The organism is Methanoregula boonei 6A8 (genome assembly GCF_000017625.1).
In the GTDB taxonomy this organism is placed as follows: Archaea; Halobacteriota; Methanomicrobia; order Methanomicrobiales; family Methanospirillaceae; genus Methanoregula; species Methanoregula boonei.
Genome location: NC_009712.1, coordinates 1 through 55,386, shown reverse-complemented (window position 1 = coordinate 55,386; position 55,386 = coordinate 1). Strand labels below are relative to the sequence as shown.

Annotated in this window: 61 protein-coding genes (1 of these 61 only partly in view); 17 read left to right on the top strand and 44 right to left on the bottom strand. The window is 56.6% G+C overall.

From position 1 onward, the window contains the following. The 4 genes in view from MBOO_RS00305 to MBOO_RS00290 are tightly spaced (at most 54 nt apart) and all read left to right on the top strand, a layout consistent with a single transcriptional unit that may run on beyond the window. Positions 1-907, top strand: the 3' portion of a protein-coding gene (locus tag MBOO_RS00305; protein ID WP_011991073.1) for a COG1361 family protein. The gene continues 254 nt to the left of window position 1, outside the view; 907 of the gene's 1,161 nt are visible here — the last part of the coding sequence; the start codon falls outside the window, past its left edge; it ends in the stop codon at positions 905-907. A 4-nt stretch (positions 908-911) separates the two neighbouring features. Continuing rightward, entirely contained in the window at positions 912-1,610 is a 699-nt protein-coding gene (locus MBOO_RS00300) for an ABC transporter ATP-binding protein (RefSeq protein WP_011991072.1), read from the top strand. Continuing rightward, on the top strand, positions 1,607-2,800 hold the full coding sequence (locus MBOO_RS00295) for an ABC transporter permease (RefSeq protein ID WP_011991071.1): 1,194 nt from the start codon (positions 1,607-1,609) through the stop codon (positions 2,798-2,800). The genes MBOO_RS00300 and MBOO_RS00295 overlap by 4 nt, the downstream gene beginning before the upstream one ends. A gap of 54 nt (positions 2,801-2,854) precedes the next feature. Beyond that, complete coding sequence (locus MBOO_RS00290) at positions 2,855-3,718, top strand: class I SAM-dependent methyltransferase (protein ID WP_011991070.1); 864 nt, start codon at positions 2,855-2,857, stop codon at positions 3,716-3,718. A gap of 21 nt (positions 3,719-3,739) precedes the next feature. On the opposite strand, the gene MBOO_RS00285 is transcribed toward MBOO_RS00290, so the two are convergent. From MBOO_RS00285 to MBOO_RS00265, 5 genes are all read right to left on the bottom strand, one after another. Further along, positions 3,740-5,176: an MFS transporter gene (locus MBOO_RS00285; RefSeq protein ID WP_011991069.1), complete on the bottom strand. Its 1,437-nt coding sequence runs from the start codon at positions 5,174-5,176 to the stop codon at positions 3,740-3,742. A 196-nt stretch (positions 5,177-5,372) separates the two neighbouring features. Next, a complete protein-coding gene (locus MBOO_RS00280) occupies positions 5,373-6,512 on the bottom strand; it encodes a pyridoxal phosphate-dependent aminotransferase (RefSeq protein WP_011991068.1) in 1,140 nt (379 codons plus the stop codon). After that, entirely contained in the window at positions 6,509-6,928 is a 420-nt protein-coding gene (ribH, locus tag MBOO_RS00275) for a 6,7-dimethyl-8-ribityllumazine synthase (RefSeq protein ID WP_011991067.1), read from the bottom strand. Before ribH ends, MBOO_RS00280 begins: the two co-directional genes overlap by 4 nt. Positions 6,929-6,972: 44 nt before the next feature. After that, positions 6,973-7,434, bottom strand: coding sequence for a riboflavin synthase (ribC, locus tag MBOO_RS00270; protein ID WP_011991066.1), 462 nt, complete (start codon positions 7,432-7,434; stop codon positions 6,973-6,975). Further along, positions 7,431-8,561, bottom strand: a complete 1,131-nt coding sequence (locus tag MBOO_RS00265; protein ID WP_011991065.1) for a pyridoxal-phosphate-dependent aminotransferase family protein — start codon at positions 8,559-8,561, stop codon at positions 7,431-7,433. The genes ribC and MBOO_RS00265 overlap by 4 nt, the downstream gene beginning before the upstream one ends. A 56-nt stretch (positions 8,562-8,617) precedes the next feature. On the opposite strand from MBOO_RS00265, the gene purE reads away from it, so the two are divergent. After that, on the top strand, positions 8,618-9,010 hold the full coding sequence (gene purE, locus MBOO_RS00260) for a 5-(carboxyamino)imidazole ribonucleotide mutase (protein ID WP_011991064.1): 393 nt from the start codon (positions 8,618-8,620) through the stop codon (positions 9,008-9,010). Positions 9,011-9,136: 126 nt separating this feature from the next. On the opposite strand, the gene MBOO_RS00255 is transcribed toward purE, so the two are convergent. Next, positions 9,137-10,663, bottom strand: coding sequence for an autotransporter outer membrane beta-barrel domain-containing protein (locus tag MBOO_RS00255; protein ID WP_011991063.1), 1,527 nt, complete (start codon positions 10,661-10,663; stop codon positions 9,137-9,139). A 182-nt stretch (positions 10,664-10,845) separates the two neighbouring features. Here MBOO_RS00255 and MBOO_RS00250 point away from each other — a divergent pair, with 182 nt between their 5' ends. Together MBOO_RS00250 and MBOO_RS00245 are read left to right on the top strand one after the other, a co-directional pair. After that, entirely contained in the window at positions 10,846-11,283 is a 438-nt protein-coding gene (locus tag MBOO_RS00250) for an LEA type 2 family protein (RefSeq protein ID WP_011991062.1), read from the top strand. Between the two features lie 56 nt (positions 11,284-11,339). Then, complete coding sequence (locus MBOO_RS00245; protein WP_011991061.1) at positions 11,340-11,864, top strand: DUF1697 domain-containing protein; 525 nt, start codon at positions 11,340-11,342, stop codon at positions 11,862-11,864. A 13-nt stretch (positions 11,865-11,877) separates the two neighbouring features. Here MBOO_RS00245 and MBOO_RS00240 read toward each other — a convergent pair whose 3' ends face one another. The 3 genes from MBOO_RS00240 to MBOO_RS00230 all read right to left on the bottom strand — a co-directional run bounded on the left by MBOO_RS00240 (position 11,878) and on the right by MBOO_RS00230 (position 13,863). Then, positions 11,878-12,912 (bottom strand): GNAT family N-acetyltransferase, encoded by a 1,035-nt coding sequence (locus tag MBOO_RS00240; protein WP_048068164.1) that lies wholly within the window; start codon positions 12,910-12,912, stop codon positions 11,878-11,880. Continuing rightward, on the bottom strand, positions 12,909-13,277 hold the full coding sequence (locus MBOO_RS00235; protein ID WP_048068163.1) for an STAS domain-containing protein: 369 nt from the start codon (positions 13,275-13,277) through the stop codon (positions 12,909-12,911). Before MBOO_RS00235 ends, MBOO_RS00240 begins: the two co-directional genes overlap by 4 nt. Before the next feature lie 199 nt (positions 13,278-13,476). Continuing rightward, positions 13,477-13,863, bottom strand: a complete 387-nt coding sequence (locus MBOO_RS00230; RefSeq protein WP_048068162.1) for an STAS domain-containing protein — start codon at positions 13,861-13,863, stop codon at positions 13,477-13,479. A 137-nt stretch (positions 13,864-14,000) separates the two neighbouring features. On the opposite strand from MBOO_RS00230, the gene MBOO_RS00225 reads away from it, so the two are divergent. Further along, positions 14,001-15,635: a hypothetical protein gene (locus MBOO_RS00225; RefSeq protein WP_011991057.1), complete on the top strand. Its 1,635-nt coding sequence runs from the start codon at positions 14,001-14,003 to the stop codon at positions 15,633-15,635. A gap of 49 nt (positions 15,636-15,684) precedes the next feature. On the opposite strand, the gene thiC is transcribed toward MBOO_RS00225, so the two are convergent. Then, positions 15,685-16,977, bottom strand: a complete 1,293-nt coding sequence (gene thiC, locus MBOO_RS00220) for a phosphomethylpyrimidine synthase ThiC (RefSeq protein WP_083756153.1) — start codon at positions 16,975-16,977, stop codon at positions 15,685-15,687. Positions 16,978-17,002: 25 nt separating this feature from the next. Here thiC and MBOO_RS00215 point away from each other — a divergent pair, with 25 nt between their 5' ends. Together MBOO_RS00215 and MBOO_RS00210 are read left to right on the top strand one after the other, a co-directional pair. Continuing rightward, positions 17,003-17,605 (top strand): MBL fold metallo-hydrolase, encoded by a 603-nt coding sequence (locus MBOO_RS00215; RefSeq protein WP_011991055.1) that lies wholly within the window; start codon positions 17,003-17,005, stop codon positions 17,603-17,605. After that, positions 17,598-18,038 carry a GIY-YIG nuclease family protein gene (locus tag MBOO_RS00210; protein WP_011991054.1) on the top strand — a complete coding sequence of 147 codons (441 nt, stop codon included), beginning with the start codon at positions 17,598-17,600 and terminating at the stop codon, positions 18,036-18,038. Before MBOO_RS00215 ends, MBOO_RS00210 begins: the two co-directional genes overlap by 8 nt. Before the next feature lie 26 nt (positions 18,039-18,064). Here MBOO_RS00210 and MBOO_RS00205 read toward each other — a convergent pair whose 3' ends face one another. Further along, positions 18,065-18,523 (bottom strand): pyridoxamine 5'-phosphate oxidase family protein, encoded by a 459-nt coding sequence (locus MBOO_RS00205; protein ID WP_011991053.1) that lies wholly within the window; start codon positions 18,521-18,523, stop codon positions 18,065-18,067. A gap of 65 nt (positions 18,524-18,588) precedes the next feature. Beyond that, positions 18,589-19,677: a 5-amino-6-(D-ribitylamino)uracil--L-tyrosine 4-hydroxyphenyl transferase CofH gene (gene cofH, locus MBOO_RS00200; RefSeq protein WP_011991052.1), complete on the bottom strand. Its 1,089-nt coding sequence runs from the start codon at positions 19,675-19,677 to the stop codon at positions 18,589-18,591. 115 nt (positions 19,678-19,792) lie between these two features. On the opposite strand from cofH (MBOO_RS00200), the gene MBOO_RS00195 reads away from it, so the two are divergent. After that, on the top strand, positions 19,793-20,092 hold the full coding sequence (locus MBOO_RS00195; RefSeq protein ID WP_011991051.1) for a YunC family protein: 300 nt from the start codon (positions 19,793-19,795) through the stop codon (positions 20,090-20,092). Between the two features lie 67 nt (positions 20,093-20,159). Here the strand turns inward: MBOO_RS00195 and cofH (MBOO_RS00190) are convergent, their stop codons facing one another. The 3 genes from cofH (MBOO_RS00190) to MBOO_RS00180 are packed head-to-tail and all read right to left on the bottom strand — an operon-like array spanning position 20,160 to position 22,928. Next, positions 20,160-21,248 carry a 5-amino-6-(D-ribitylamino)uracil--L-tyrosine 4-hydroxyphenyl transferase CofH gene (gene cofH / locus MBOO_RS00190; protein WP_011991050.1) on the bottom strand — a complete coding sequence of 363 codons (1,089 nt, stop codon included), beginning with the start codon at positions 21,246-21,248 and terminating at the stop codon, positions 20,160-20,162. A gap of 27 nt (positions 21,249-21,275) precedes the next feature. Next, a complete protein-coding gene (locus MBOO_RS14105; RefSeq protein WP_011991049.1) occupies positions 21,276-22,241 on the bottom strand; it encodes a S26 family signal peptidase in 966 nt (321 codons plus the stop codon). Positions 22,242-22,298: 57 nt separating this feature from the next. Next, positions 22,299-22,928, bottom strand: a complete 630-nt coding sequence (locus MBOO_RS00180; RefSeq protein ID WP_011991048.1) for a LysE family transporter — start codon at positions 22,926-22,928, stop codon at positions 22,299-22,301. A 110-nt stretch (positions 22,929-23,038) separates the two neighbouring features. Here MBOO_RS00180 and MBOO_RS00175 point away from each other — a divergent pair, with 110 nt between their 5' ends. Beyond that, a complete protein-coding gene (locus MBOO_RS00175; protein WP_011991047.1) occupies positions 23,039-24,436 on the top strand; it encodes a DNA-directed DNA polymerase II small subunit in 1,398 nt (465 codons plus the stop codon). A gap of 44 nt (positions 24,437-24,480) precedes the next feature. On the opposite strand, the gene ppsA is transcribed toward MBOO_RS00175, so the two are convergent. Further along, complete coding sequence (ppsA, locus tag MBOO_RS00170) at positions 24,481-26,901, bottom strand: phosphoenolpyruvate synthase (RefSeq protein ID WP_011991046.1); 2,421 nt, start codon at positions 26,899-26,901, stop codon at positions 24,481-24,483. Positions 26,902-27,061: 160 nt separating this feature from the next. Then, entirely contained in the window at positions 27,062-27,229 is a 168-nt protein-coding gene (locus tag MBOO_RS13290) for a CxxC-x17-CxxC domain-containing protein (protein ID WP_011991045.1), read from the bottom strand. Positions 27,230-27,609: 380 nt separating this feature from the next. Here MBOO_RS13290 and MBOO_RS00160 point away from each other — a divergent pair, with 380 nt between their 5' ends. Beyond that, positions 27,610-27,999, top strand: a complete 390-nt coding sequence (locus tag MBOO_RS00160; protein ID WP_157677544.1) for a hypothetical protein — start codon at positions 27,610-27,612, stop codon at positions 27,997-27,999. A gap of 25 nt (positions 28,000-28,024) precedes the next feature. On the opposite strand, the gene MBOO_RS00155 is transcribed toward MBOO_RS00160, so the two are convergent. Next, positions 28,025-28,402 carry a large conductance mechanosensitive channel protein MscL gene (locus MBOO_RS00155; RefSeq protein ID WP_011991043.1) on the bottom strand — a complete coding sequence of 126 codons (378 nt, stop codon included), beginning with the start codon at positions 28,400-28,402 and terminating at the stop codon, positions 28,025-28,027. Positions 28,403-29,138: 736 nt separating this feature from the next. On the opposite strand from MBOO_RS00155, the gene MBOO_RS13675 reads away from it, so the two are divergent. Then, positions 29,139-29,690, top strand: a complete 552-nt coding sequence (locus MBOO_RS13675) for a hypothetical protein (protein ID WP_011991042.1) — start codon at positions 29,139-29,141, stop codon at positions 29,688-29,690. A 24-nt stretch (positions 29,691-29,714) separates the two neighbouring features. Here the strand turns inward: MBOO_RS13675 and MBOO_RS00145 are convergent, their stop codons facing one another. Genes MBOO_RS00145 through MBOO_RS00120 form a run of 6 tightly spaced genes read right to left on the bottom strand, consistent with a single transcriptional unit; the run spans position 29,715 to position 34,825 of the window. Next, positions 29,715-30,113 (bottom strand): 4Fe-4S binding protein, encoded by a 399-nt coding sequence (locus MBOO_RS00145; protein WP_011991041.1) that lies wholly within the window; start codon positions 30,111-30,113, stop codon positions 29,715-29,717. Between the two features lie 6 nt (positions 30,114-30,119). Then, positions 30,120-31,199, bottom strand: coding sequence for a hydrogenase large subunit (locus tag MBOO_RS00140; protein WP_011991040.1), 1,080 nt, complete (start codon positions 31,197-31,199; stop codon positions 30,120-30,122). After that, entirely contained in the window at positions 31,199-31,567 is a 369-nt protein-coding gene (locus MBOO_RS00135) for an NADH-quinone oxidoreductase subunit C (protein WP_011991039.1), read from the bottom strand. Before MBOO_RS00135 ends, MBOO_RS00140 begins: the two co-directional genes overlap by 1 nt. Then, on the bottom strand, positions 31,568-32,059 hold the full coding sequence (locus MBOO_RS00130) for an NADH-quinone oxidoreductase subunit B family protein (protein WP_011991038.1): 492 nt from the start codon (positions 32,057-32,059) through the stop codon (positions 31,568-31,570). 4 nt (positions 32,060-32,063) lie between these two features. Then, a complete protein-coding gene (locus tag MBOO_RS00125) occupies positions 32,064-32,921 on the bottom strand; it encodes a respiratory chain complex I subunit 1 family protein (protein WP_011991037.1) in 858 nt (285 codons plus the stop codon). Continuing rightward, positions 32,918-34,825 carry an NADH-quinone oxidoreductase subunit 5 family protein gene (locus MBOO_RS00120; protein ID WP_011991036.1) on the bottom strand — a complete coding sequence of 636 codons (1,908 nt, stop codon included), beginning with the start codon at positions 34,823-34,825 and terminating at the stop codon, positions 32,918-32,920. The genes MBOO_RS00125 and MBOO_RS00120 overlap by 4 nt, the downstream gene beginning before the upstream one ends. 504 nt (positions 34,826-35,329) lie before the next feature. Here MBOO_RS00120 and MBOO_RS00115 point away from each other — a divergent pair. Beyond that, a complete protein-coding gene (locus tag MBOO_RS00115) occupies positions 35,330-37,390 on the top strand; it encodes a sodium-translocating pyrophosphatase (RefSeq protein WP_011991035.1) in 2,061 nt (686 codons plus the stop codon). A gap of 211 nt (positions 37,391-37,601) precedes the next feature. Here the strand turns inward: MBOO_RS00115 and MBOO_RS00110 are convergent, their stop codons facing one another. The 9 genes from MBOO_RS00110 to MBOO_RS00070 all read right to left on the bottom strand — a co-directional run bounded on the left by MBOO_RS00110 (position 37,602) and on the right by MBOO_RS00070 (position 44,878). After that, positions 37,602-39,827: an adenosylcobalamin-dependent ribonucleoside-diphosphate reductase gene (locus MBOO_RS00110; protein WP_011991034.1), complete on the bottom strand. Its 2,226-nt coding sequence runs from the start codon at positions 39,825-39,827 to the stop codon at positions 37,602-37,604. Positions 39,828-39,943: 116 nt separating this feature from the next. Next, entirely contained in the window at positions 39,944-40,369 is a 426-nt protein-coding gene (locus MBOO_RS00105; RefSeq protein WP_011991033.1) for a fasciclin domain-containing protein, read from the bottom strand. Further along, the gene (locus MBOO_RS00100) at positions 40,369-40,548 is read right to left on the bottom strand and encodes a YHS domain-containing protein (protein ID WP_048068159.1); all 180 of its coding nucleotides are present in this window, start codon (positions 40,546-40,548) and stop codon (positions 40,369-40,371) included. Before MBOO_RS00100 ends, MBOO_RS00105 begins: the two co-directional genes overlap by 1 nt. Before the next feature lie 67 nt (positions 40,549-40,615). Further along, on the bottom strand, positions 40,616-41,206 hold the full coding sequence (locus MBOO_RS00095; RefSeq protein ID WP_011991031.1) for a nitroreductase family protein: 591 nt from the start codon (positions 41,204-41,206) through the stop codon (positions 40,616-40,618). 6 nt (positions 41,207-41,212) lie between these two features. Further along, on the bottom strand, positions 41,213-41,899 hold the full coding sequence (locus MBOO_RS00090) for a flavodoxin family protein (RefSeq protein ID WP_011991030.1): 687 nt from the start codon (positions 41,897-41,899) through the stop codon (positions 41,213-41,215). A gap of 78 nt (positions 41,900-41,977) precedes the next feature. Beyond that, positions 41,978-42,562 carry a flavodoxin family protein gene (locus tag MBOO_RS00085; protein ID WP_011991029.1) on the bottom strand — a complete coding sequence of 195 codons (585 nt, stop codon included), beginning with the start codon at positions 42,560-42,562 and terminating at the stop codon, positions 41,978-41,980. Between the two features lie 31 nt (positions 42,563-42,593). Next, the gene (locus MBOO_RS00080) at positions 42,594-43,388 is read right to left on the bottom strand and encodes a carboxymuconolactone decarboxylase family protein (protein ID WP_394295867.1); all 795 of its coding nucleotides are present in this window, start codon (positions 43,386-43,388) and stop codon (positions 42,594-42,596) included. Positions 43,389-43,466: 78 nt separating this feature from the next. Further along, entirely contained in the window at positions 43,467-44,285 is an 819-nt protein-coding gene (locus tag MBOO_RS00075) for a nitroreductase family protein (RefSeq protein ID WP_011991027.1), read from the bottom strand. A gap of 23 nt (positions 44,286-44,308) precedes the next feature. Continuing rightward, positions 44,309-44,878 carry a flavin reductase family protein gene (locus tag MBOO_RS00070; RefSeq protein WP_011991026.1) on the bottom strand — a complete coding sequence of 190 codons (570 nt, stop codon included), beginning with the start codon at positions 44,876-44,878 and terminating at the stop codon, positions 44,309-44,311. Positions 44,879-45,044: 166 nt separating this feature from the next. Between MBOO_RS00070 and MBOO_RS00065 the strand changes: the two genes are divergently transcribed. Both MBOO_RS00065 and MBOO_RS00060 read left to right on the top strand, forming a co-directional pair. After that, complete coding sequence (locus MBOO_RS00065; RefSeq protein ID WP_011991025.1) at positions 45,045-45,425, top strand: winged helix-turn-helix transcriptional regulator; 381 nt, start codon at positions 45,045-45,047, stop codon at positions 45,423-45,425. A 90-nt stretch (positions 45,426-45,515) separates the two neighbouring features. Further along, positions 45,516-46,241 (top strand): DNA alkylation repair protein, encoded by a 726-nt coding sequence (locus MBOO_RS00060; RefSeq protein ID WP_011991024.1) that lies wholly within the window; start codon positions 45,516-45,518, stop codon positions 46,239-46,241. 9 nt (positions 46,242-46,250) lie between these two features. On the opposite strand, the gene aqpZ is transcribed toward MBOO_RS00060, so the two are convergent. The 11 genes from aqpZ to MBOO_RS00005 form a co-directional block, all read right to left on the bottom strand. Next, positions 46,251-46,949 (bottom strand): aquaporin Z, encoded by a 699-nt coding sequence (aqpZ, locus tag MBOO_RS00055; RefSeq protein ID WP_011991023.1) that lies wholly within the window; start codon positions 46,947-46,949, stop codon positions 46,251-46,253. A gap of 97 nt (positions 46,950-47,046) precedes the next feature. After that, positions 47,047-47,727 carry an epoxyqueuosine reductase gene (locus tag MBOO_RS00050; protein ID WP_011991022.1) on the bottom strand — a complete coding sequence of 227 codons (681 nt, stop codon included), beginning with the start codon at positions 47,725-47,727 and terminating at the stop codon, positions 47,047-47,049. Between the two features lie 40 nt (positions 47,728-47,767). After that, the gene (gene pdxT, locus MBOO_RS00045) at positions 47,768-48,385 is read right to left on the bottom strand and encodes a pyridoxal 5'-phosphate synthase glutaminase subunit PdxT (protein WP_048068158.1); all 618 of its coding nucleotides are present in this window, start codon (positions 48,383-48,385) and stop codon (positions 47,768-47,770) included. Next, the gene (gene pdxS, locus MBOO_RS00040) at positions 48,357-49,253 is read right to left on the bottom strand and encodes a pyridoxal 5'-phosphate synthase lyase subunit PdxS (RefSeq protein ID WP_011991020.1); all 897 of its coding nucleotides are present in this window, start codon (positions 49,251-49,253) and stop codon (positions 48,357-48,359) included. Before pdxS ends, pdxT begins: the two co-directional genes overlap by 29 nt. 9 nt (positions 49,254-49,262) lie before the next feature. Next, positions 49,263-50,207, bottom strand: a complete 945-nt coding sequence (gene cbiB / locus MBOO_RS00035) for an adenosylcobinamide-phosphate synthase CbiB (protein WP_011991019.1) — start codon at positions 50,205-50,207, stop codon at positions 49,263-49,265. Then, the gene (locus tag MBOO_RS00030) at positions 50,189-50,764 is read right to left on the bottom strand and encodes a DUF7524 family protein (RefSeq protein ID WP_011991018.1); all 576 of its coding nucleotides are present in this window, start codon (positions 50,762-50,764) and stop codon (positions 50,189-50,191) included. Before MBOO_RS00030 ends, cbiB begins: the two co-directional genes overlap by 19 nt. A gap of 11 nt (positions 50,765-50,775) precedes the next feature. Beyond that, the gene (locus tag MBOO_RS00025) at positions 50,776-50,955 is read right to left on the bottom strand and encodes a methytransferase partner Trm112 (protein ID WP_011991017.1); all 180 of its coding nucleotides are present in this window, start codon (positions 50,953-50,955) and stop codon (positions 50,776-50,778) included. Continuing rightward, a complete protein-coding gene (locus tag MBOO_RS00020; RefSeq protein ID WP_011991016.1) occupies positions 50,952-51,965 on the bottom strand; it encodes an adenylosuccinate synthetase in 1,014 nt (337 codons plus the stop codon). The genes MBOO_RS00025 and MBOO_RS00020 overlap by 4 nt, the downstream gene beginning before the upstream one ends. Before the next feature lie 118 nt (positions 51,966-52,083). Further along, positions 52,084-53,241, bottom strand: coding sequence for an aminotransferase class I/II-fold pyridoxal phosphate-dependent enzyme (locus MBOO_RS00015; protein WP_011991015.1), 1,158 nt, complete (start codon positions 53,239-53,241; stop codon positions 52,084-52,086). Positions 53,242-53,250: 9 nt separating this feature from the next. Beyond that, a complete protein-coding gene (locus MBOO_RS00010; protein ID WP_011991014.1) occupies positions 53,251-53,742 on the bottom strand; it encodes an Lrp/AsnC family transcriptional regulator in 492 nt (163 codons plus the stop codon). 6 nt (positions 53,743-53,748) lie between these two features. Next, positions 53,749-55,041 (bottom strand): ORC1-type DNA replication protein, encoded by a 1,293-nt coding sequence (locus MBOO_RS00005; RefSeq protein ID WP_011991013.1) that lies wholly within the window; start codon positions 55,039-55,041, stop codon positions 53,749-53,751. Positions 55,042-55,386 lie beyond the last annotated feature (345 nt).

The window sequence follows — 55,386 nt, the reverse complement described above, 5'->3', positions numbered from 1 at the left end:
CAGCGGGTCCTACGACACCTCATCGACCGTCGGCCCGCTCCAGACACGGACATACACGTTCTCGGTAATTACCCAGTCCGCCGATGGCAGCTACTACCCGACGTTTTCTCTTAATATCGGTGATGCCACCAGTATTTACTACCGGGGACTTGTAAAGGTGGATAATACTCCCATTGTTGCAACCCTGATCGATAAGCCGGATGCATTCACCCCGGCCACCAAGAACACGCTCTCGCTCCAGCTTGCCAATCCCCGCGAGGATGATGTGAAAAACGTCATCGTTGATGTAGATGGGGGAAGCGGGGCAGACATCCTCCCCGCCACGCAATATATCGGGGTGCTTTCCTCCGGCGCGAGTACCGTAGTGAATTTCACGGTAACACCGAACGTCGAGACCACCCTTAATGTAACCGTGAAGTACGACAACGGGGACAATCATCATTCGGTAGATCTGAAGATCCCGGTGGCATTTACCACGGATAAAATGCAGGCCGACCCGGTGATGAGCAATATTGTTATTGCACTCACCAATGGAACCTGTGACGTTACCGGAGATATAACCAATGCCGGCCTCTCGAACGCAAATGGTGTTACCGTTACATCACTTTCGCCTGCCATACCACAGGAACCTGACAGAAATTATGTCATCGGTACACTCAAGCCGGATGACTTTGGCAGTTTCGAGATCACCTTTACTGTACCGGACGGCACGACAAGCGTGCCCCTCCAGTTATCATACAAAGACAGTGACGGTAATATCCTCTCCTCAGTCCAGAATATCGATCTCACCCAGACCACTGCACAACCTAACTCACAGCCAAGCATGCTCCCGGTACTGGTGGTCGTCATTATCGCTGTGATCTTTGTGGGCGGATGGTATGTGTACCTGAGAAGGCACAAAGAGTGACACAGTGACACCGGAGGCGTTACCCGGAGAGGACCAGCCGGTCCTTGTATTCCACGATGTGGTCAAGGTCTACCCCCTGAAAGCGGGGGATGTTACCGCCCTTAACCATATCTCGTTTGCGGTAAACCGGGGCGAATTCATTTCCATCATGGGGCCATCAGGCTCCGGAAAATCCACCCTCCTCAACCTGATGGGCTGTCTCGATACTCCGACGTCGGGAGATATCTTTATCGGGGGGATCCGAATCGGAGATATGTCCGATGTCGAACTCACCAACCTCAGGCGGGATCACATCGGCTTCATCTTCCAGTACTTCAACCTCTTTCCGCTCTTAAATGTCATCGAAAACGTGAATTTTCCCCAGATGCTCAAATCCCGGGCAAAGGTTGATGAGAAGAAAGCGGTTGCCGTGCTACGGGCCGTCAAGCTCGACGAGCACCTCTATGTCCATACTCCCCTTGAACTCTCCGGGGGACAGCAGCAGCGGGTAGCTGTCGCCCGGGCACTCATTAATGACCCGGATATTCTCTTATGCGATGAACCTACCGGTAACCTTGATTCAAAGACCGGGGCAAGCATTATGGAGCTTATGGCAGAGCTCAACCGTAACGGCACTACCATTATCGTTGTGACGCATGACCCCCGGGTGGCCAGCTATACGAACCGGACGATACAGATCGTAGATGGGAGGATTGAATCGTGAGCACCATCTTCTGGGAGATCTCGAAAAGGAATATCCGGATCCACATGCTCCGGTCGAGCCTTGCCATGCTCGGGATCATCATCGGGGTCGTCGCGATTGCGTCCATGGGAATCCTCGGGAACAGTATAGTACAAGCGGTATCTTCGAGCCTCTCTTCAGTTGGGGACAGCGTGATCGTGATGCCCTATGCAGGAGGAAGTGGTTTTGGCGGAGGTGCAAGTTCGGCAAACCTGATGCTGACCGAACAGGAATACCAGCAGATCAAACGGGCAGTTGCCCCGAATATAGCAATTCCCGTCCATTCAACTTCCGAATATATGACGATGGGTGTCGGAAGCGATGATATCGTTGCTACCATCTACGGGCTCCCGCCCGACCAGACAAAAGATCTTCTTCCTGATCTCACCGCTGGCGATTACAGCAACGGGAACTCGGGATGCCTTGTGGGGGCAACCTTTGCAACGGATCATAATGTCAAGGTCGGTTCCCGAATTTCCGTCGGGAATGATGGCCAGTACGGCACGCTCCGGGTCACCGGCATAATCAAGGAGCGGGGCATGAGCTTTGATATCAGTACCGATAACTCCATTGTGGTAACGCAGGACTGGTTCGAGAGCACGTACAACGATCAGTACCAATACAACGAAGTGGTCGTGAAGGTCGCCAACGGAGATACTGCGGATGTCAAGACCACGATCGAAAACCAGCTTAACCGGAATACAAGGGAGAAGTCAGTGACCGTGATCGACAGTAAGGCAACGCTTGCCACCATCATGGATACCTTTGGCATGGTGACCACCTTTGTCACGGCCATCGGCGGCATCTCCATGCTTGTGGCCGGGGTCTCCATCTTCAATATCATGATGATGTCGGTAAACGAGCGGATCAAGGAGATCGGGATTATGCGTAGTATCGGCACCCAGAAACGGGAGGTGATGAGCATGTTCATCTACGAGGCGGCAATCATTGGTGTGACCGGCAGCCTGATCGGCGGGGCGCTCAGCCTTCTTGGGGGATATGCCATCAGTGCGCTGATGCTCAAGACCACCCAGTATCTCTTCACGCTCCCCACGGTGTTCTCCGTGGTGGAGGGAGTTGGCTTTGGGATCATCATCTGCATTCTCTGCGGCCTGTACCCGGCATGGCAGGCGGCAAACCTCAACCCGATCGATGCACTGAGGCATGAATAGCCCTCTTTTTGCGGTGCGTACTTCTAATACCGGCAGGGTGTACCCTTTGTATTTATGGCAGAACCTGCCCTCAGTTGCGAGTATGGCGATATTGACTGGAACGAGGTATGGAAGGCCCGGCAGGATCAGCACGAAACTGCAAGGATCGCTCTGGATACCTCGCACGACTGGGACAAAAAAGAGAATGCAACCCGGTACGCGGCCCAGTCCGTTGGGGAATTTGAAACGCGTATCCGAATGACCCTGGACGATCTTGTAGTCAATTCCTCAACCCGGGTACTGGATATCGGCGCCGGGCCGGGCACACTCGCAATCCCGCTCGCTCCTAAGGTAAAGGAGATCACCGCGGTGGAACCCGGGGCGGGAATGATTATCGCGCTTGAGGAGCGAGCCGGAAAAGAGGGGATCAACAACATTACCTGTGTCCGGAAGACCTGGGAAGAGGTTGATCCCACCCGGGATATCGAAGGCCCGTACGATCTCGTAATCGCTTCCCTTTCGCTTACCATGCATGATATACGGGAAGCGATCCGGAAGATGGATGCGGTCTCACGCGGCGAGATCTGTCTCTACTGGTTCGTGGACCTCCCCTTCTGGGAGCGGATGTATGCCGACCTCATGATCCCACTCCACGGGAGGCCCTATTATTCCGGGCCAAAAGCAGACTGCCTCTGGAACGTGCTGTACCAAGAGGGAATCTATGCGGACGTCAATATGCTCCCGCTGGACAAGGAGTACCGGTTTTCTTTCCGGGAGGAGATGTCAGCGTTTTTCAAAAAACGGTTTGGGGTGACTACACCGGCACAGGAACGGGTGCTGGAAAATTATCTCTCGGGACTTGCCCGCACTGAGGGAAATGACGTTGTTATCTCCGGCACGTCAACATTTGCAAAAATCCGGTGGAAAAAGAAGAGCTAAAATCGAAAAAATCTCTGTTCTTCAGGTATCCTGCTTCTCCTCCGGCCTAGGCGCCGATCCCCGGGTCTCGCGGCCCCGCATCCAGGATAATGCCCCGGCAATACCAATGAGCATGATCGAGACCCATAAAGCGGCATCAATCCCCTTGATGAATGCCTCGGAAACCCCGCCAACAAGGTTTGTGGTACCGATAAAGACCTCGAATGCCACGTCCCGGGGGATGGATGCAGCTGAGACCGTGATGGCGATCACAAAACTTCCCAGGATTCCGATATTCTGCATGGTCCGCAGGATGCCCGAGATCCCGCCATAGGATCCTTGGGGGGCATTTGCCATGACCGCACTGTTGTTGGACGGGAAAAACATCGCAGTGCCAAGACCGGATACGCCGGATGCCACCAGTACTTCCCAGAGCGGGGTATCAATCCCGCATACCAGGTAGATGAGCGTGGCGACAATCAGCACAGCGGTACCGGCGGTCGCAAGTACCCGGGCCCCGTACTTGTCGGAGAGCCTGCCCATGCGAGGGGAGAGCAGGCTTCCCACCACATACCCCGGCGTGAGAAGGAGCGCTGCATCCAGCGGGGATAAGGCACGGATGCCCTGCAGATACATGGTGATCAAAAAGACTACGGAGAGGTACCCGAGGCTTAAAAAGAACGTTGCCATGATGGAATACCGGAGAATCCGGTTGCGCAGTGCGGAAAAATCGATGATGGGATGTGAAGTCCGCCGTTCGAAGACGATAAAGAGAAGGAGGATGACAAAGCCGATACACAACGAGGCTATGTTGGCAAACGCGGTGCCCTCAGTTGCAAAATCCACCCCGGCATAGGAGATGAAGGTGAGCGCTGCACCAAGGAGCAGCATGCCCACAAGATCCAGTTCTGCATGGACACGGGAGTTGTCGGTCAGGTAGCGGAATCCGAGGATTGTTGCAATGATGCCGATAGGGATGTTGACAAAAAAGATGTACTCCCACCCGACAAAGGTCGTGATGATGCCACCCAGCACGATCCCCAGCATCGCTCCGCTCGTCCAGCCAAGGGAGATGTATCCGAAAGCCGTCCCCCGGACATTGGGCGGAAACGTATCTGCGACAATCGCCCCGCTGTTTGCCTGCATCAGCGCACCCCCGACAGCCTGAACACCCCGGGAGGCAATCAGCCATGAGATGCCCGGCGAGAGGCCGCAGAAAAGCGATCCGACCGTGAAAATGCCAAAACCGGCATTGAACATCCGGCTCCTGCCATAGATGTCTCCGATCCGCCCAAGCTGGGTGGTACAAATCGCTACGACCAGCAGATAGATCAGGATGATCCAGAGCGTAGTGACAAATTCGGCATGAAGCGAATCAGAGATGGTGGGAAAGGCAAGGATGACGATGGTCGAGTCAAGCGATCCCATGAGTGTGCCGAGCATGAGAATGGCGATGATGATCTTCTGCTTCGTGTCCATGCGCACTCTGAGGTAAGTTTTACGTGATCAGTTAATCTACCTGTCGAAGAGGGCGGAGTTGGCATGAAAGGAGCTGTTTCTGGTAAAACAGTACGGAATTTTTCTTTATTAAGAAATGTCCGAAAATAGTTTTGAAAACGGGAAAAATTACCCGAATGCTACCGAATAAAAAAAAATATTTCAGCTGGCCGGGATCCTAGTTCCCGCCAAACTTTTTGATCCGGCCCATTGCCTCTTTGAGCCGGTCCAGCGATGCCGCATACGAGAGCCGGATCCAGCCGGGCGCATCAAACGAGCTGCCCGGGGTTGCTGCCACGTGCGCCTTTTCGAGCCAGTCTGTTGCGATCTTCATATCGTCACCGGCTACCTTTATAAACGCGTAGAAAGCGCCGTCGGCCGGAGCACAGATGTAGCCCATATGTCCCAATTCCTTGATGATATACTGGCGCCGCTTATCGAACTCGGTGCGCATCTCTTCGACACAGCGCTGGTCACCTTTGAGCGCCGCAACCGCACCCCACATCGAAAAGGTTGTTGCCTGAGAGACCGAGTGCTGCTGCACCTTGGACATCGCTTTTATGATCGGTTTTGGGGCGATCGCGTACCCGAGCCGCCAGCCGGTCATTGCGTAGGCCTTGGAGAAGCCGTTAATCGTGATCGTCCTCTGCGCCATGTCACCAAGGGATGCAAGCGAGATGTGTTCTTTCCCATAGATCAGCTTCTCATAGATCTCATCAGACATCGCATAGAGATCGTGATCCTCGCAGAGATCGGCCGCAAGTTTCATGGATTTCTTGTCAAACACCGCACCTGATGGGTTCGAGGGCGAGTTTACCACGATCATTTTGGTCTTTTTATTGACCTTTTCAAGAAGAGAATCGTCGAGCTGGAAGGACTCCTGGTTGACCGCATGCTTGACGATCTTCCCACCGGCCATCTGGACGCAGGGCTCGTACGAGACCCAGGCCGGCGTGAGGAGCAGGACTTCGTCGCCGGGGTTCAACACCGCTTCCATCCCTTCGTAGATGGCGTCCTTGGCGCCGCAGGTGACAATCACCTGGTCGGGCGCACAGGCAAACCGGTTCTCTTTTGCGATCTTTTCGCTGATCGCAGAAAGCAGTTCGGGGATGCCGTCGCTTGGCGCATAATGCGTTTCGCCCCTTTTGAGGGCGTCGATGCAGGCGTCCGTGATGTGTTTTGGAGTATCGAAATCGGGCTCACCGATCGAGAGGCTGATGACATCGATGCCCTCCCTCTGCATCTTCTTTGCCTTGTTGGAGATCTCAATCGTCGCGGAGGGGGCAATCGCCGCGACCTTCTCCGAGAGCTGCTTCATTGCAATCTTTTGACAAGCTTTACTGCAGATTCAACAGCGCGCTTTGCATAATCAATCCTCTCGTTTGCTTCGAGACGGCTCATGCCGGGCCCGGAGATGCCAAGCGTGACCGGCTTCCCGAACTCCAGGGAGAGGTCTATAATTTTGCGGGCCGCGTGTTGCACGACAATCTCGTCATGCTGGGTTGCTCCCTCGATCACGCAGCCGACGGTGACGACTGCATCGACTTTTCCTGCGGCAAGCATCTTCTTGATTGCAAGGGGCATGTCAAAGGCACCCGGCACGTACAGACACTCGGTTACTTCAGCGCCCAAAAACGCTGCATGCTCCCGTGCTTCGATCTCCATCATGTAGGTGATGTCACGGTTAAACTCCGCGACCACGAATCCCAGTTTTATCGGCTTGGTATCGCACATACCTGATCATCTCGTTTTAATGTTCATAAACCTGTCAATGGTCCCTACCGCCGGGCAGGGCCGGCGTCAGAAAATCCCTGACGCTGGCCGGTTCCGGCGTCTTTCGTTAGGGCCTCCGGGTGGAGGACGAGTTTTACGGCATTGACCGCGTGCTCCCGGGTGCGCTGCTCGGCAAGCCATGCAAGTTCCGCATCATCCTTTGCCTCGTCCTCGTGCACGAAGACCTCGATGATGTGGTGGTTTGTCATGAGCTGGCACATGATGAGCCCCTGCGATGCCTCGTGGGCACAGGTCTTGTCCTTCTCCTTTCCCCCCGGCATCCCCAGAGCCATCACAATATCGCAGCGGCGCTCTTCGATCAGTTTCTTGCAGGCAACCGGCAGGTCCTTCATTCCCGGTACGGTCACCCGCTCGATCGCCACGCTCGCGTGCTTTTTGAGCTCGTCGATAGCGATCGCTCCCATATTAACGCGTGAGAAAGTGGTGTCAGCGACACCCACCTTCATTCCAGCACCTCGGCCGCAGCCTCGACACCGTTGCCCTTGATCTTGTAGCCGGCCTTTACAAGACCGTGCTGGGTTGCGGCAAGCGTAGCGAGGATCTCAGGTGCGCTCACGGCGCCCATGGTCCCGATACGGAAGATCTTGCCCTTGAGGTGGTCCTGGCCACCGGCAATGGTGATGCCCAGCTTCTTGATGGTCGCCCTGACCGCATCGTCACTAATACCATCAGGATACGAGACCGCTGTAACAGTCGTTGCGTACTCGTGCTTTGCATCGAGTTTCGGGAAGAGAGAGAGTCCCCATGCCTGAGCTGCGGCGCGGACGGCCTTTGCCATCTTCTGGTGCCGGGCAATCCGGTTGGCAAGCCCCTCTTCCTCAACAATAAGGCAGGCCTCGCGGAGAGCGAGGAACAATGGGACCGCCGGGGTATACGGGGTCTCCATCGGTTTCCCGGCAGCGCTTTTCTTGTACGCCGCAAGATCGAGGTAGTACGGCGGGTTCTTGGTGAGCCGCTCCCATGCCCGGGCACTCACGGAGACTGCGGCAAGGCCGGCCGGTGCGGCAAGGCACTTCTGCGAGCCGACAATCGCGACGTCAACTCCCCACTTGTCGGTCTCGACCAGGTCGCCACCGACAGAAGTGATGCCGTCCATGACAAAGAGCGCATCGTGCTTGCGGGCGAGCTTCCCGATCTCTGCCGCCGGGTTCTTGATCCCGGCCGAGGTCTCGTTGTGAACCAGAGTGACAACCTGTGCGCCCGCCTCGAGCTGTGCTTCGAGTGCCGCAAGGTCAAGAGGTGTGCCCCACTCTGACTTGATCTCGTGGGCTTTGCCGTAACGCTGGCTGATTTTATAGAGGCGTTCGCCGAACTTTCCGTTCACAAAACAGGCGATCTCCTTGTCCCGGCCGAAGTTTGCGACCGCGGCTTCCATGCCGGCCGTGCCGGACCCGCTGATCACGAATACATCGTTGGTGGTCCCAAACGTGGTCTTTAAAACCCTGACGCAGTCTGCATAGACCGCACCAAACTCGGCGCTCCGGTGGTTGATTGCCTGACGTGACATTGCAAACCTGACCCGTTCAGGCATCGGTACCGGGCCCGGAAGCATAAGGAGTGATTCTTTTTCCATGTGGATCTGCCAATAGTATATTTATATAGACGGGATATAAGTTTGGATGGCTTAATATGGCAGACGTAAGTATCATCTGCGGATCTGCATCCGATGCCGCAATTGCCGACAAGGCAAAGAAGATTCTTGACGAGCACAAGATCACCTGGGACTACCAGGTCATCTCTGCCCACCGGGACCCGGACAAACTGGATGCCTATATCAAAAATTGCCCGAGCGGGATCTATATCGCTATAGCCGGCCTCTCGGCCGCGCTGCCGGGGGTCATCGCTTCAAAGACCGACAAGCCGGTGATTGGGGTTCCGGTCAGCGGGACCTTGAACGGCCTTGATGCCCTGCTCTCGATCGTCCAGATGCCCAAAGGTGTGCCAGTAGCTTGCGTGGGTGTTGATAACGGGGATAACGCGGCACACCTTGCGATCCGGATCCTGAAACTCGCAAAGAATTAGATCTGCTCTTTTTTTCAGATTTCAGATTTTTTTCTGTTTTTTAAAACTTTTTATGAGAGATCAGGTCTTATTTTCACCGGTAAGCCCCTCGACTGATCTTGCAAAAAAAGTTTAGAGTTTTTTATTTTATGCCGGCTTGAGCATTCCGCTACCTGAAAGCGTGTACGTCTTCCCGTCAAGCGCACTGTTTGCGGCAAGGCTCGCATCATAGGTCACCATGTGGCCGTTCCCGTTGATGTTCGTGATATTTGTCCCGGAGATCCCGCCCGCATCTGAGAGACTTGTCAGTACCGAGTCCCCGGTAACTGTCCACGTGCTTGTCGCATCGAGTGTCAGGGCTGCCGGGTTGATCGCACCGGTCAGCGTGGATCCGTTTTCCAGGTTGACATCAATCGAGCTGATACTGTCGGCGGTCACGTTCCCGGCTAGGGTTTCGCCGTCAGCGGAAAATGTGACGATGCCCCCGTTCTCACCGGTGGTGCCCCACTGGGACGCTGCGGCCCGGATAAGCGATCCCGATGTGGTGACCGTTGCACCTTTGAGGTTGACGACTCCGTGGGTGTTGGTGACAAAGAAGAGCGGCCCTCCGGTCGCGGTCAGTGAGCCACCGTTCATTGTAAAGGTCCCGGTACCCTCAGACGCATCGCCGGACATGCTCTGGTAGATCATCACGCAATCGGACGTGCTGCTCCCTCCGCTAAGGGACGTGTTATCGAGGCTGATGGAATTAAATCCTTCAATGACGGCTGCTCCGGGTTCAGCGTCAATGGTTGCATCCTTAACCGAAATGATGCCGGTCGAGTAGATGCCCGGTGAACGCAGACCGGTGCTCTCAAATGTTCCCCGGGTAACCGTGATCACGCCGCCGCCCCGATCAGTGGCGAGAGGGGCTCCGCTTTCACCTGTGGTCGCGATATTGACATCAGTAAGGGTGATGTTTCCTCCCAGAGTTGCCATGACCCCGTGTGCCCCGCCACCGGACGCCGTGATGGTGACATCCGAAAGCGTGGCCGAGGAGCCGGTACCTGTAGAGATCACGCCGTTTGCACCCGATCCGGTCGATGCGATCGTGCCACCCTTAATTGTCATGGTGCTGCCCTGGTTGACCAGGACCGCGGCATTAAGGCCATAGAAACTGCTGGCATCGTTGGATGATGAATCGCCGCTTGTTGTGATTGTCGGATTGATCAGGGTGAGGACACCGCTGTTGGTGACATAGACCCCGGACACATCTTTGGTGGCGGATGTGTATGTCTGGCCGGTCTTTGTCGCTGTCCCGCCATTCAACGTGTAGGTACCATTAAAGGTGTACGCGGATGCGCCGGAGTTACTGCCCGGCCCACCGGATCCACCGGCGCCCATGCCTCCTGATGGAGCACTGCCTGATGGGGCATTACCCATCGTTGTGCTGTTGCCTCCGGGACCGGGCTGACCCCCCGGACCTGCACCACCGGGCGCAGTGCCGTTAAAGGACATACCTGATGGAGGTCCGTTCTGCATCGAGGTCACATTGCCTCCACCGGGGCCTGGATTACCGGAGGATGTACTGGTTCCGCCAGCCTGCGTTGCCCCCGTTGTCGAGGTGCATCCGGCAAGAATGACAACGGCAAGCAGCAGCATAACGGAAGCGATCGTGAAAAATCTGTAGTTCATAGTGATCACGGTTTGTTGGTTTCGGTGATGGTTAGCACCGGGAACCTATAATATTGGACAGATGGTAGCGGTGAAATACCGGACCCGGGCAGGGAATAGTTGAACCTCCCGGTGTACCATACCGGGACCAGATCATAATCTCACGGGCAGGATTATCCCCTCCCGCACCACAGATCCCTTTCATGCCTGTCCTGTCCGATCCGGTGGTGACCCTTGAAGGCGTATCGCTCCGGAACGTTTCCCTCTCAAGCATCGGGCTTGAAGTGGCGATCCGGGTGGAGAACCCCAATCCTCTGGGAGCTGATCTCCAGGAGTGCCTGTTCACGGTTATCTATCCGAATGGAGGGGCAGACAACCGGATCGCAACAGGAAATACCGGGGGCGCAAAGATTCCCGCACGGGGATCCGCGGTGCTCAGGGTCCCGGTCAGCTCGGACAATGCTGCACTTATCGGGGCACTTGCTGCCTTTGTCACACACGGGGGAATTGAACTGACCATCAAGGGAACAGCCGTCCTAAAATTCCTGATGATTACAAAACCGGTGCCCTTCTCCCGCACCATGTCTGTAAGCATAGGCGAGATCGCCGACATTGTGACCGGGCAGAACAAAAAGGAGTGATCAGGAGACCGGTATATCCTACCGGGACCAACAACGAGAATTAGTGGCGGAAAACCATGACCACTTTTGTTGCATTCCTCCGTGGTATCAATGTTGGCGGGAATAATCTTATTCCCAAAAAAGAGTTGGCAGTTATTGGTGAGCGGGCCGGCCTCGCGGGAATCTGCACCTATATTAACAGTGGAAATATTCTTTTTACCAGCAACCGCTCCGAAGAGGAACTCGCGGCAGCGCTTGAAAAGGTGCTGGCAGGAACAACCGGAAAGGAGATCCGGGTTGTCATCCGCAGCGCAGAGGAGCTTGACGGAATCGTCAGGAGTAACCCGTTCCCGGACGCAATTCCGTCACAAGTGGGGGTCATGCTCGTTACCGTGCCTGTTGGAAAGGATATTCTTGCAGAATTTGTCATCCCGGGACGGGAGATTGCTGCTGCCGGGAAACGGGAAGTCTACGTTTACTACCCTGACGGCATGGGCCGCTCGAAACTTAAATGGCCGCCTTTATTGAAAACCGGGACGATGCGGAACATCACCACGCTCACGAATCTTGCCGGTCTCGCGGGTGAAAAGGATGGGATGTAAATCCAATCGGGTTTCAGCGTTTCTGGAGATCCGGTTTTCTCTGCGAGCCTATGTAGGCAAGGAGGCGCGATCCCGCCGGGTCGGACAGATGGATCTGATCGCAGCTGATCTTCTCCCGCGAGAACTCGTGGAGAAGGATCAGGCCTTTTTTCCCGGGAAGAATCCCGGAGAAGACAAAGCCGGAATCTTCTGCTGCCATAGCTGCAGCAGGAGTGCGGGGGTCACCTGCATCAAGATGCATCCAAATACTCTGCGCACCCCGGGCCCGGAGATTCCAGAGGGTCTGTGCAACAGCCTGGCGGAAATTGTACCCGCTGCCCCGTACAAGGATCCGGCCGACCCGGCTCTCATCACTGAAGCCTTCCTCGAGGATCGTTGGACCCGGGCCGGAGTCCTCCTCTGCACCCGGGATATACCGGATCCCAAGACCCCGGCAGAGCTCATCTACCATTTCCCGATAGCGTTCCGGGAGATACTGCGGCCCGTACTGCACGGAAGAGCGCAGCTTGGTGCAGAAACCCAGGCTCTCACGCTGGCTGAGGCGCTCTGCGATTCCCACAAGCGATATCTCCTGAGGATATGCCCCAAGTATAATGGCACTCGGGGTATAGCCCAGTCCTCCAAACGTTTTCCGGGAGGGAGGGCTTGACAGGAAGACACCTGCCGTGAGTGCAAAAAAACCTCTCTTCTCACCGTAGGCTGTCAGGTACCGCGCCAGGGCTCTCCCCAGATGGCGGTTGCGGCAGGCCGGTGTGACAACAAGGGATCCAAGGAGCCCGATCTCCGGGAAACCGGGATAAGCACGCAGTGTCCCATGTCCGATCACCCGCCCTTCCGGGTCGGTTGCCACAGCGGAAAACAGTTCCCCGTTTTCCGTCTTGTTCAGGAGATCTGACGGACTGTAGAGGAATTTTTCAGGATACGTGTCGCGGTATGCTTCGTGCATCAGCTGGGAAACCCCCTGTGCCTCATCGGCCTCCAGGGGATGAATGTGGGTGTTGTCGCCAATGGCACCGGCGGAGACGTGAAAGTCATGATCCATGGTCATGCACCTCCCCACACACGGGGAATCGGGGCCGCAGCCGTTGCAATAGCCGGGATTGCATCGGCAACAGAGAGATACATCGGAAAGAGCCGGTTAAACCGGTTCATTTTCAGCGCAGTATCGACAAAACCCCTGCTACCCGCAATAACCACAACAGATCCCGTCGAAGCCCTCATATTCCTGAACCGGAGCAGCGCACGAAGGCCGGTCCTGCTCAGAAAGGAGAGTCTCGAAAGATCAAAAATGATCGGGGTAGCCGGCGGCAGGAGTACACAGTACTCCAAAAATTTCCCGGCCGAGGTTGTATCGAGCCACCCGGAGAACGTTACGATGACGATTCCCCGGGATATTTCGTGGTGGATCTCCATTTCTATCACCTGAACTATTGCGAGGGAACATCTTACCGGTGAATATAAAATGGCGGGGAAGTTGGAAAAAAAAAGGGAGATCTTTTCCAGTTGTCTAAAAATGTCCCGGAAAACAACATTGGGATGACGGGCCAAAAGGCGTGAATAGGGGTGTTGTCGCCAAAAGAGTTGAAGTGGAGGAAGAGGTCACCCTCCACGGTCATGCATCGGGCACTTTGGTTGCCGGCCCTGCAATCGCCTGAATTGCATCGGCCGCGGAAGAGTACATCAGGAAGAGCTGATCAAATCCGCTCATCCGGAGCACTGAATGGACAAATCCTTTGCTTCCTGCAATAACCACATCTGCTCCCCGTTGTCTTTGTTCCTTCCCGAACTGGAGCAATGCCCGGAGACCAATACTGCTCACGTAGCTGAGACCCGAAAGATCGAGAATAACCGGGGCTTTCGGCAGGGCTGTGCAGTACTTCAAAAACTCCTCTGATGAGGCGGTGTCGAGCCATCCTGCGGGAGTTACGATGATGATTCCCTGTGATACTGTTTGAGAGATCTCCATCTTCTTTACCTCTGCGATTGAGTAAGGAGGCATTTTGCAGGTGAATATATAAAAACGAGGGTGGTTTGGAAAGAAAATGCGGGATCTTTTCCGTCCGCCCTTATAAATTCAGGACTTCCAGGGTCGGGATGGCGCTTTATACAACCTCTGCGTAATCAGGTACTAGTGCTATGTATCCCGATCAGGCAACATTCCGGAGGATGGTAGAGGAAGAGCCTGATCTCTCGGGGGCTGCAAAAGAGACCCTCCTCACCCTGTACGATGGTCCCCTGCACCTCCGGCAGATCCTTGAGCGGGTAAATTTACCGGAGGCCGCGGGGGAACAGGAGGGCCACAAAGACCGGGCCATCACCGAATCGGCCCTCAGGAAAAGGCTGGAACTCCTGATCGGGCGGGGGATCCTTGCCCGGGCGGGAAGCGAGCGGACTAATCCCTACTATTACATCCGCCGCCCGTGGATCTTCAACAAGTACATCCTTATCAAGTGCCGGGACAAGCCCCACGAGGGCCTTCTTGACCTGACTGTTCTGCTCCACGAACTCAGCCGTATGGGTGATGGGGAGAACGCCGCCCTTCCCCACCCGAGATTTATCTCCGCGGTAGGGGAACGGACAGAGCGGAGCCACCAGATCGAAGCCGCGTACTCGGCATTCCAGAAGATCCTCGGGAACAGCAATGCGATCGGCGACTACCTCGAAGGGATCTACGATGACATCTATGCAGGAAAGATCCCGGAGAGCGACATTGACAGCATGGTGGCCCGGAACTTCCTGCGGTTTGTAGCCACCGGGCCGGTCGAAGAGCGGGAGGCCCGGTTTTTTCTGTGGTACGCGGATTTTTTCACGATACTCAACCAGTACCAGGAGGCATACGAGGCATTTGTCCGGGGTGTGGCCCTGGCAGAACAGCAGGGCCTGGCTCTTCCGGCCCTTTTGTCGGAATCCCGGATCACCAAAGGCCGTATCCTGCTCCACCTCAATGACCTTACCGGGGCAAAAGAGGCATATCTTGAACTTCTCCGGATCCGGGATGCCGATCCCCTCCTCAGGGCAAAAGGGCTCCTTGGCGCCGGCGAGGTCGAGCTGCTCTGCGGGGATTATGCACCCACGTCCTCACCGGCCCGGTTTGTCCAGGCGCTCGAGCTCTGCGGAAAAGCGGACCCGGCCAGGACCAACCCGGATGTCGCCGAGCTGCGGGCCGATATCCTGCGGAGGACCGGGACGGCATGCCGCCTTTCCGGGAAGTCTGACGAGGCCTCCGGGTACTACGACACGGCAGAAGAGATCTATCGCAACGGGATGATGCGGGGCCTGGTCATGCTCCTGCCCGAACGGGCCGAGCTGTTCCGGGCCCGGGCGTTCCTTTCCGGCCCGGCGGAGGCAGAAAAAGCGTGCGCACAAGCGGCGGCAGCATACGATGAGGCAAAGACCGTGGCCCAGAGGGTGCGGAGTGTCAACTGGTTTGCCCACTGCCTTATCGGGGAATGCGAATGTGCACGCGTGGCATTCCAAAAGTGCAAAAAACCGTTCCCCCGGGACCTTGACACAAAATTCCAGAATGCGTTTGAGATCTATTGCCAGATCTCCTCGCACTGGGGCATTGTCCAGACATTCCTCTCAGAAGCGCTCCTCTTCCATGCAGCGCCGGACTCCTTCCCGGACAGGTACGCGTCCACAGCTGACAAGCTCGAACAGGCCGAGCGGTTCAGCCGCGAGCTCGGGCTCAGGAACGAACTGGCAATCATACAGCGGATAAAATCCGGCTGCGGGCAGGAGTCCGAGCTCCACCCGCTTATATTCCTCTGACCGGTAAAAAATGTGTCCGGCGTACCTTCCGGACGCGAAAAAAATCGGCTTATTCTTTCTTCTTTGAGGCTGCACCTTCGAAGAGTTCCCGCACCATCTTGATCGCACAGAGGTCCCCGCACATCGAGCAGGTGTCCGTGTCCCCGTCCCGGACATGGATCGCCTTTGCGTGATCGCCATAGAGTGCCAGCCGGAACTGGGCGTCCCAGTCAAGATCGTGCCGGGCCTCTGCCATCTGCACCTCGCGTTCCATCCGGTATCCTTCGTGCCGCCGGACGGTATCGCCTACATGCGCCGCGATCTTTGCGATCCGGGTTCCTTCGATGATATCCTCAACGTCCGGAAGAGCGAGGTGTTCGCTGGGAGAGACCATGCAGAGGAAGTCAGCCCCGTTCCGGCAGGCCTCCGCCCCGCCGATGGCCGCGACAACGTGGTCGTAGCCTGGCGCGATGTCGGTGACGATGGGGCCGAGCAGGTAGAGCGGCGCATGGGCGGTGATCTCTTTTATCATCCGCACGTTGTAGCCCACCTGGTCATAGGGCATGTGCCCCGGTCCCTCGATCATCCGCTGGACGCCCGCGGCAAGGGCACGCTGTGCAAGCGTCCCGAGCGTCACGTACTCCACGGATTTGGCAAGTTTTCCCGCGTCCTGCAGGCAGCCGGGCCGCATCCCGTCCCCGAGGCTGATGGTGACATCGTGTTCTGCGAGGATCTCCAGCAGGTAGTCGAACTCCGAAAAAAGCGGGTTCTCCTCGTCCCGGAGCATCATCATTGCACAATGGAATGTCCCGCCCCGGCTCACCACCCCCATCAGGCGCGGGTCGAGCTTCAGGGCATCGAGCGCCTGCCGGTTCACCCCGCAGTGGAGGGTGAGGAAATCCACGCCCTGTTTGCAGTGCTCCCGGATGACCTTAAAGAGCAGGTCGGCATCCACATCGGCAGCGTTTCCCGCCCGGCGCACCGCCTCGTACACCGGCACCGTCCCGACCGTGGTATCAAGGGCAAGCATTTTTTTGCGGATCGCAACAAGGTCCCCCCCGGTGGAAAGGTCCATGATGGCATCGGCGCCGTTATCGAGCGCCGCTTTTGCCTTCTTTTCCTCAAGGGCATACTCACACCGGGAGCCGGAGGTCCCGACGTTCACGTTCACCTTAACCGTGCAGCCCTGCCCGATGGCGCAGGGGCGGTGCCGGCGTGCGGGGTTTGCCGGGATCACAATCCGCCCGGCTGCAATGCGCCGGGCCATCCGTTCCGCATCCATGCCCTCTGCCCGTGCCGCTTCTGCGACAACAGCAGGAATACCAGAGGAGCAGCTGCGGATAAGCATATCCATAACAAACATCTGTTGGGATGCTTTATTATTGTGCATGCAGGTCAGGTGGATCCCCGAGCAGGGGGCGCTCGCAAACTCGTATATCTTCGGCACGGTCCTCGTGGACGCCGGTCTCCTCCCTATGGCAATCCAGCCGTTCAAGGACACGATCGATACAATAGTCCTTACCCACTGTCACTTCGACCATACCGCCCATGTAAAAGAGATCGCCCATATGTGCAAGGCCAAGGTCGCGATCCATCGGGCGGATGCCATGGGTCTTTTCGAGGATGCACAGAGCCTCTCCATGCATTTTGGCGCCCGTTCTCCCGGTATTGCACCGGATATCAAACTCAATGACGGTGACACCATAGGCGGCCTGACCGTCATCCACACGCCGGGCCATACCCCGGGAAGCATCTGTCTCTGGTCAGAGGCAGACAAGGTGCTCATCAGCGGCGATACCGTATTTACCGACGGTGCGTTTGGACGCTACGATTTCCCCGGCGGGAGCCGGCAGGCGCTGGAAGAGTCCCTTGACCGGCTTTCTGCCCTCGATGTGGAGGGGCTGTACCCGGGCCACGGCGAGCCGGTGGACTGCGGCGGGAAACGCCACATTGCTGCGGCACGGCAACTCATGAAGGGCGGGTATGGATAAGGGCATATACTGTCTTGTGGTAAAAAACCCGGCCTGCACCGTTGAGGTTGGGGCGCTTGGCCCGGTCTCGTTTGCGGCCGGCTGGCACGGATACATTGGTTCTGCCCTTGGTCCCGGGGGGCTTGTGCGGCTCGAACGTCATCTCCGGCTCGCTGAGCACCGGGACAAGCGGCCGAAATGGCATATCGACTACCTCCTCTCCGATCTCCGCTTTTCGGTTGCATATGCGATGAGCGCCCCGACTGCCGAACGGCTCGAATGCAGACTCGCTGCCCTCCTTGCCCAAGGTGGGACAGGGGTAGACCGGTTCGGGTGCAGCGACTGTGACTGCCCCTCCCATCTCCTGCACTGGCACCGGGACCCAAAAAAAGAGATTATTGCTGCGTTCTCCAGCCTCGGACTTACACCCGGTACCAGAACGCGTGATACCTAAGTGCAGTGACGGAAAAGACCGGCTGATTAGTATCCATGTTGTTTTGCGGTCATCCCATCAAGGGAAATTTTTACCAGGCAGACCTTCTCCAGTTCTTTTTCGGTAAAAGGGTGATCCGGGATGCCGTAGTGCCGCAGGATGGCGTTCATTGCCTCGCGCTTCTCCTCGTACCAAGTCAGGTTCTTTGCGGTGCCGGTGCAAATGACGCTCCGGTACCGCATCTCCCAGGAACAGGGATTCTTGTCCGGGATCGGCCCGGTGGAGTGGTCCACTTCAACGCAGCAGCGGGGGTTCTTTAGGAGCATCTCCATCTTCTTTCCCGCTTGAGCCGAATGGAAATAGATCGCGTTGTCCCGGTAGGCAAAGCAGACCGGCACCACGTACGGCTCGCCGCCGTCGGCCAGCCCGATCCTGCACACCTCTGCGCTGGTGAGGATCGCTTCCATCGCACCCCGGTCCGTGATCTCCCGGTCTTTCCTTCGCATAGTACCGATCACACCGTTGGATCATGAAGGATAAAAGGCTGTAAGGCCGGGGCAAAAAGGGAGGGTCAGACCGGTTTATAGAGGGTTGTGCGCCGGCAAAGCGTCCGGCCCAGGTCTTCTGCTACCCGCTGCATCTCGGCCGGGTCCAGGTAATCGGTATTTGTAGCGCCGGCACCCTTGGAGATGCTCTCTTCAAACATCGTGCCCCCGAGATCGTTTGCCCCGGCAAGGAGGCCAAGCTGCGCCATCTTGATCCCTTCCTTGACCCACGAGACCTGGATGTTTGCGAAATTGTCAAGGAAGAGCCGGGCAACTGCAACCATCAGGAGATCTTCCCGGCCGGTGGCCCCTGCCCGGGCGGTCCCGTTCCGGAAGATGGGTGTGTTCATGTGGATAAACGAGAGCGGGACAAATTCCGTAAATCCTTTGGTTTCGTCCTGGATCTCCCGGAGTATGGCAAGGTGGCGCACCCGGTCTGCATCGGTCTCGCAATGGCCGTACATAATAGTGGCAGTGGTGGGAATCGCGAGCTGGTGCGCCTCTCTGATAATACGTACCCATTCCGCGGTCGGGATCTTCTGAGCGCAGATTTTCTCCCGGACGGAATCAACGAGGATCTCGGACGCTGTCCCGCACATGGAGGCAAGGCCGGCGTCCTTCATCGCCGCGAGCACCTCTTTTGTGCTCATGCCGCTTTTCCGCGCCGCATATGCCACCTCCATCGGGTTACTCGCGTGCAGGTGTACCCCCGGGGCGGCCTCCCCGATCCAGCGGTACACATCGATATAGGATTGTGCGGTAAAGGCCGGGTGCAGGCCGCTTACCGTACAGATCTCGGTAACATTCCGCGATTTTGCAAGCGCAGCCTTCTCCCGGATAACCGCCTCATCATGGAAATAGATGCCCTCATCGCCGGGCTTTTTTCCAAAACCGCAGAACCCGCAAGCGTTGACGCATAGGTTGGTCACGTTGATATTCTGGTTCCTGACATAGGTAACTGCATCACCGACAACCTGCTCCCGTTTCTCATCCGCGGCAGCCGCGATCTTCCAGACGTCGCGGTCGCGTGTTGAAAAGAGGCGCAGTGCGTCCTTTTCGCTAATCCGGTCCCCTTCCACTGCACCGGAGAGGAGTGTGGCACGATCCCTGTCCATACGATCACCCTTCGTCTTAGTGTGTCACACTGTGTCACACTGAACGTAAACCTATCGGATTGCCTGTCCCGCAGTCCTTATAACACCGTGGCACCAATGTCCATTCAGGAGTGTTATGGAAAAAGTCACCGTTCAGCTGGCTCACAAGGTTGCCGAAGGGTACGTTATCCCGCTGGGACCGGCCAACCTCGTGGCCATTATCACCGACGTTGGGCTTGTCGGGTGCGGCGCTTTCGATGTGGCTGCGCTGGACTCGTTTAGTTATCCCGCTGCAAAAGTCCGGCCCGCCACCGGCCCGTCCATTGTGAACACGACCGATATCCTGACCGGGATCGTAAAAGAGACCAACCGGGCAGCCATGAGCCGGGGAATCAAGAACGGTATGACCGGCCGGCAGGCACTGGAACAGCTGTAAACGGGGATCTGCCCCAGCTTTACAAAAAAACTGATTTTATTTTTTCTGCGCCGCTTTCCATTACGCTTTACACGAGTTCGTAGAGCGTTGTCCGCTGCCTGAGGGTCCGGCCAAGATCGGAGGTCATCCGCTCCATGGTTTCAGGGGCAAGGTAACTGGCATCCCCGGCTCCCGCATCCACGGAGACCTCGTCCGTGAACATCGTACCCGCAAGGTCGTTTCCACCGCAGAGGAGCGCAAGCTGCGTCATCTTGAGGCCGAGCTTGCCCCACGAGACCTGGACATTGTCGAAGTTGTCCAGAAAGAGTCGCGAGACCGCGATCATGAGGAGGTCTTCCCTGCCCGTTGCCCCGGCCCGGGCGATCCCTTCGGTAAAGAGCGGGGTGTTGGGGTGGATGTAGGACATTGGGATAAACTCGGTAAACCCGTGGGTTTCGTCCTGGATCTCCCGGATGATCGCCAGGTGGTCCACCTGGTCCCGGGCCGATTCGTACGAGCCGTACATAATGGTGGCAGAGGAGCGGATGCCCAGTTTATGAGCCTCCTTGATAATCCGTGCCCATTCCTGCCCGGAGACCTTCCGCGGGCAGATGACTTTTCGGACCGGCTCGATGAGGATCTCCGCAGCCGTTCCCTGCAGGGAGCCAAGACCTGCGTCCCTGAGCGCGGCAAGCACCTCGGCTGTCGTTAGTTTGCCCCGCTTTGCCGCGTGGGCCACCTCGTCCGGGCTGAAGGCATGGATATGGATCTCCGGGGCGATCTCGTGCACTGCAGCGATAAGGTCCGTGTAGTTTTCCAGGCCAAACCCCGGGTGGACCCCGGAGAGGAAACAGATCTCGGTGACCTTTCGTTTCTCTGCCAGCCGGACACCTGCCTGGATTGTATCCCGGTCAAGGCAGTAGGCACCGGGGTCAGTTGCCTTCTTGCCAAATCCGCAGAATCCGCAGAGGTTCTTGCAGATGTTGGTCACATGCAGGTTCTGGTTGCGCACATACGTGACGATATCGCCGACTTTCTTCTCGCGCAGCTCGTCAGCGGCCGCGGTGATCCGGAAGATGTCCCGGCCGGTGGCCTTCATGAGGATCTCGCCCTCTTCCGGGGTAAGGCGGTGGCCGGCCAGACAATCGTTTAACAGGGGGATCAGTGCAGGTGCCATGATCAGTACCACCAAAGGCAGGCAGTCTTATTTATTCTTCCGGGAGCCTTTGCCCGCTGCCTTCTGCTTCCCGCCTTTCTTTGCAGGGCCCTCTTCCTTCTTCTTCGCGTACCAGTCCCAGGCAACCATCCCGATGATCACGATGATAATTACCCACCAGATATGGAGCGGCAGGAGGCCTACATAGGGGACCGTGAAGAGAGCCTTTCCCACCACCCACTGCTTCTCCACCGGCTCGATCGCCTGGTTGTCCACCGTAATGTAGCCTTCATCGCTGACCGGGTTGTTATCTCCTTTGGTGATGTAGCCGCCGTGGGTCGTGGCGTCACCATACATGACAAATCCGGAGCCGTTCGTGATGTACTGTTGGGGGAGGAAGTACTTTGTTCCGGCCGCATCACCAAAGCCCATGCCCTGAGCCGAGGCAGAGAGGTTCTGCAGGGCCGTGGCATTATCCTGCGGATAGAGGATGTAGTAGCCGTATGTTGTCGTGTTGCTTACTGTAATCGGGGTATATCTGAGGGGTGTAGCCTCCCCGCCGTACGGGTTGATGTACGTAGGTTCGGGCGAACCGGCATCCACCCAGGTCATGGCCCGGTGGATGATCGGATGCTGGCTGGAGAGCGGCAAGAGGCCGATCTGGGCCCAGAAATCAGTCTGGCCGTTGGGGCGGTAGATGATCACGTCCCCGTAATCACCGAACTTCTGGTACCCGGTGGCATGGGCCTCGTCCCATGTCTGGAGGGGACCGAACCGATCGGGGGCAACCACCACGACCAGGTCCCCGATGTTCATATGGGGCTCCATGCTCCCTGATTCCACGGTGACGACTGCAGGCCAGGTCCCGCAGATCAGGTACAGGGCAAGCGCAATGCACCCGACCACTGCCACGACCCAGAGGATATCCCGGGCAAGGGAGACTGCCCAGTGATCGCTCGTCCGGAAGGCCTGGATCTGTGCGCGGATACCCTGCGGGTCCTGGTTGTCTGCCATACTTAGCGCTTTTTATTGGTGTTGTTCGTTAATATAGCGCATCCCTTTTTTGTCCCGTTATGCAGGAATGACCAGGTGCACGAGATAGTATGCTCCGAAGATAACCAGGAATATCCCGCAGGCTGTCATGATCCAGCGGTACGCGGTATCCGTGAGGATTGTCCTGCCCTTGGCAATGCCGGTGGAGACCACCGTGTACCACCCGAGGTCAGCACACCAGTGGCCGGCCATGAATACACAGGCAAGGAAGATCCCGCCGGCGAGGCCCGCGATCACCATCGCACCTCCTACCGTCAGCCACCAGATCCAGAAATGAGGGTTGGCAACGCTTGTGACAAAACCGGCAAAGAACGGGCTTGATGTGACCGTTGCCTCAGTGCTCCTGTTGCCCGCAAGGGAGACATGCCGGCTCCCGGCAAGGGTGAGGAGGCCAAAGGCGATCAGCGCGACGCCCCCGATGACCGCCACCGCGGTCGTGTACCGCAGGGCAACCGTTGAAAGGCCGGAGATAATCAGTATGACAATGATGAGCTCGGAGAGCATGTGGCCGAACGTGACCCGGGGCCCAACCGTCCAGCCGCCGGCCACCGAGGCGTTGATGGTGGCCACAAGCGTCGGGCCCGGGGCAAGGGCGCCGGTGAGACCTACGACAAAGGCAAAAAGGAACATCTGGAGCGTATCGAGCATGGCGGGATCCCGGAAATTAAAGAGAGTTTGGCCGGGGACGATATCAAGAATACTTCCGGCCCAGTGCAGGATAGCACATCTTTTTTCCCGGTACAGCTCAGTATGATAGTATGCTTGATGCGCAGGAGATCGCAATCCGGTTCCTCGATACCCGGCTCCAGGTGCACCCCGATGTGGTGCGGTATATCCAGGAGCAGGACAACCCGGACCTGATCGAGCGCATCATCGCCGGCGTACCTGCAGATACTGTGGTGGTCTCGGCAAAGCACATCCCGGGCATGAACGCGACCCGGGACGGAATGCGTTTTCTGACTGACCCGACCGTCGAGATTGTTTCGGGCGGCCCCGGGACTTCGGGAAGCATCAACAGCTCCGCCGACTACCTCCATTATTTCCGGGACCGGTACAGCAAGCTTGGCGGGATGATCCGGAACCGGTGCAGCTCGATGCCAATCGAGGGGCTTACCCGCTCGCCCCGGTACCGCCAGGAGGAGTGCACGGTGATCGGGATGGTATCCGAAGTCAAGACCACGACAAACGGCCACCGGATCGCCGAGATCGAAGACTCGACAGCCAATCTCTCGGTGCTCTTCAGAAAGGACCGCCCGGTCTTTGCCGACGCCGAGCGCCTGATTCCGGACGAAGTGATCGGGGTAAAGGGCAAACTCTCCACCGACGGCCGGCTTTTCTTTGCCGAGCAGATGTTCCGGCCTGATATCCGGATTGATAACAAACCCTACCTGAGCGATAAACCCGGAAAGGCGGTCTTTATCTCCGATGTCCACGTGGGGAGTAACACGTTCCTTGAGGACAGCTGGCTCCGGTTCGTGGACTGGATTGGCGAATCCGGGGCATCTTACCTCCTCATTGCCGGCGACCTCGTAGACGGAATTGGCGTCTTCCCGGGACAGGACCAGGAACTGACGATAAAAAACATCTACGAGCAGTACGATGCCTTCGGCGAAATGATCAGCGGGATCCCCCACCGGATCAAGATCATTGTTGCGCCCGGCAACCACGATGTGGTCCGGGGGGCCGAGCCCCAGCCGGTGATCCCGGAGCAGTTCACCAGAAAGTTCCCCGAAAACTGTATGCTTGTCGAGAACCCGGCGCTCGTGAACCTGCAGGGTGTGCGGGTGCTGATGTACCATGGCAGGTCGATCGATGATATGATCGGCCTTATTCCCGGGGCCTCCTACGAGCAGAGCGGTAAAATGATGGAGGAGATGCTCCAGCGCCGGCACCTGGCCCCGGCATACGGGCGGCGCACCCCGATTGCCGCGGGAAAGTCCGACCACTTGATTATCGATCCGCTGCCTGAGATCCTGCATACGGGTCATGTCCATATCACGGGGCTCACCCAGTACCGCGGGGTGCTGGGCATTAATGCGGGCACCTGGCAGTCGCAGACCGCGTTCCAGAAGCAGATGAATGTGAACCCCACTCCGGCGCAGGCCGTGATGGTGGACCTCCAGACGCTCGTGCCCGAGACGTTTACATTTTTGTAAGCGGGAACCGGGTGATAACGGCTCATAAAACATGAGGGCCTCTTTTACGTTGTTTTCCTGCCCGCCAGACGCTCCTCCAGTGCAACCACTTTCTGGGTGATCTTCATCACCGAGTCCGGGTTGAGGGATATGGATTCGATGCCTTCCCTGACCAGGAACTCGGCGAACTCCGGGTAGTCGCTGGGCGCCTGCCCGCACAGGCCGGAATGGCGTCCGTTCCGTTTCGCACCCTGTACCGCCAGGGATATAAATTTCATCACACCGGGATCCCGTTCATCGAAATCGTGGGCCACCACCACCGAGTCGCGGTCAACCCCGAGGGTCAGCTGAGTCAGGTCGTTTGAACCGATTGAGAAACCATCGAACAGCCGGCTGAATTCATCGATAAGGAGGATGTTGTTGGGGATCTCGCACATCACATAGACCGACAGCCCGTTCTTACCCCGCACAAGCCCGTTCTTTGCCATCTCGGCAAGCACCTTTTCCCCCTCATCGACCGTCCGGCAGAATGGGATCATGATGACCAGGTTAGTGAGACCCATCTCTTCGAGTACCTGTTTCATCGCACGGCATTCAAGGGCAAAACCTTCGCGGTACTTCTCATCATAGTACCGGGAGGCCCCGCGGAAGCCGAGCATGGGGTTTGACTCTTCGGGCTCGAAAGATTTCCCCCCGAGAAGATCGGCATACTCGTTGGTCTTGAAATCGCTCATCCGGACCACCACCGGTTTGGGATAAAAAGCGGCCGCAATCGTCCCGATGCCCTGCGACAGTTTTCCGACAAAATAATCTTCCGGGCTTGCGTACCCGTACGTGAGGCCGGCGATCTTTGCCTTTACGGTCTCATCGGTGACTTTTTCCGGGTGGACGAGTGCCATCGGGTGGATTTTGATATAATTGTTGATGACAAACTCCATCCGGGCAAGCCCGATGCCGTCGTTTGGGATCATCGAAAGGGCAAAGGCCTGGTCAGGCTCCCCAAGGTTCATCATAATCTTTGTTTTCGGGCGCCTGAGATCCTTTAGGGATACCTTTTCGACATGGAACTGCAGGATCCCGTCGTATACCACCCCCTCGTCCCCCTCCGAACAGTTGACCGTTACGTTCTGACCGGTTTTGATCTTCTCCGTAGCATCGTTTGTCCCGACCACCGCTGCAACGCCAAGCTCACGGCTGACGATCGCAGCATGACAGGTCCGCCCTCCACGGTTGGTGATGATAGCCGCAGCGGTCTTCATGACCGGTTCCCAGTCGGGGTTTGTTGTATCGGCAACAAGGATCTCCCCGGGCCGGAACTCGCCAAGCCGGCTCACATCGGCGATCACCCGCACCCTGCCGGTCGCGATCTTTTCACCCACACCCTTTCCCGTCGCAAGGACCGGCCCCCGCTTCTCCAGGTGATAGGTCACCAGGATATCCATTGCCTCCTGGGAGTGGACGGTCTCGGGCCGGGCCTGCACAATGAAGAGCTCCCCGGTGATCCCATCCTTTGCCCATTCGATATCCATCGGAACGGTCTGGCGTGCTTTCCCTGAGTAGTGATCCTCAATCTTTATCGCGAACTGTGCCAGTTCGAGGATCTCGTCATCCGTGATACAGAACCGCCGTCCATCTGATTCGGGGACTTCCACATTCCGTGTCAGGACCTTGGAGGTGCCCTGCCCGTAGATCATCTTGATCTTCTTGTCGCCAAGGTTTTTCCGGATAATGGCCCGGTGCCCGGTCCGCACCGTGGGTTTGAAGACGTAGAACTCGTCCGGGTTGACAGCGCCCTGCACGATGTTCTCGCCAAGGCCGTACGAACCGGTAATAAAGACAACCTCCCGGAACCCGGTCTCGGTATCGAGAGTGAAAATCACCCCGCTTGACGCCAGGTCGGAGCGGACCATCTTCATGACCCCGATCGAGAGCGCGACCCTGAAATGATCGAAGTTCTGGTCGATCCGGTAGGATATTGCCCGGTCGGTAAAGAGGGAGGCAAAACATTTGCTGCAGGCCTCCCTGAGCGCAGGATATCCCCGGATATTAAGATAGGTCTCCTGCTGGCCGGCAAACGAGGCGGTGGGAAGATCTTCGGCTGTTGCGGAGCTCCTGACTGCAACATCGGTATCGGGCCCGTATTCCTCACAGAGTGTATCGTAGGCCGCGCTTATCTCGTTCCAGATATCGTCCGGGATGCCTGCACCAAGGATCAGATCTCGTGCCTGTTTCCCCCGGCCTTCGAGATTGGTGACGCTGGTCTTATCGAGATCGGCGAGAGTGGTTTTGAGCTGGCCAAGGACATTCCCTGTTTTCACGACACGCCAGTATGCGTCGGCGGTGATGGCAAACCCGTTGGGGATCTTTACTCCCACCTTTGTCAGGTCCTGGTACATCTCTCCAAGCGAGGCATTTTTGCCCCCGACACTGGCAACATCCTCGTTCCTGATCTCCTCAAACCAGCGAATGTATTTTGCGCCGCTCATACCAGAGTCTCCGACCGGAGTCTGATATATGTTAGCGTTCAAGCCAGTTTTTGAAACGAATTTTTTTTTAAATTACTACAGCGCCGGCTCACGGAAGAGTCCTGATGCTATCCCGTAACGGGGAATGAATACAAAAAAAGAAAAAATAATTGTGGTTACTTCAGAAGCGGGGCTTCTGGTGCTTGGGCAGGCAGTCCCTGCAATAAACCGGCCTACCCTCGGTGGGCTTGAACGGAACTTCGCACTCTTTTCCACAGTCTGAACAGACAGCTTTTGTCATTTCTCTGGGTCCGAAATTTCTCGGGCCGCCAAATCCTCTTCTTTCCATTGAATTAACTCATGCAGGATGATATCTGCGCACATTCATCTTCCCGTCAGTATATATACATCTGCACCGGCCCATAGCTTTTTTATACCCTGTACCACGGCGCCGGCGTTGTGGCTCCTCCGCCCTGAACCGGGTTTTTGGCCTTTATACCGGGCATCCCGTCCCGGGGAATCGGGGGCAAATCCGCGGGTATTTTTCCGGCTCGGGAGGCCGGGGCGGCAACCGCCCCGCACCCTTCTTTTGGGAATGATCCTTACCGGAATCTTACACCTCCCTTTAACATGTCCGGGGGAAGAGTAATGTTTTAGTATGCGATGCCCCATGGAAAGAACGAATTTTCAAACGAGAGGCCGGAACGGCAGGAGACGCTGATCAGGTTTATGGAGATTTCAGAGAACACAAAGCCGGGAGACCGGGTAGCGGCGCTTGAACAGAAAACCGACGAGATGGAAGCGCTCCTCAAGGGCCTGATGGCAGAGATGCTCGACTTCAAGGCAATCGCCATGAAGCTTGCCCAGCAGAATGACGCACAGGCCCGGCAGGAGCCGGCACGCGGACACATCGTGCAGGGCACCATCCATGCAACACCGGAAACTCCGGATACGGACAGTGGAGATTCTGGAGAGACCCACACGGTGATCATCCAGCACAGTTCATCAAAACCCGAGGTCCCCGCAGCGCCACCGGAGCCGGAGATGGTCCGGATCATGCAGCCCGACGGCACCATGAAAATGGAAGTCCGGCGCGGCGATAAGGGCCTGCACCGCTAAAGAGGCTCAAGGCCCGGCCCCCCCCTCATACCTTTTTGGTCACATCGCCTTTCATGACGTACTTCACAAGGAAGAAGACCACGAGCGCGATGATCAGGAAATCCAGCACGGCGCTGAGGAAATCGCCGGCAAGGAGGTTGATGGGCCCGACTGCCAGCACCGCGGTCTGCCACTGCCCGCCGGGCGTGAGCACACTCACCACGGGCATGATGATATCCTTGACGAGCGCGTTGACCATGGCGGTCGCCGCTGTGCCGATCACAAAGGCAACGGCAAGCCCGATTACCTGGTACTGTTTTAAAAAGAGCAGGAACTCTTCCTTAAACCCCATCGCATCTTTTTCCGCTAGCGCAATATCGTCTTTAAGGATCTTTTCTTCCTTTTCGATCTTTTGCCGGTCCATGGCCTGTCTCCGGTAACGGGGGTCCATGGCCTGCGCCCGGCACCCGCTCTTATGTTGACCGGGACGGCAGGCCACATAAAACCGCAACCTTCTGCACGGGCCCGGCCCGAGTTCGCCCGGGAAAAACCGATGGGGTGGCCCACCCCCCTCACTTCTTTTTGCTCAGGGAGGATCACCCTCCCCCCCTTGTGTCCGGGCACGTGGGGGGGGTACCCCTCACCCCCCCCCCCCAAGCCCGGTCCGGCCCGCGACCAGAAATCTTTCGTCGGAGTCTCCATGCGAGCGCGCCTGCAATTCCTGTGCAGAAACGGCAGACATCCCGGATCCGGTGGTGGGGGGGTGGCCCCCACCCCCTCCCCCTTTGTCCGCATAAATGGGGGTCATCCCCCGGCCCGAAAAAAAATGGTCGGGAGGAGGGGATGCCAAAAATTCTGGACAGGTGACTATCTCCCAGCGACGGAGTGGGGATACCTTCCCATTTATGTAATGATAACGGGGTTTTGTATCAACGCTCCGATTATGATAACAGCATCAAACTCTGGATGAAGGAGGTGGCGAGAATGAATAATGTGCCACATAAGAAAACTCGGTATGACAGAAGAAAATGGAGAATATCGGGAAGGTATTTACCCGAAAACTTGATTCCCCTGTAATCCAGTCAGGACATTGTAATAAAAACCGTATAAATAGGAGTGTTTATATCACAAAAAGTACGATATACTATACATAGTTAATCATGGCAGAAATTACTAATCGCAAAGATTGCTCGTCTGAAGAAATCAATACACTCAAACAATTTTTAGAACCTCGTGCTCCGCAATTAGTTCAATTTATTGAAGCTGGCGCAGTTGTATCAAAAGGTCTTATTACCTCACGTGAAATGTTAGCGAAAACGAATACCGAATGGTATAATCTCGGTGGTGTCCGAAGCAGAAGGGAATATGGATCTAAATTTTTTCGTATAGATCAAGTGATGACGATGCTAAAAAATCCCCAATGCAATGACGTTGCGCATCGGGATAGAATCCAAGAACTCATGCAGGAGATCCCTACAAATAATTTCAAATATACGATCACTTTTTTTGAAAAAAATAATGAACTTTTCATTTATGATGGCAATCACAGTGCTGTCGCGTTCTTCGAATATTTTTCAAAATGCGGATCAGACAATGTAAATATTGAGGTATTCATCATCACTGACACAACAAAACTGAGAATTTTTTTGATACGGTGCTATAACTTCTTCTGGTATACACTAAAAAACAAAAAATTTCAGTTGCGGTGGTAGTCGAGTATAAAATTTAAAAAAAAATTATTCCTTCTTTTCCGGCGGCTTTGCCCCTTCCGGCGCCGGTTCCTTTTTCTTTGGCCCGGCCACCGTCACCTTCATGATCCCGCCCCGGGCCGTCATGGACTCATAGTACTGGGTATCCATCGCGAGGCACTTGGTGGGGCAGGTTTCGACACAGCAGTTGCAGACAATGCAGCGGAGCCGGTCGATCTGCCAGGTCTTTTCTTTGACATCGACAATGATCGCCTGCGTCGGGCACTTGCGCTGGCAGGTGCGACAGGCAATGCACTTCTCCGGGACAATGGTCACGTGGCCCCGGGTGAGGGCGGCCTTCTTTGCTGGTTTTGCCGGGTACATCAGGGTTGCCGGGCGGGAGAACAGGCTTTTGAGCACGGTTTTGGTATTCTCAAAGTAGCTCATGCCTGCTCACCTCTCCGCACAGCCCACGCAGGGGTCGATCGAAAGCACGATCATAGGTACGTCCGCGAGTTCGCACCCCTTGAGCAGGGTCACGAGCGGCGGGATGTTCGTGAACGTCGGGGTCCTCACCCGGTGGCGGACAAGGTTGCGCTTGCCATTCCCCTTGATGTAGTGGACAACCTCACCCCGGGGCTGCTCTGCCCGGGCGAAGTACTCGCCGTCGGGAGCACCGGTCACCTTGACCTCGACCGGGCCTTCGGGGATCTTTTTCACGCACTGCTCGACGATATCGATCGAGGTGAAGAGCTCCTTTGCCCGGACCGCGCACCGTGCGTAGCAGTCACCGGACTGCTCCACGACCGGTTTGAAATTGATCTTCCCGAAGGCCGCATAGCCGGTCTGGCGGAGATCGATCCCGATCCCGCTTCCCCGGGCCGTAGGGCCAACTGCCCCGAGGGTATAGGCATCCCCCTTCTGGAGGATCCCGACGCCCTTAAGCCGGTGGCTCACCGAAGCGTCGTTTAAGAATACGTTCGTGAGATCGCGGATCGCAGGCTCCATGGCCCTGAGCCCCTTTACCATTTCGTCGAGTTTTTCAGGCGCAATATCCCGCCGGACACCACCGATCTTGCAGACACCCTGGATCACCCGGCCGCCCGTGGTGGCTTCAAGGTCGTCAAGGATGTGCTCGCGGAGTTTCCACGCGTTCATAAACACGCTCTCAAAGCCCATTCCGTCGGCAAAAAGCCCGAGCCAGAGGAGGTGGGAGTGCAGCCGTGAGTACTCCGTCCAGATGGTCCTGAGGTACTGCGCACGCTCGGGCACCTCGATCTTCATGATATGCTCGACGCACTCCGCATACGTATTGCTGTGGATATAACTGCAGATCCCGCAGATGCGTTCTGCAACATAGATGTACTCGGGGTACTCGCGCTTCTCCACCAATTTTTCAAGGCCCCGGTGCACGTACCCGATTGAAGGGATAACGTCCACCACCCGCTCGTCTTCAAGCACAAGGTCGAGGTGGATCGGCTCCGGGAGCACCGGGTGCTGGGGACCGAACGGGACGGTTATCTGTTTTGACATTACTCTTCCCCTCCTTTGGTAACGGTCACCGTGAACGGATGTTTGACCGTGGTCCGGTAGAAGTGCCCGTTAAAATCGATGTTCATGCCCTTGACCGTTATACCGTACAGGTCGTGGATCTCATTCTCGTACACGAATGCACCGAAGAACACACCGCTCACGCTGGGGATGATTGTGTCCTGCTTTACCGTAATGCGCAGGTTGGTAAGCACAAAGTCCTTGTCGAACACGTAGTTGATCTCGAAGTCGTCGCCCACCTGCGTACAACCGATCTGCACGAGCCGGCAGCCGTCGTTTTTGAGCTGCGCGGTCCGGGCCACGAGCTCGTCGATACTGATCGGGATGGTGGTCTGCTGGTCAAGTACCATTTATGTACCTCCTGCGGGTTGTTTCTCCGCGGCCACAGCGGAAGCCGGAACCTTGGCCGGCGCTCCGGTAGCCATCGCGGCCTTCTTTGCTTCAAGAACTCCAAGCGCTTTTACAATCCCGTCGATGATCGACTCGGGCCGGGCTGCGCAGCCGGGCACATATACGTCCACCGGGATAATCGTATCGATCCCGCCGGCCACATTGTAGCACTCCCGGAAGATCCCGCCCGAGGTGGCGCAGATCCCGATCGCCACGACCACTTTTGGATCCGGCATCTGGTCGTAGATGTTCCTGATAACGTACTTGTTCTGCTCATTGACTGAGCCCGTCACCACAAAGATATCCGCGTGCTTGGGGTTGCCGGTGTTGATGATCCCAAAGCGCTCCACATCATACATGGGAGTGAGGCAGGCAAGGATCTCGATATCGCAGCCATTGCAGCTCGATGCATCGTAGTGGATGATCCACGGGGATTTCTGTAAGTATGCCATGATGTCAGGCCCTCCCGATGAGATAGAGCACCGCAATGTTAAGCGCCCCAAGTACAAGGGCGATAGTCCACGAGCTTTTCACGGCAAGCTGCCACTTCACCCTCGCGTTGGTGTTGTCTATGGCAAGTTCGAGCAGGTACACGATGATTATTGCGATGATACCAAGGATCCAGTTCGCTGCAAAGAACAGGAAGACAAAGGCGAGCATCAGGACCACCTCGTACCAGTGCGCCACCTCTATAAAGCCGAGGTTGGGGCCCGAGAACTCGGTGGTCACACCTTTGACGATCTCCTGGTGGGCATGGTGCGAGGTCGAGATATCAAAGGGCGACTTGCGCAGCTTGATGGTCAGGATATATACAAAGCCCAGGAATACCCCTGGAAGGAGAAGGACAAGGAGCGTCGGGAACCCGGCGATATCGATCGCATCAAAGGAGCGGGTCACCACGTACATCCCGACAGCGGTAAGGAGAAGCATGGGCTCGTAGGCCATAATCTGGATGAGTTCCCGTTCCGCACCCACGTGGCTGTACGGGGAGTTTGCCGAATAAGCCCCGAGCACCAGGAATATTTCGGCAAGCGTGAGCCCGAAGATCACGAGCAGCAGGTTGCCACCCGCAAAGAAGATGGCCCCGGCAAAGACGGCAAAGACAAAGTAGCTCAGCACGTAGAAGCGCTGGGTCTCATTCACCATTGCACCCTCCTTCTCGAAGAGCTTGCCCACGTCGTAGAACGGCTGGAATATGGACGGGCCGACACGGCCCTGCATATGGGCGGTTACCTTGCGGTCGATACCCGCGATAAGGCCGCCGATGGCCGGCGCAAGCAGGATAAAGGCAGCAGCCCAGGCAAGGGAGATCACAGGAACGCACCTCCCCCGATAAATGCTGCAGCAAACATGAGCACGATAAAGACCGAGCACAGGCAGATCCCGGTCATGGCAAGACGTGCCTCACCAAACCACGAACCAACGTAATAGTTGGACAGTTTCATCTCGGTGCGTGCGCCGAGAGCATTCTGGAAATGCATGTCGTGGGTCGTCTCCACTCCTCCCATGTAGGGCGGGAGGGTCCGCGCCTTTTTGTGAGGGAGCAGGATGGAAAGTGGTAAGAGGACGATCAAAAACAGCATCATGATCATGATGATGATGTTGTCCTGCGCAAGGCCGGCCACCGTCCCGTAATTGGCAAGCAGGAAGGGCTCGATAAGGTATGCCGAGATGAGCGGGAAGATGAAACAGGTGACCACCGTAAGACCGGCAAGTGAGACAAGCGCAATCCATTCGTTTTTGTCCACCAGCCCTTCGACGTTCTCCGCATCCGGCGTTATTGCAAGCAGCCGGCCCATCCATTTTGCCCAGAAAAACAAGGTGAGTGCGCTGCCAAATGCGAGAATCACGACAAAGACCAGCCCGAACGGGGCGTCGATGAAGGCCTGGATCGCCGCCCACTTGGAGATCAGCATACCAAACGGCGCAAGGAACATGCCGGCGATCCCGATCGTCATCATGGCGGCGATCCGGGGCATCCGGACGATCAGGCCGTTCATATCCTCGATCTCCCGGCTCCGGATCCGGTGCTCGACAGTCCCCACTGAGAGGAACATGAGCGACTTGGAGATCGCGTGGAAGACGATCAACAGGATCGCTGCCCAGATCGCCTCGTACGTCCCGATCCCGGCGCAGGCCACCACAAGCCCGAGGTTTGCGATTGTGGAGTAGGCAAGCACCCGCTTTGCATTGGTCTGGGAGATCGCAATTCCCGATGCGATGAGGAAGGTGAACCCCCCGACAAAGGCAAGGGTATAGCCAACGGCAGTTCCTGTAAAGACCGGCGCGAACCGGACCAGGATATAGACACCGGCTTTTACCATCGTGCTCGAATGGAGCAGTGCTGAGACCGGCGTGGGGGCCACCATCGCCCCGACAAGCCACGATGAAAACGGCATCTGGGCGGCCTTCGTGAGGCCGGCAAACCCGATAAGCGCCGCCGGGATGAGGACCAGGGCCTTTCCTGATACAAGCACCTGGTCAAGGCCAAGCATGCCAGCCGGCTGGTAGGTAAGGTACACAATTGCCCCGGCAAACGCGATTCCGCCCAAGAGGTTCATCCACAGGGCGGTGAACGCGTTCTTGGTTGCCTCCTCGGTCCTGGTAAACCCGATGAGCAGGAACGAGCAGAGCGTGGTCACTTCCCAGAAGAAGAAGACCCAGATGAGGCTGTTAGAGAAGACCAGCCCGAACATCGCCGAGAGGAAGACAAAGATGATGATAAAAAAAGTATTGGTCCGGTCGGGAATCTCGGTATGGTGCTGGTAAAAATGCCGCATGTACCCAAGGGAATAGACACAGATCAGGCTCCCGATAATCCCGATGATCAGAGCCATGATGATCGAGAACGGGTCAAGGAAGAGGGGGCTTTTCACCACCACTGCCGGAGTGGCAGCGGATTCAAACCAGATAATGAGCGCAGTCTCGACGAGCGTTAAAGCGATGACCAGGTAATTGCGGAACTGCACGGCATACCAGAGGATGATAACCGAGATCACCATCTCAAGGACAAACATCAGCAGGCTGACCGGCTCCGCATTGAACCCGAAATACAGGGTTCCCTGGCCCACCTGGGTGACAAGAAGAAGAACGGTCACCACACCAATGGCCAGGGCAGAGAGTTTAACGATCCAGACCCGCTCCGTATCCCGGCGCACCGCAAGCATAAAGAGTGCCGAGATCAGCGGGAACAGGATCAGAAAGAGAAGAAACTGCACGCTATCCACCCGCAGGAGTATGGGAATTTTTCATTATTAATCGTATTGAATTAGTCACGACAGGCCGGCCACTGGGTATTAACTTCGCCATAGATCTAAGATCGTGCCTGAGATCTATGGTTTTTGCCATTGCCTGATCTTCTACAAAATACGTACACACAACGGGTTCCCGGTCTCACCCCTGACCTGCCACCGCACCAATTACCGATGATAAATGTTTAATGTAACAAAAATGCAGTAATACTGTCCTGATGGCGGGTGGCCGGCGTGGCAGGGACGGGAATCCGTCCCGCAAAAGTTCATGGCACCATCCTGAAGGGGAAAATCATATCCGCGGGCAAAAAGGCTTCGGCTTTGCCGGAACGGCCCGGGGATTCGTCAAACCTGATGTGTTATGGCCCAGCGCTCCACAACCGGCTTTTCTGGAGAGGCGGTGTGCGGTACATTTCTGTACCCGCATGCAGGAGTCCGGGGTATACCATACCATAGCAGGGAGGTCATGGAATGATCGAAACAGCATTAGTCGTTGTCATTGTGATATGTCTTATCGCATTGATCCTTGCCGCCCTCCTGGCGCGTAATCTCCTCTCTCAGGACGAGGGAACGCCCAAGATGCGCGAGGTTTCCGATGCAATCAAGGTGGGTGCGGAAGCATTCATCAAGCGCCAGTACTCGACCATCGCCATCATTGCCATCATACTTGCCGTGGTGATCTTTGTCGTCTATTACTTCACCGGGCAGCAGTCGCTTGCAGTGTACACGGCAGTCTCCTACATCATTGGTGCCACATGCAGTGCAGTTGCCGGCGTTGTCGCCATGTCCATTGCGGTCAGGACCAATATCCGCACGGCAGCAGCAGCCCAGCACAGTGACGGTAAGGCGCTTGACTATTCGTTCCGCGGCGGAGCGATCTCAGGCCTTATCATCACCTCGATGTCGCTCCTGGGTGTCTCCCTGACGTATATCGCGCTCGGGGCAAACCCGCAGACCACGCCCTTTGTCATTCTCGGCTTTGGCTTTGGTGCCTCCTTTGTCGCACTCTTCGCCCAGCTCGGCGGTGGTATCTACACCAAAGCCGCCGATGTGGGTGCAGACCTTGTCGGTAAAGTCGAGGCAGGTATTCCCGAAGACGATGTCCGGAACCCGGCCACCATCGCTGACCTTGTCGGCGACAATGTCGGGGACTGTGCCGGCCGTGGCGCCGACCTCTTCGAGTCCACCGCAGCCGAAAACATCGGTGCGATGATCCTCGGTGTTGCGCTCTTCCCGGTTTTCGGTGTGAACGGTGTCCTCTTCCCGATTGTCATGTGCTCACTTGGTCTTCTGGCCAGCATGATCGGTATTCTCACCGTCAAAGGTAAGGACGGAGCCGACCCGATGGATGCACTGAACCGCGGGTACTACATCACCGCGATCATCTCCGCGGTCTTCCTCTTCTTCGGAGTCCAGTGGCTCCTTGGAGCGGCTACCGGCTGGTTGTACTTCTTCTACGCAGGTCTCGTGGGGATCGTACTCTCGGTCTGTTTCCTCCGGGTCACTCTCTACTACACCGACCACCACTACCGGCCGGTAAAGGAGATCGCTGACGCATCCGAGACCGGAGCCGCGACAAACATCATCACCGGGTTCTCGGTCGGTCTTGAGACCACCGCAATTCCCGCCATCCTTATCGCCATCTCCCTCCTGCTTTCCTACTGGTTCGGTTCCATGACCGGAATCGAGAGCGGCGGCCTCTACGGCACGGCCGTTGCAACCGTGGGTATGCTGATGGTCTGTGCGTACGTCCTTGCCATGGATACCTTCGGGCCTATCGCCGACAATGCCGGCGGTATCGTCGAGATGAGTGGCGCCCCCGAGGAAGTCAGGAAGCGCATGGACAGCCTTGATGCAGCCGGTAACACCACGAAAGCTCTCACCAAGGGATATGCTATCGGGAGTGCATCCCTCGCGGTATTCCTGCTCTTCAACGCGTATATGGCCGATATTTCCAAGCTGACGGCCAAGGCTTTCGATGTCGTCAACCTTGCAAGCGTTCCGGTCTTTGTCGGGGCACTTCTCGGTGCGATGCTCGTCTTCCTCTTTGCAAGCTTTGCCATCCGCGCGGTCTCCAAGACCGCCCAGTCGGTCATCGAAGCAGTCCGCATCCAGTTCAAGAACCCGGGTATCATGGCAGGCACCCAGAAGCCCGACTATGCAGCAGTCATCGATATCACGACCCAGGGCGCACTCAGGAACATGGTCCTCCCGGGAGTCCTCGTGATCGGGTTCCCGATCTTCATCGGCGTCACCATGAGGCACGAGGCCCTTGCCGGCTTCCTCATGGTCGCGACCATCACCGGCATTCTCCTCGCTCTGATCCTCAACAACAGCGGCGGGGCATGGGACAATGCCAAGAAATTTATCGAGTCCGGTGCCCACGGCGGCAAGAAGAGTGAAGCCCACAAGGCAGCCGTTATCGGCGACACGCTGGGCGACCCGTTCAAGGACACGGCAGGTCCCTCGCTCCACGTGCTTATCAAGCTCCTGGCGACCCTCTCGCTCGTGCTTGCACCGCTCTTTATCTAAAAAAAATACCCGTCAAATCCTTTTTTATCCGAACGTTTGTTCAAGTGTTGTCCACAGGGCCGCAAGAATTTGCCATCCAGTTAAAACAGCTGCACTGCTATGGAACGGGGTATAGTACCGGAGCAGGAGGAGAACTCGCTGACTAAAAAACAGGTGCCGGGCTCGGACACCATGAAATGAAAAACGGGAATAAGAGAGGGAAAGGGCCGGATCAGCTGCACCCGGACCAGCCGCAGTGCTTGCAGATCCCCTGGTTGCAGCCCTCGCCAAAGTCAAGCGGCTCGTGGCACTCAGGGCAGAGTCTCTTTTCGCTGGTCTTGGTGATATTCCAGTCGCTCAAAGTTGCCACGCTCTGGTTCTTTGCCGAGAGCTCGATGCAGCGCCCGACAACGTCTGCACAGGAATGTCCTTCGGACGACGGGTTCTTGATCGCGGAGATGCAGTTCACCTTTGCAAACTGCTTGACGAACTTCCCGTATGGTACTCCGTTCTGGAGGCCGGTGCTGATCGCACGGCCGAGGGCGCTGCTGTTGGCATCGCAGCCGCCATTCCCGACAGTACGGATAAAGACCTCCATGGGCTTGCTGTCCAGCAGGTTGACCGTCACATACAGCCGGCAGCACCCGGACTGGCAGAGATAGGTCCGCCCGGCAAGCTCCTTTGGCCGGTCGATAGATAAACTTGGGATCTTCTCCGGCACCGTCCGCATGGGAGATGCGGCCACGGTGGCAGGAGCAGGGGCTGAAGCAGGCGCCTTCTCTTTTTCCTTTAAGGCAAGAACCACGTCCTCCCTGCTGCCCGTTCGGTAGATGGTGATCCCTTTAAGGCCCAGCTTCCAGGCCATCAGGAGCGCCTCGGCACAGTCGTCCTTTGTTGCCGATCCGGGCATGTTGATGGTCTTGCTGATCGATGCATGCACGTACTTCTGGAAGCAGGCCTGCATCAGAATGTGCTCCCGCCACGGGATATCGAGTGCTGTCTTGAAGAGCCCCCGGAACTCCGCTGAGAGCCAGGCAACATCCTGCATCGATCCGGTCTCGTGGACGTGGGAAATCACCTCGCCGGCCTTCTTCTCCCGCTCGTCCCCGGCATAACCCATGCCGGTCAGGGTATGGAGAAGGGCTTCCTTGAAAACCGGATTGACGATCACAAAGACTTTGCCCACCGTGTTCTTCCGCGTATAGGCAAACGAGAAGATCGGTTCGATCCCGCTCGAACATCCGGCCAGAAGCGAGATCGTCCCCGTAGGGGCCACTGTGGTCATGGCGGCGTTCCTGACCTCGTAATCCTTCCAGATGCTGCCCTGCCAGGCCGGGAATGTTCCCAGTTTCTCTGCAAGCCGGTGGGATTCCTCGATGGCGGTCTCGGTGATCACCTTCATGACCCACTCGCACCAGGCCCGCCCTTTCTCAGAATCGTAGGAGAGACCGAGCATGAGCATCGCATCGTGCACGCCCATGACCCCAAGGCCGATCTTGCGCGTCTTTCTCGTGGCCTCAGCGATCTGCGGGATAGGAAAGACGTTCTTCTCGATCACAAGATCCAGGAACCGGGTTGCCATTCTCGACGTGTCTCGCAACAGGTCCTCATCAAAGGCTCCTTCGCGGACGCAGGCGGCAAGGTTGATGCTCCCCAGTACGCAGCTCTCGTAGGGCAGGAGGGGCTGTTCCCCGCAGGGGTTCGTAGTATCGATCTCCCCAAGCTGGGGCGTGGGGTTGTGGCGGTTGATCTCATCATAGAAGAGGATCCCCGGCTCCCCGTTTTTCCAGATCCCCTCAACAATCCCGTTCCAGATCTGCCCGACCGTGATCTTCTCTCCCGTGCCCCCCTTGGTGAGCCAGACGGTTTCAAACGACTTGGCCGCAACGAGGTCCATGAACTTGTCGTTGACCATCACCGAGATGTTGAAGTTGGAGAATTCACCTTCTTTTTTCTTTGCGGAGATAAAGGCAAGGATGTCGGGGTGCCAGACATTGAGGATCCCCATGTTTGCCCCGCGTCGCCGCCCGCCCTGTTTGATCACATCGGTTGCGGCGTTAAATACCCGCATGAACGAGATCGGGCCCGAGGCCACGCCATCAGTGGACTGGACAGGGGAGCCTTCCGGCCTGATGTGCGAGAAGTTGTAGCCCGTCCCACCGCCGGTCTTGTGGATGATCGCCCCTTCTTTCATTGCATCGAAGATCCCATCGATTGTGTCCGGGACGGGAAGTGTAAAGCAGGCCGAAAGCTGCCCAATCTCGGTTCCCGCGTTCATGAGCGTAGGAGAGTTGGGCAAAAAGCGCAGCGAGATCATCGCTTCATAAAAACGGGCGCGTTCGTTCTCATCGTCTGCCAGGGCCGAGGCAACGCGGCGGCAGATATCGGTAAAATCCTTCTCTCCTTTGCGCAGGTAGCGTGCGGAGAGGATGCTGTCGACGACTGATGGTGGGTTCATGGCTGGACCTTTACTTTTGAGGATATGACGACTATAAAAAGGATTATTCAACGAATGAAATATTGCTCACGAAATGAGTTATAGGTTGTTGTTCGCCTTGCCCAGGGGCTCATGGCTCACCGGGGGATCACCACGCGGCCGATGCCGTGGATCATCCCGTTGGTGCAGGCAATGTTCGGGACGTTCACAGGAGCTCCCCCGAAGAGTACCACCCCGTCCTTTTCCGTGATCTCGACGGTGATCCCGAGGCGCGTCTTGGGGAAGTTCAGTTTCTTGATCGTGCTGCACGGGAGATTCCCGTACAGGATATGGTACTGGAGCACCCGGAGGAGCCGCCCTTGTGGATCGCCCGTGAGCGCCGCAAGGGTCTCCCGGGGCAGCAGACCGAAGGCCGCGTCGGTTGGCGCACAGACAGTCAGCGGCCCTTTCCCGGCAAGCACCGGATAAAGACCGGCGGCCCTGATGCTCTGGATAAAGTGGGAAAACCGGCCGTCGGCCTCAAGCGTCTCTGCAATTGTGGCAGAACCCGTGGCCGATGGCATCAGCAGGACACCGAATCTATGTTCATGTCGGGTACAATGCGACTGTACCGCTTCGGGTCGGCATCGAACTGCTTCTTGCAATAGGCGCAGCAGAAGTAATACTCCGCATCCCGATACGTGCTTTTATACTGGGCATCCTCTTCATCTACTACCATGTAACAGACCGGGTCAGTGGCCATGATTGTCCTCCTTTGGGGTATCACACGATCTTGCCGGTCAGTCAGATAAAGGTGTGGTTGTGGATGCTTACCCTACCCACCGGACCTTCTGCATGAGCTCCGGGTCCAGACGCGGCTGAATCGCCGGATCCCCTGCGGGAAACCCGAGCGGTGTGACGGCCACGATCTCTTTGGTGTCAGGAATGGAAAGGATCCTGCGCAGGGTCTTCTCGCCCCTCAGGGGGCCGGTCATCCAGCAGGTGCCAAACCCTCTGGCGGTTGCGGCAAGAAGCAGATTCTCCATGGCAGCGCTCGCACTCTCAAGGTTCGCCTTGCGGAGATCATCGGAGTCGGCCGCATCGGTCAGGATCACGATCACCACCGGGGCATTACCATACGATTCCGCATACCGGATGAACTCCTCTCGGGAGAGAGAACCACGGAGCGGGGAGGGGTCCCAGTTCCGCGTGAACTCCTCGACAATCGCCCGGTAGTTTTCCCCCATCTCCCGGATCGTGTCCCGGGAAGTCACCACCACAAACTCCCACTGCTGGCGGTTCATGGCAGAGGGGGCCCAGTTGGCCGCATCGAGGATCCTGAGGATCTCCAGCTTTGGTACCGGATCCGGCAGGTACTTCCTTACGGCTCTGCGGGCATGGATGGCTTCGAAGACTTCCATATCTGTTCACGCCCCCTTCTCAGGAATCGTTGTCAGGCTATGGGATTTTGCTGTCTGCACCAGCCGTATGCCGAGATCGTAGGCCCTCTTGCAGTCCTGCGGGAAGATGGTCCGGTGCCGTTCCCGTCGTTCCTCCGGGTCGAAGTAGTTGAAGACCACCTTGTCGTAATCCTCGAACTGGAGCGTCTCGTTGCAGAAAAGGGTTTCGGACTGCCCGAATATCATCTTTAAGACCGCAGCGTTTGCCCCGATATGCCCACAGTACTGCTCCTTCATGATCTGTTCGGAGACGTTCATGGTGTACACGAATGCGGTGGGAAGGTTTTTCCTGGCAAGGGACTGCGGGGGACGGGTGTAGGTGAGATTCGGGAAAAGCAGGCGTTCCATAAAGGAGCGCATCTCCCCGGTAACGAGCCCGAAATAGATCGGAGAGCCAAGGATCAGGACGTCCGCGTCCTGGATCCGGTCCAGCACTGGGGAAAGATCATCCTTCATCGCGCACTCCCCGTAGCTCTTTCCTCCTTTGAGTTTGCAGGCAAAACAGCTAGTACACCCCTTGTATTCCAGGTCGTACAGGTGCACGAGCTCGGTCTGTGCCCCCAGCGATTTCGCGCCTTCAAGCGTGTGTTCGAGCAGCGTTGCCGTGTTCCATTTTTTTCGCGGACTTCCGTTGACTGCTATAACGTTTGTCATGGGTTCACCGTTTTGTGAAGTTTTTGTACGGGATTTTTGTGTTGCATAATGGTCCCGGTAAGTGCGCCGGTGCTTATCTCAGGATTCCTTTGCCTTTTCCATCGTCTTGATCAACCACGCCATGTTCTTCCCGGCATCCCGGGCGCGGCCTATGCCTTCCTCGTCCCTGTTCACGTCCCCGATCTCCCTTCCCACACCAATGACCGGGAATCCCGGAACAACCATGCCGCCGGCGAGCAGGAAGTGGAGCAGGGTGTCAATCGTGCGGCTGCCTCCCGACCGCCGGACTGCCGCAACAGCCATGCCCACCCGGCGGCGGTACAGGCCGCCATTTGCCATGGACACAAACCCTGCCCGGTCGATGAGTCCCTTCATCTCCGCGGTCACGTCCAGAAAGTACACCGGCGATCCGAGGATGACCCCGTCTGCATCTACCATCTTGTCGATGCAGGTGTTGACGATATCATCATCAAATACACAGTGCCCGTCTTTTTTCTCGAAACACTTCATACAGGCGGTGCAGCCCCGGATTTTCTTTTTGCCGACCTGCACAAGCTCGGTCGTGATCCCTTCGGTCTCCAGTTCCGCAAATATATGCCCGATAAGGATCGACGTGTTCCCGTCCTTTCTCGGGCTCCCGTTGAATGCAACGACTTTTGCCATGTTCAATTACCTGAATTTTTTGTTTTCCTTCTCACCGTTGTTCGTCTTTAAGGGCCTCTGCCACATCGCGGGTGGCAAGGATGCCGTTTAACGCCGCCGGGAAGCCCGCATAGATTGAAACCAGCAGCATAATCTCCACGATCTCCGCTTCGGAGAGACCGGCCCGGAGCCCGCCGCCGATATGGAACCGGAGCTGCGAAGGGGCCGTTCCCTTTGCGGCAAGCGCCGCAATGGTTGCCACCTGCCGGTTCCGGATCGGCAGGATGCCCCGGGCATAGATGTCTCCGTACCCGAACTCGACAACATACCGGGTTATATCGGGGTTGATCGGGTCGAAGGTCTCCTTTAACACCCGCTCCTGATCGGGAGCGATCCGCGCGAGCAGTTCCCTCCCTCGATTATACCGACCCGTGGATCCTGCGTGGACAGAATCCTTCGGGAGGTTCTGCCCGGTTTCGGAAAGAACCACCATGAGAGTTCCCATGGCATTCAGGGTGGCCGGGAACCCGGCATACCCGACCATCTGGATGATAATCTCCCGGATCTCCTCGGGAGTGCATCCGACGTGGAGCGCCGCGTGGATATGGACTTTGAGCTGGGGAGCTGCCGTGCCCATGGCGGTGAGGGCAGCGACAACAGCCTGCTCTTTTGTCCGGTTATCCAATCCCTCGCGGGCGTAGATCTCGCCAAACGAATACTCGATAAGGTACCGTGCAAGATCGGGGCAGATGGCATTGAGTCGTTCTTCAACCGCAACGCCTGCCTTGCCATCGATCTCCTCGAGTTTTTTCCTTCCTATTGTAGCATAATCTGTCAATCGTATCACCGTAACCGACGTGTGCTGTCCGGGTATACTATCCTTCCCGGAACGGGCATACCCTGCCTTCCCCGGGTCCTCCCGTTCCTATCTCCATTCCACCAGCACCGGGTTCCGGCGCGGGATACCATAGGTCTTGTACTGCGGGTAACCAAAGAAGAGGCTGTACGAGTACTCACGCCCCGGGGGGAGCGCGAGGGCTTCTTTAAGCGGCTCATAGGATCGTGCTGCCATTGAGAAGAAACCGGCCCAGCAGGCTCCCACGCCGAATGCCGGCGCGGCAATGTCGAAATGGGTAAGCGCAATGATGGCGTCCACCGGGGCGATCGGGTTACCCTCCGGGATATGAGCAACCACGAGATGGGGGGCCCCGCGGCAGACCGGATCCATCCCGGCATCCCACGCGGCGATGAGGCCGGGGACATACCCGCTCATCGGGTGGCTGCTGTTTTCAAGCGTACGCATCCAGTCGACAACCAGCCCGGCAAGCCGATGAACTTTTTTTGGGTCCAGTATAACCAGCCATCCTACCGGCTGGCCATTCCCTCCGGAGGCGGCGTACCGGGCCACATCAAGGATCCCGGCAACCGTCTCTTGCGGTACGAGCTCTTTGGTGAAGTGGCGCACGGAACGGCGTTTTTTGAGGTAGGGGCCGAGATCTTCTTTTGAGATCGCTCCGGCACCCGCCGGGAGGGTACCCTTCTCATCGATGAGGCAGTTCAGCAAAAGTGCCTGCGACGGGCAATGGATTTCGCAGTGACCGCAGCGGATACAGGCTCCGGCCTTTTCGTCCGGGACTTTTGGCAGGGTATTCTCACCAGCGGGGGAGACAATCCCCATCGGGCAGACAATGGCACAGATCCCGCACCGGGTGCAGAGATCCTGGTTAACAAGGATGGTTGTCATGGCAGTTTCTTTTCCTGATGCATTTAGCCTGTTGAAGATTTCAGGTGCTTTCCGGCGCTCCATGCGTCCCCGGCATACGTCCCGAGTGCCCAATAGCGGTTATCGGGCATGGTCAAAAAGAGCGGGTCTATTGCCGGGAAATCCGGTTTCCCGTCTTTAATCACCCTGCTGTCCGCGTACGCTCCTGCAATCTCACCGATAAAGAGCGTGTGAGTGGGGAGCGCTACCACCTGAACGAGCTGGCACTCGAGGGTAACCGGGCATTCCCGGATCATGGGAGCTGTCTTTAAGGTCCCATAGAAAACGTCGAACACGCCGGACTTGTCTGCCGTCTTACCGGAAACCATACCGCAGTAATCGGTCTTTTCCAAGAGGGCAGACGAGGGAATGTTGACCGAAAAGTTTTTTGTCGCTGTGATCCCCCCCGGCGTGGCGTGGCTGTTGCTGATCCCGCAGGCGATCATCGGCGGATTGCCATTGACGCGGGCACACCATCCCACGGCCATGAAGTTCGCACGTCCGTTCACCATTGTCCCGACCAGAACAACCGGCATCGGGATAAAAAAATTCTTCGGGATCTCAATCTTTTCCATGAATATTCCTCGTATCCTGCGAAAAGGGTGGATTGTGGCCAAACGGCCGGTAACCCGCAATCTTTATAGGCAGATATGGCAATCTGAACCCTTATGATGAATTAAGGCTCAACAGATTAAATAGGAAATACAGATAATATTGTAAGGGACTTTCATTGGTGTAACTATGATAACTTCCAAGAACGGGAAAGTATACCATTGCTCTGTCGAGGCGGCCCTGGATGTAATCGGGGGCAAGTGGAAACCCCTTATCCTCTGGCGCCTGGGCGACAATGTCATGCGTTTTGGCGAACTGCAGCGATCCCTCCCCGGGGTCAACGCGAAGATGCTCACCAAGCAGCTGCGCGAGCTCGAAAACGATGGCGTGATAAAAAGGACCCTTTATCCCGAGGTGCCGCCCCGGGTGGAATATTCCATCACCGATTTTGGCAGGACGCTCATCCCGATCCTTGAGGCACTCTGCACATGGGGGGCGACTTATCTCGAAAATGGGAACAGTCCGGTCCCGGAGTGTACTGCCAAGGCAGAAAAGGGTATGAAAGCCTGAAAAACCCTGTTTTTACCCCCGGGCCCAGGCCCCCGCCATTTTCGCCTTCCTACACATGGGTTCTTATTCCCCCTTTCCTTACGTTCTTCCATGGACCCGGTGATCGCACGCATCCGACAGGAACTCGAAGGACTTGCAGACAAACAGACCCGCACAACATCGCAGCGGTTCTTTAAGGAAGAGATCTCCTGTTACGGAATCAAGACCCCGGTGGTTACGGCCCTTGCAAAGAAGTACTGGAAAGAGATCAAAAACCAGGAAAAGGAAGCGATCTTTGCCCTCTGCGAGGAACTGTATCGTTCGGGAAAACTTGAGGAGTCCTTTGTTGTCTCCACATGGGCATATGCCCTCGACGACCGGTTCGAAAAAAAGGATCTCTTGGTCTTCCGGCGGTGGATCGATACCTACATCCAAAACTGGGCCTCGTGCGACGGATTCTGCAACCATGCGCTGGGGGCGTTTTTCGAACGCTACCCGGAATGCACCGGGGAACTCAGGGTTTGGGCAAAATCGGAGAACCGCTGGATGCGCCGGGCTGCGGCAGTCTCCCTGATTGTCCCGGCAAAACACGGGAAGTTTCTCCCTGAAGCGATCGTGATAGCCGATCTTCTCCTTACCGACAGCGATGATATGGTGCAGAAGGGCTATGGCTGGCTCTTAAAAGAGGCAAGCCGGAAACACCGGGACGAAGTCTTCTCCTATATAGTAAAAAACCGGGAGGTGATGCCCCGGACAGCCCTGCGGTATGCGATCGAACTGATGCCCGAAGAGCAAAGAAAAGAGGCAATGAAAAAGGACCTGCGGACAAAAAAGTGAACCCCGGGGTTATGCCGGGGACATTGTTTCCTCAAAGAGATATTTCCAGACTATTGCCGCCACGAGCGCCCCGATGATCGGTGCAAGGATAAACATCCAGAGCTGGGCAAGGGCGGTCCCACCGACCACCAGTGCCGGGCCCAGGCTCCGGGCGGGGTTCACGGATGTACCGGTGATCGGGATTCCGACCATGTGGATCATGGCAAGGGAAAGACCGATGGCAATCCCGGCAAAGCCGGCCGGGGCCTTCTTACAGGTTGCACCAAAGACCACCATCAGGAAGATAAATGTCAGGACAACCTCCGCAATAAAGCCTGACATGAGTGGGAATCCTCCCGGGGAGGCAATACCGTACCCGTCTTGGCCAAGGCCGTTTATGGCGAGACTATATCCCGGCAGGCCGGTCATGATAGAAAGCAGGACAAGTGATGCGATAATGGCGCCGATGCACTGTGCAATTATATACATCGCAGCATCCTTAGACCCGATCTTCCCGTTGGCAAGCATCGCAATCGTGATTGCCGGGTTGATATGACACCCGGAGATCTGCCCGATTGCATAGACCATGACAAGGACCGACAGGCCAAAGGCAAGAGCGATACCGAGAAATCCGATCTCTTTCCCGGCGACAACAGCACTTCCGGTTCCGATGAAAACAAGGACAAAAGTTCCGATGAATTCAGCAAGATATTTTTTATAATCGCACATGAAAATACCACCCGGTTCCGGTTTTTCCTCCGGCAGAAAGAGTTGTCAACGGCAGGATTTATACGCATTTGGGCGTGAATCCGGCGCTTTAAAAGGATTACAGCGGGCAAACCCGGATGCACATGCCGCACCGCAGGCCGCCAAGGGTGGAGAAGAGGTAGTCCCGGCAGAGGTGCGGCTGGATGGTCCCGTCTGCCGAGAGCGCTTTGACCGGGCAGATCTTCACGCACTTCTGGCAGGAGGCGCACTCGGGCCGGACAAAGGATTTCCCCGAGGGGTGGTCCGGCTCGATTGGCGCATCTGTGAGGATCGCAGTCATCCTGATCCGGGGGCCGGTCTCCCGGGTGATGAGCAGCTGGTTGAGGCCGTACTCGCCAAGGCCGGCAAGCCATGCGGCATATTTGAGCGAGAGATCGGCTTTGAGCGTCTCTTTATTGGCATACCAGGTTCCAAACTCGCTTCCTTCCGAGGGGACGAGCATTGCACGGTATCCCTGTTTCTCAAGCTCGCGCACCAGGGCAAACCCCATCACCCGGAGGGTTACCGTGCCAGCCATCAGGGTATTGGTGTACTCGGCCCGGCCCTTCGGGAGGGGGTCGACACAACCCTTGGGGATGATCACCCCAAGCACCATGATGGATCGAATCCATGGCGCAAAATCCTGAGGCCTGTTCCCCCTGTACTCGGGATTGTTGAATCCTTCGGGATCGGCAATCCCGACAAAATCGGCACCGAGGCTGCGGGCCATCTCCCTGAAATGCGAGCTTTCCGAAATCATGCCGGAAAATGTTGGCAGGAAAAATAATGAATGGATGGGATCAGACACCCAGGTTCTTTAAAAACCGCTCGTGGAGCCGGAGGTCCCCGCCAAGCTCCGGGTGGAAGGCAAGGGCCATATGCCGGCCTTTTTCCACGGCAACGATACCCTTGTCGGTCCGGGCAAGGACAACGACCCCGTCCCGGGCCTCGGTTACTACAGGACCCCGGATAAAAACCGCATGGAACGATCCACCATCAAGACCCTGCACCCGGATATCGGCTTCAAAAGACTCCCGCTGGCGCCCGAACGCGTTCCGGTCCACAGTCATATCCAGAAGGCCAAGGCTGTGCACACGGGGGTCGCCGACATCGGTTGCCATGAGGATCATACCGGCGCAGGTGGCAAAAATCCCGCCTTTGAAATCACGGATTGGTTTGTACAGCCCGTTCTTGTCAACCAGCCGGGAGATGGTGGTCGATTCCCCACCCGGGATAGCAAGGGCTGCACAGCCGGCAAGATCCTCAGGGTTCCTGACCTCTATAACCGGGGAATCTTCCGTGTATCCCCGCTTGCGCAGCGCAGCAGTAAAGGCATCGATATGTTCGCTCACATCACCCTGAAGTGCGAGCACACCGACTTTTACGGTCTTATCGCCCACGGGTCTGCAACACCTCATCGGGCCTGAGCGTATGGACATCAAGGCCGGGCATCGCATCGCCAAGGCCCTTGCTGATTCTGGCGATAACGGTGGGATCGTTGTAGTGGTTGACCGCTTCCACGATCGCTTTTGCCATCTTCTCGGGGTTCGAGGATTTAAAGATCCCCGATCCGACAAAGACTCCATCAGCACCAAGCTGCATCATCAGGGCAGCGTCCGAGGGGGTGGCAATGCCTCCGGCAGAGAAGTTGACCACTGGGAGCCGGCCTCGCTTTGCGCTCTCAACAACAAGCTCCGCCGGGGCCTCGATGCTCCGTGCATAGGCGATCCGCTCCTGATCGTCCATTCCCTGGATCTTCCGGATCTCTCCCGTGATCGCCCGCATGTGGCGCACGGCCTCGACGACATTTCCGGTCCCGGCCTCGCCCTTCGTGCGGATCATCGCTGCCCCCTCATTTACCCGGCGCAGTGCCTCGCCCAGGTTCCGTGCCCCGCAGACAAACGGGACCTTGAACTGTTTCTTATCGATATGGTATTCCTCGTCTGCGGGAGTGAGGACTTCGCTCTCATCGATCATGTCGACGCCAAGCACCTCGAGCACCTGTGCCTCGACAAAGTGGCCGATCCTGACTTTACCCATAACCGGGATCGAAACTGCTTCAATGATCTCAGTGACCTTCTCGGGGTCTGCCATCCGTGCGACACCGCCCGCTTTCCTGATATCGGACGGCACCCGCTCAAGCGACATGACTGCGACGGCCCCGGCTGCCTCGGCAATCTTTGCCTGCTCGGCATTGACGACATCCATGATCACGCCCCCTTTCTGCATGGATGCAAAGCCGCGTTTGAGCAGCTCAGTGCCAAATCTCAGTTCTTCAAGCTTCATATACCAGTACTATTGGATCAGCCATGCCAATAAAATAAGTGTGCTGGCAGCAGTTGCCGCAAACGCAAGCGTCACCACCCTGACCGCCCGGATGATTGCCGGTCCCCCCTCTTCAAGCGACCTCCCGCCATCGCCCAGGGAGTAGACTCCCGGCTTCTCAAAACGGATACCGCACCCTCCCGCCATCGCAGCCATCACGATCCCACCATTGAACCCCGGGCGTTTCTTACCGTCCCTGCGCATTGTACGCCACGCAGCCCCGAACGTTCCCTGGGTCGCAAACCAGGCAAGCAGGTACAGTGTTGTGATCCGGGCCGGGAGATAGTTGAGAATATCGTCCATTCTTGCCGGGCACCAGCCGATCCGGGCCCGCTCATCCCGGTACCCGAGCATCGCATCCATCGTATTTGCCGCCCGGAAACCTGCTGCGCCGGCAAGCCCGAAACCAAACGGCGAGAGAAGGGAGAAATAGAAGAGCGGTGAGATGATGCTGTCGGTAAGGTTCTCGGCAACAGACTCATATGCAGCCGAGCGGATATGCTCTGGATCCAGACAGGCCGTGTCACGCGAGACCATCAGGCCTACCTGTTCCCGGCCGGCATCAATGCCGTTCTTCAACGCTGCGACGACCTCTTGTGCATGCTCCTCCAGCGAGCGCCATGCAAAACAGCATTTGAGGAGAAAAGGAGCGTCGATAAGGTACACGAGCCACGGGACATATCGGCCAAAGAGGAAAAACGGAAGGGCAAAGAAACAGACTGTTACCAGCCAGAAAAAGATGCCGGCAGCCCGCTGAAAAACAGGAGGGTACCGCGAAGGCCGTCCCCACAAGCTGATAAATCGCCCAAGCAGGGCCACCGGGTGGTACGGGGAATGCGGATCGCCGATTGCCCGGTCGATCGCAAGCGCAAGGACAAGGGTTGCGCCGGCAAGGATCAGATCTGTCGGTACCATACGTACAGAATGCCGACAATCAGCGCAATAAATGCACCAAGGTTGAGGACTTCAATCTTCGTGTAATACCATGCGCAGTAGAGGATCAGGCCGATCGCCATTGCCACCATCAGGAGATGGGGGCGGCCGTGCGCTTCAGGCTGGATGGGAGGTTCCTTTTCCCGCTGCTCCTCTTCCCGGGACGGCCTGACCATTACCTCGACCCGCATTGTTGCCTTCATCGCCCCGTAGCCGGCAATAATTTCGATATCGAAAAACCCCGGGGCACACTCTTTCCTAAGAGGTATACCCAGCACCACCTCGTCAATTACATACATGTTCTCATGGAAAAAATCAGTGAACATCCCGGCATTGGAGGTCGTTGCGGTGATGTGAATAGGGGCGCCGCGGTTCCTGAACCGGACCCTAAGGGCACCCCCGCATTCGACCTGGGCATTTTCACGGGGAAGATCAATTGTATTGATGCCCGACCGGTTGAGATTGATCTCGGTTGTTACCCCTTCCGCATCAGGACTACCCGCAGCAACGAGAATCCCGAGGGGCAGGGAGGGAAGCATTATCTCACCCGTTATCGCGTGGATGGCGGAAGGAGGTCGGGGATTCCCCCGGTGATCGGATAGTCTGCACTGCAGGCAGCGCAGTGCAGGTTTCCCTCAAGGATCTCCTGAGGGTCTTCCTTATCGACCCGGAGCGCGAGATCGCCCTTGCAAACCGGGCAGCAGAGGATATCCATGAGCGAACGCTTCATGCGTACTCTTTCCTGATATCGATGATCTGGGACATCTCGGGACCAGTGGAGATGAGGGTGACTGGACTGCCGATGTCATCCTCGGCGGTCTTGAGGAACTCCCGTGCCTTCCTGGTGAGCTTGCTGTACTCGGTAATCCCGAAGCAATCCTTGTCCACCCGGTCGATGCCGGTGATCGCGGCTTGGGTACAGCCGTTGATCATGGCCGAGTACCGGGCCATTTCCCCATCCCAGCCACCGATGCGGCGCTTGCGGTGGGTGACTGTTCCAAATTCCTGGATCCCCATGGCATCGGATTTCTCCGCAGACATCTCGGTGGAGAAGGGGCCTTCACCCACCCGGGTAGGATAGGCCTTGAAGACCACAATCACATCATCGATCTTTGTCGGGCCGACCCCATTGTCAGCGGCGATCTGTGAGGCCGAGGTGTCTTTACTGGTCACAAACGGGTACGTCCCGTAATACAGCGAGATCCCAAAACCCTGTGTACCTTCGAGAAGGACCTCGTTTCCGGCCTTTAAGGCATCATCGATTGCCTTGGGGACATCCAGTAAGTACTCCTTAAGCTCCGGGACATCCTTTGCCTGCGGCGAAATCCTCATGACCCGGTCGGAATTGGCCGGGCCGCAGCCGGACCCGGTGCTCCCGATCTTCTTTGAGAGGTGGGCGCTGCCCTTGTCCCGGGCAATGTGGTCCTCGGTGATAATACCGCAACGCTTGTCTACGAAAACACGGCCCTTGACGCCCAGCGTCTCGACCTCGTGTTTGAGGACCCGTGGATCGACCAGCACACCGCTCCCAATACAGAGTTTTGCCTTTTTATAAACAAACCCGGACGGTACCATCCTTACTCCGTATTCACGATCGCCGATCTGCACTGTGTGCCCGGCGTTGGGGCCTACACCACCGCGGGAGATGATAACGGGTTCATCCGCATGTGCGATGTGGGCAACAATCTTGCCCTTCCCCTCATCCCCAAAAAAGCCACCTACGATAATTGAACAGCTCATTGGAATATCATGTAGTGTATGCCGGGTTGGGCAATAAATTCTGCCCTGAAGAAGAAAAGGAGAGTCGGGATGTTTTATTGTTGTATAGGGCAGGGTCACCCGGGGCGGGACGGCGGCTTTAGAGACCGTTGATGAAGGACTCCATCCGTCCCAAGGCTTCTGTGAGCTCATCTCGTGAGACTGCATACGCACAGCGGAGGTGGTATTCCCCGCCGGCCCCAAACACGCTGCCCGGCACTACGGCAACACGCTGTTCCCGGAGCAACCGTTCTGCAAATTCTACATCGGAAAGCCCAGTACCTTTAACCGAGGGGAAGGCATAAAACGCACCCTCGGGCACGTGGCAGGAGAGGCCGATCCGGTTGAGGCCGGCCACAAACGAGTTACGCCGGAGGCGGTACTCGCTGATCATACTTGTCTTCTCATCTTCTGCGGAGCGGAGTGCCTCAAGCGCTCCGATCTGCCCCATCGCCGGAGCGCAGAGCATGACATACTGGTGGATCTTGAGCGCGGCATCGCAGATCTCTTTTGGTGCACAGAGATACCCGATACGCCAGCCGGTCATTGCATAGGCCTTGGAGAACCCGTTAAGCGTGATCGTCCGTTCCCGGAGGTCTTTTACTGTTGCCGCAGCAACATGGGGGGATTCGTACGTGAGCTCCGAGTAGACTTCGTCGCTGATAAGCATCAGATCCCGGTCAGTAACGATATCGGCAATCGGTTCCAGATCCTCCTTTCTCATGATCGCGCCGGTCGGATTGTTGGGGAAATTGACGATGAGGGCCTTCGACTTAGGGGTAATCTTTTCCTGAAGCTTATCCGGGTTGAGACGGAAGTGATCCTGTTCGGTGCATTCGACCGGAACCGGAATCCCGCCGGCAAGGGCTACGCATGGGGCATAGGAGACATAGCTGGGTTCAGCAATCAGCACTTCATCGCCGGGGTTGACAATGGCCCGGATGGCGATATCAAGCCCCTCCGAAACCCCGGTGGTGATGATCATCTCATCGTCCGGGGAGTACCGGAGCTGGTACCGGTTTGCGAGGTGTATGGCAAGTGCCCTGCGAAGGGTCTGAAGCCCACGGTTCGGGGTATACGAGGTTGCACCCTGTTCAACCGAATAGATGCCGGCTTCGCAAATGTTCCAAGGGGTCCGGAAATCGGGTTCGCCGACACCCAGCGAGATGACATCACTCATCGTGAGGGCAAGGTCAAAGAATTTCCGTATTCCTGAGGGCGGGATATCCCGGGCGCGGTCGGAGACAAAGTTTCGCATCCGGCCACCTCAGAATGAATAAGGAAGGCGTTCGGCTTCCTGTTGCTCAAAGAGCGTGTTGCCGTTCTCCTTATAGGACTTCATGACAATGTGTGTCGCAGTCTCACGGATCCGGTCCATAGGGGCAACATGCTCGGAGACAAAACGCGATACCTCCTGGACATTCTTCCCGCTTACCATGAGCTGGAGATCGTAAGTACCAGTGATCAGGCGCAGGGTGCGCACCTGGCGGAACCGGGAGAGCCTCTCGGCAATCCGGTCGTACCCAAAGTCCCGCTCAGGGCTCACTTTAAGCTCAATAATTGCGGAGACTTCACCGTTTCCTGCCTTTTCCCAGTTAATGACCGTGGTGTACTTCCGGATGATCCGGCTCTCTTCAAGGGCATGGATCCGTGCTTCCACCTCAGCCGGGATAAGGTTGGTCATTGATCCAATTTCCTGGGCCGAAAGCCGGCTGTTCTCCTCAAGAATCCGGAGGAGTTCAAGATCCTTGTCATCCATCACACGTCACCTGAACCACGTTTTTAACCATTTGGTTTCCATCTGATTTATATCAAGATCTTTAAGACCATTAAGCCGGGGATCCTTGAGGACAACCTCGCGGATCTTCCCGGTATTGGCATCGAACCACATCTCTTTTGTACGACCGTACCTTCCCCTGCTCACGACTCGGGTATTGATGACCCCGAGCATGTTAAGCTCCGAGATCAGATCGGTGATCCTGCGGTGAGTGAGGATATCCAGCTGGATCTCCGGGGCAATATCCTGGTATACCCGCGATACCTCCCCGCTTGTAAAGATGTTCTGGCCCAGCTGCTCAAGCGTCAGCATGGAAAAGAGGATCAACTTGCTCTGGGTGGGGAGCGTGGCAATGCATTCGATCATGCTGTCTGTTTCAATCTTTGCCTGCGCTTGTTTGACGTGAACATCAGTTACCTGTTTTGATTCGTCCCGGTCGGCAAGTTCACCGGATATCCGAAGCAGGTCCAAGGCTCGGCGGGCGTCGCCATGCTCCTGGGCGGCAAGAGCGGAACAAAGGGGAATCACACCATCGGCAATCGCTCCATCAAGGAACGCTCCTGCAGCACGCTGGGTCAGGATATCCACTAGCTGGGGGGCATTGTACGGGGGAAAGACGATCTCTTCTTCCGAAAGGGAGGAGAGTACCCGGGGGTCAAGGAAGTCCTTAAAACTGAGATCATTGGAGATCCCGATAATACTGACCTTGGAGTTCTTCAGGTCAGAATTGATCCGGGTCAGGTTATAGAGCGTGTCATCCCCGCTCTTTTTTACCAGCTTGTCGATCTCGTCAAGTACGATCACGAGAACACCTCCTCCGGTGTCGAGCTGGTTTTTGAGTTCTGAATAGACCTGGTCCGTTGGCCACCCGGTCATGGGGATGTGGATTTTTGCCTTATCGCTGGAAGCCTCATCAACGTCATCAATACATTTGGCAATCTGCGCAAGTACCCGGTACTGCGTATCGATCACTTCACAGTTGAGATGGACTATTCTGCAGGTGGTCCCCATGGTACTGCTGGCCTTCTCAAGCTCCGAGCCGACGTACCGGACGCTCGCGGTTTTTCCAGTCCCCGTCTTCCCGTAAATAAGAATATTGGACGGGGTTTCATTCCTGAGTGAGGGGGCAAGAATGGAGGCAATAGTATCAATCTGAGGTTGACGGTGGGGTAGGATCTGGGGCCGGTATGAGTGCCGGAGCACTTCCCGGTCCCGGAATATCCGGTTATTGGAGAGATATTTTATAAATAAACCGGTTGCAGGATCTTCTGTTTCAGGCATAATGACACGTGGAGCTGAGTCTTAGTGGGGAGAGATTAAAAAAGTACGTACTTTGTTCCTTTTATAAACCCCATTGCTTCCTGTGGAAAGGATGTTTTAAACCGCAGATTTCCCAAATCAGACATAATTATCAAAATCGAACATTTTTTATTTTTAATTTTCATAATCCTCCAAATAAGGCACATTTGCGGGAAAACAATTCTGTTTCTTCTGAGAAACTGATTTCATGGGGGACCCCTTTGTTTCTTGTGGAATCTGAAAGAAAATACCTTAAGATATTTTCAATATGTAATAAAAATAGTCATCTCTAATATGTGTTTAATTGTATTTAAACAATTCGAAAAA

Coding starts and splice junctions, on each gene's coding strand:
- MBOO_RS00240 (WP_048068164.1), bottom strand. CDS start 12,912: ATGACCATGGATCATGACTTTCACGTCTCCGCCGGTGCCATTGGCGAC.
- MBOO_RS00065 (WP_011991025.1), top strand. CDS start 45,045: ATGATAACTTCCAAGAACGGGAAAGTATACCATTGCTCTGTCGAGGCG.
- MBOO_RS00005 (WP_011991013.1), bottom strand. CDS start 55,041: ATGCCTGAAACAGAAGATCCTGCAACCGGTTTATTTATAAAATATCTC.
- MBOO_RS00230 (WP_048068162.1), bottom strand. CDS start 13,863: ATGCCTCCTTACTCAATCGCAGAGGTAAAGAAGATGGAGATCTCTCAA.
- MBOO_RS13675 (WP_011991042.1), top strand. CDS start 29,139: ATGGCAGAAATTACTAATCGCAAAGATTGCTCGTCTGAAGAAATCAAT.
- ribC (WP_011991066.1), bottom strand. CDS start 7,434: ATGAAGGTGGGTGTCGCTGACACCACTTTCTCACGCGTTAATATGGGA.
- MBOO_RS00265 (WP_011991065.1), bottom strand. CDS start 8,561: ATGGAAAAAGAATCACTCCTTATGCTTCCGGGCCCGGTACCGATGCCT.
- MBOO_RS00215 (WP_011991055.1), top strand. CDS start 17,003: ATGCAGGTCAGGTGGATCCCCGAGCAGGGGGCGCTCGCAAACTCGTAT.
- purE (WP_011991064.1), top strand. CDS start 8,618: ATGGCAGACGTAAGTATCATCTGCGGATCTGCATCCGATGCCGCAATT.
- MBOO_RS00110 (WP_011991034.1), bottom strand. CDS start 39,827: ATGAACCCACCATCAGTCGTCGACAGCATCCTCTCCGCACGCTACCTG.
- cbiB (WP_011991019.1), bottom strand. CDS start 50,207: ATGGTACCGACAGATCTGATCCTTGCCGGCGCAACCCTTGTCCTTGCG.
- MBOO_RS13290 (WP_011991045.1), bottom strand. CDS start 27,229: ATGGAAAGAAGAGGATTTGGCGGCCCGAGAAATTTCGGACCCAGAGAA.
- MBOO_RS00095 (WP_011991031.1), bottom strand. CDS start 41,206: ATGGAAGTCTTCGAAGCCATCCATGCCCGCAGAGCCGTAAGGAAGTAC.
- MBOO_RS00060 (WP_011991024.1), top strand. CDS start 45,516: ATGGACCCGGTGATCGCACGCATCCGACAGGAACTCGAAGGACTTGCA.
- pdxT (WP_048068158.1), bottom strand. CDS start 48,385: ATGAGGTGTTGCAGACCCGTGGGCGATAAGACCGTAAAAGTCGGTGTG.
- MBOO_RS00285 (WP_011991069.1), bottom strand. CDS start 5,176: ATGGACACGAAGCAGAAGATCATCATCGCCATTCTCATGCTCGGCACA.
- MBOO_RS00160 (WP_157677544.1), top strand. CDS start 27,610: ATGGAGATTTCAGAGAACACAAAGCCGGGAGACCGGGTAGCGGCGCTT.
- MBOO_RS00255 (WP_011991063.1), bottom strand. CDS start 10,663: ATGAACTACAGATTTTTCACGATCGCTTCCGTTATGCTGCTGCTTGCC.
- MBOO_RS00235 (WP_048068163.1), bottom strand. CDS start 13,277: ATGGAGATCCACCACGAAATATCCCGGGGAATCGTCATCGTAACGTTC.
- cofH (WP_011991052.1), bottom strand. CDS start 19,677: ATGGACAGGGATCGTGCCACACTCCTCTCCGGTGCAGTGGAAGGGGAC.
- MBOO_RS00015 (WP_011991015.1), bottom strand. CDS start 53,241: ATGCGAAACTTTGTCTCCGACCGCGCCCGGGATATCCCGCCCTCAGGA.
- MBOO_RS00090 (WP_011991030.1), bottom strand. CDS start 41,899: ATGACAAACGTTATAGCAGTCAACGGAAGTCCGCGAAAAAAATGGAAC.
- MBOO_RS00140 (WP_011991040.1), bottom strand. CDS start 31,199: ATGTCAAAACAGATAACCGTCCCGTTCGGTCCCCAGCACCCGGTGCTC.
- MBOO_RS00225 (WP_011991057.1), top strand. CDS start 14,001: ATGTATCCCGATCAGGCAACATTCCGGAGGATGGTAGAGGAAGAGCCT.
- MBOO_RS00075 (WP_011991027.1), bottom strand. CDS start 44,285: ATGACAACCATCCTTGTTAACCAGGATCTCTGCACCCGGTGCGGGATC.
- MBOO_RS14105 (WP_011991049.1), bottom strand. CDS start 22,241: ATGGCAGACAACCAGGACCCGCAGGGTATCCGCGCACAGATCCAGGCC.
- MBOO_RS00245 (WP_011991061.1), top strand. CDS start 11,340: ATGACCACTTTTGTTGCATTCCTCCGTGGTATCAATGTTGGCGGGAAT.
- MBOO_RS00145 (WP_011991041.1), bottom strand. CDS start 30,113: ATGAGCTACTTTGAGAATACCAAAACCGTGCTCAAAAGCCTGTTCTCC.
- MBOO_RS00155 (WP_011991043.1), bottom strand. CDS start 28,402: ATGGACCGGCAAAAGATCGAAAAGGAAGAAAAGATCCTTAAAGACGAT.
- MBOO_RS00135 (WP_011991039.1), bottom strand. CDS start 31,567: ATGGTACTTGACCAGCAGACCACCATCCCGATCAGTATCGACGAGCTC.
- MBOO_RS00205 (WP_011991053.1), bottom strand. CDS start 18,523: ATGCGAAGGAAAGACCGGGAGATCACGGACCGGGGTGCGATGGAAGCG.
- MBOO_RS00195 (WP_011991051.1), top strand. CDS start 19,793: ATGGAAAAAGTCACCGTTCAGCTGGCTCACAAGGTTGCCGAAGGGTAC.
- MBOO_RS00130 (WP_011991038.1), bottom strand. CDS start 32,059: ATGGCATACTTACAGAAATCCCCGTGGATCATCCACTACGATGCATCG.
- ppsA (WP_011991046.1), bottom strand. CDS start 26,901: ATGAGCGGCGCAAAATACATTCGCTGGTTTGAGGAGATCAGGAACGAG.
- MBOO_RS00290 (WP_011991070.1), top strand. CDS start 2,855: ATGGCAGAACCTGCCCTCAGTTGCGAGTATGGCGATATTGACTGGAAC.
- MBOO_RS00250 (WP_011991062.1), top strand. CDS start 10,846: ATGCCTGTCCTGTCCGATCCGGTGGTGACCCTTGAAGGCGTATCGCTC.
- pdxS (WP_011991020.1), bottom strand. CDS start 49,253: ATGAAGCTTGAAGAACTGAGATTTGGCACTGAGCTGCTCAAACGCGGC.
- MBOO_RS00210 (WP_011991054.1), top strand. CDS start 17,598: ATGGATAAGGGCATATACTGTCTTGTGGTAAAAAACCCGGCCTGCACC.
- thiC (WP_083756153.1), bottom strand. CDS start 16,977: ATGTTTGTTATGGATATGCTTATCCGCAGCTGCTCCTCTGGTATTCCT.
- MBOO_RS00050 (WP_011991022.1), bottom strand. CDS start 47,727: ATGATTTCGGAAAGCTCGCATTTCAGGGAGATGGCCCGCAGCCTCGGT.
- MBOO_RS00180 (WP_011991048.1), bottom strand. CDS start 22,928: ATGCTCGATACGCTCCAGATGTTCCTTTTTGCCTTTGTCGTAGGTCTC.
- ribH (WP_011991067.1), bottom strand. CDS start 6,928: ATGTGCGATACCAAGCCGATAAAACTGGGATTCGTGGTCGCGGAGTTT.
- MBOO_RS00010 (WP_011991014.1), bottom strand. CDS start 53,742: ATGGATGACAAGGATCTTGAACTCCTCCGGATTCTTGAGGAGAACAGC.
- MBOO_RS00025 (WP_011991017.1), bottom strand. CDS start 50,955: ATGAAGCGTTCGCTCATGGATATCCTCTGCTGCCCGGTTTGCAAGGGC.
- MBOO_RS00175 (WP_011991047.1), top strand. CDS start 23,039: ATGCTTGATGCGCAGGAGATCGCAATCCGGTTCCTCGATACCCGGCTC.
- MBOO_RS00030 (WP_011991018.1), bottom strand. CDS start 50,764: ATGCTTCCCTCCCTGCCCCTCGGGATTCTCGTTGCTGCGGGTAGTCCT.
- cofH (WP_011991050.1), bottom strand. CDS start 21,248: ATGGCACCTGCACTGATCCCCCTGTTAAACGATTGTCTGGCCGGCCAC.
- MBOO_RS00115 (WP_011991035.1), top strand. CDS start 35,330: ATGATCGAAACAGCATTAGTCGTTGTCATTGTGATATGTCTTATCGCA.
- MBOO_RS00020 (WP_011991016.1), bottom strand. CDS start 51,965: ATGAGCTGTTCAATTATCGTAGGTGGCTTTTTTGGGGATGAGGGGAAG.
- MBOO_RS00105 (WP_011991033.1), bottom strand. CDS start 40,369: ATGCCATCGGCCACGGGTTCTGCCACAATTGCAGAGACGCTTGAGGCC.
- aqpZ (WP_011991023.1), bottom strand. CDS start 46,949: ATGTGCGATTATAAAAAATATCTTGCTGAATTCATCGGAACTTTTGTC.
- MBOO_RS00100 (WP_048068159.1), bottom strand. CDS start 40,548: ATGGCCACTGACCCGGTCTGTTACATGGTAGTAGATGAAGAGGATGCC.
- MBOO_RS00085 (WP_011991029.1), bottom strand. CDS start 42,562: ATGGCAAAAGTCGTTGCATTCAACGGGAGCCCGAGAAAGGACGGGAAC.
- MBOO_RS00280 (WP_011991068.1), bottom strand. CDS start 6,512: ATGAAGCAGCTCTCGGAGAAGGTCGCGGCGATTGCCCCCTCCGCGACG.
- MBOO_RS00070 (WP_011991026.1), bottom strand. CDS start 44,878: ATGGAAAAGATTGAGATCCCGAAGAATTTTTTTATCCCGATGCCGGTT.